This is a genomic window from Levilactobacillus suantsaiihabitans, from assembly GCF_004745505.1.
Taxonomy (GTDB): Bacteria; Bacillota; Bacilli; order Lactobacillales; family Lactobacillaceae; genus Levilactobacillus; species Levilactobacillus suantsaiihabitans.
Map to the genome: position 1 here is coordinate 1 of NZ_RKLX01000008.1, position 57,671 is coordinate 57,671.

A 57,671-nucleotide genomic window follows, 5' to 3' on the forward strand; every position below is an offset into this window, starting at 1 on the left:
TCGCTTTCAATTGGTTTCGACGACTTGATTGTAGCACAGAGGTGATATGCCTCTTTTTTATACAAAAATGGCGTCGATGGAGTTCTCCATCAACACCAAATATCATAGAACCATTTTTAAGCGCGAGTCGCTGCTTACTGGGAAGGATACCAAATGGGGTCACCACTACCTGGCGCCGACCAGTTGACCAGCCCCCCAAAATCCCAGCAATTAGGCCAAACTAATACTGAGATGATACTGACCGAATCGGTGCAAAAACCAGTGTTACCAACGCTTAGCGACTGTAGCTAATGTGAAATCGTTTACATAAAAAATTAATCAGCCCAGACGTGATTTATTGAGTCAAAAGCCTTGAAAAAATGATTAAAGGGGATATAATGTATCTCGTTTAAGAATTTCTGAAGGCATCGCGAATTTGTGAAAAGGAGGTCCATTGTGAAAGCCAAACCAAGTTTGGAACAGGCCCTGTGTATCGTCGCGTTACTGGGTATCCAGGACCGCAAGATTCCGCTACATAGCCATTTGGTTGCTGAGCGCTTAGGTATTTCCACCAGTTATTTGAAGAAAATCATGCAGAAGCTAGCGGGGGCCGACATTGTCAAGACAGTTTCCGGTCGGGATGGCGGGGTCGTGTTGACTCGCGACCCACACCAGATCACCTTGCTAGATGTGTTTGATGCCATTGAGGGAGCCACGTCATTTGTGAAGAATACGGGGCTGGTCAAGAAGGTCTTTGACTTTGACCAGAAACAAACCTTCATGCAGATGTATGACCTGGCCGACCTCAAGGACCAGCAGCCGGTCGCCAACGTCTTGGCCGTCTTTGCGGACGCCGAGCAGCGTTACCGCCAGCAGCTGGCCACGTTAAACATCGGGGACATTTTGCCCACGACGGCGGATCAACCGTTGTTGCTGGATTGGACCAAATGGTTGACCCAGCACCCGGCCGCAGAATAGAAGTTAAGTTTAAGTAGAGAAGAAATTATTTAGGAGGTTTTCCCGTGCGTTGGATGAATAAACATTACATCTGGAACGTCATCGGCTGGCTGCTGATCGTGATTTTGGCCGTCGTGACGATTCCCAACATGAGTAAGCTGGTAGCTGACAAGGGGCAGATCACGGTGCCCAGCAACTACCAAAGTACGCGAGCCACGAACATGCAAAAGCAGTGGGGCCGTTCCCAACGCGGCACGACTGCCGTGGTCGTGGTCTTTAACAATGGGGATGCTGCGCTGACCAATGCGCAAAACACCCAGATCGACCGGACGATTCAACGGATCAAGAATCATCAGAGTCAGTATCAGATTCGGTCAATGACCGCGGCGAGTGACAGTGCCACGGCCGCTTCACAGTTAGTTTCTAAGGACAAGAGCACCCAGCTGCTTCAGCTGAACGTGCACAAGTCCTCCAGTCATTCGGTCACCAAGATTCGTGACCAGATTACCAAGCTGGCCAAGACTAGCGGGGTCAAAACCTACGTTACCGGCGCGGACGTCTTGAACCAAGACTTCTCCGATGCCACTCAGGCCGGGGTACAGAAGACGGAAATCATTGCCGCCATCTTCATCTTCCTGGTGCTCTGGTTAGTCTTCCGGTCACCAATTACACCGTTATTCTCACTGTTAACGGTGGCGGTGTCCGTGATCACCTCGATTTCCGTAGTGGCCAACTTGGTCGATCGGTTCAACTTCCCGTTTTCAAACTTTACGCAAGTCTTCATCGTGATCGTGCTGTTTGGGATTGGGACCGACTACAACATCCTGTTGTATAACGAGTTCCGCGAGCGCCTCGCCAATGGCAAGGACCGCTACACGGCCACTAAGGAAGCCATCAAGATCGGTGGTCGGACCGTGCTGTATTCCGGACTATCCGTTTTGATTGGGATGAGTGTCTTAGGCTTCGCCAACTTCTCACTGTACAAGTCAGCGGTCGGCATTGCCGTCGGGGTCGTGGTCTTATTGGCCGTGCTCCTGACATTGAACCCCTTTTTCATGGCTATCTGTGGTCGCCACATGTTCTGGCCCATCAAGAAGTTCCAGGGTGAAGGCGACAGTCGCCTGTGGCACGGCATGGCCAAGCACGCCATGATCCGGCCCATCATCACGCTCATCGTGACCGGGATCGTGTTCATCCCGCTGGCGTTGACCTCACACGGGACCTTGGACTACGATAACTTGGTCGAAATCGGTGATAACGTGCCGGCCAAACAAGGGTTCAAGATCGTGCAAAATCACTTCTCCAAGGGGACCGCGGAGCCAACGACGATCTACTTGCAGAGTAATCATAAATTAGATAATGAAAAATCCCTACTGTTGATCGACCGGTTGACCAAGCAACTTCAGGCCTCGACCGGGGTCAAGACCGTGGCGTCCGTCACCCAACCCGGGGGCAAGGCCATCAAGAAGCTCTACGTCAGAAACCAAATGAGTTCTGTGACGACTGGCTTGGTCAAGGCCCAAAAAGGGGTCAACAAGGTCAATAAGGGCTTGAAGTCCGCCAACAGTCAATTGAGTAAGCAAGACGTCTCTGGCGCGGTCAAAGATGCCAACAAATTGGCCAGTGGGGCCAAGCAAGTCAGCGAGGGCACATCGCAGCTCCAGTCGGCCATTTCCCAGGTATCGACCGGGGTCAACTCCTTAAATAACCAAGTGTCTTCGGCTTCCGGTGGTCAACAAGCGGCCCAATTGGCCCAGTTGGAAACGGCGCTGCCACAATTGAACGCGGCCATCCAACAGTTGAACAGCCAAGTCTCTGCTAGTTCCACCAGTACCGGTGGCGTGACGAGTTCACTATCGACCATCGGCACCAAGACCCAAGACATTGCCACCCAGCTCCAAAATATCAAGAGTTCACTAGGGAATTTACCAAGCGTGAGTGCCAGTTCCGTGGCCGCAGCCTTCAGTGCCCAAGGGGTGCCGTTGTCCAGTGCGCAAAAGCAGGTCTTAGCCGGCGTCTTGCAAAAGCAGACCGCCGCGCAATCGCAATTGAAGTCTAGTCTGAGTAGCGCCTTGACCCAGATCGGAAGCGACGCCAGTGCCATTGGCTCCGCCGACCAAGGGGTGGCCAGTCAACTGCAGTCCCTGCAAGGCTCGACCACAACGCTCCAAAACGCCGTTGCCACGCTGGCGCAAAAAGCCAATATCGTCTTGCCGGGTGCCACCACGGCCCTGCAGTCGGCTAGCTCCCAAAGCGCGCAATTAGCCAGCGCAACTAGCCAACTGTCCAGTGCCATGTTCACCATCAACGGCAAGATGCCAACGCTGGTCTCCGGGGCAAGTCAAGTCGCCGCGGGTAACCAGACCATGGCCGAAAAACTCGCTGCGATGAGTAAACAACTGACGGCCCTGCGTAAGGGCTTAGGGTCGGCCACGACCGGATTGACGCAAGTCTCCACCGGGGTTGGTACGGCCAACAGCTACCTCAAGGGCTTACAGAAGTCCGCGGCCGCCGAAACGTTCTACATCCCCAAGAAGTCGATCCAGGGCAGTTCGTTTAAGCAGTCGATGGACACCTACATGTCACCAAACCGCAAGCTGACCAAGTTAACGGTCGTCTTAAACGATGACCCGAGCTCCGCGGCCGCCATGGCACGGTTGCCTAAACTGGAAAAGGTCGTCAACGGCTCGCTACAAGGGACTAGCCTGAGTGGCGCCAAGGTCGCCTTTGGCGGGAACACGTCGCAGACCAACGATATCAACGAAATGGCCTCGAGTGACTTTACCCGGACGGTCATCATCATGTTAGCCGGGATTTTCATTGCCCTCATGGTCGTGACCCGTTCGCTGGTTCAACCGATCGTCATCGAAGGAATCCTGCTGGTCGCTTACTCCGGGGCCTTGACCATCGTCCACTGGTTAGTGGATCCAATCTTGGGGACCGACATGTTGACGTGGAACACACCGTTCTTCACGTTTGTCATGCTGATCTCGCTGGGGGTCGACTACTCGATCTTCCTGATGCGCAAGTACCGGGAATTCCTGCACGAACCGGGTGCTACCAGCGACAAGATGTTGCGGGCAGCCACGGTGATCGGGACGGTCGTTATCTCCGCTGGGGTCATCTTGAGCGGGACATTTGCCGCCTTGATTCCTTCCGGGGTCATGACGCTGATCCAAATCGCGTTAGCCGTGATCATCGGGATCATCTTGCTGGTCATCTTGTTACCAATCGTGATGCCAGCCGTCATGAAGATCACGTACCCGTACCCGTATTCCAACATGCGTGAGGCGCCCGTCAATCACGAAGATGACGCGCAACCCACGCGGAAAAATTAACCCAAATAACTGAAACTACCCGCGGCCGATGCCTTTGACTGACGGGTGAGAAAATCAGTTGTGACTGGTTGTCAATGATGCAATTTAGGGATGTGTTTGACTCACCAATGTGGTGGGCGGCACATCCCTTTTTGGTGGGCTTCAAGGTTGATAGTAGTGCTAGGCTGTGGGGAGTTAACGCGATGTTAGAGACCGAGTGGCCAAGACGGATGAGTTGATGTTGGGTTATGCGTAAATCTGTGTCGCGCATGGGCAATGTGCTGGGGATGATCGGGTAGCGATGGTCATATGGAAATGGAGTGGGTAGGCGCAGAAGGTTAACGACCAGCTAAAGGTAATTGGGTGGTGATAGCTCGGGGGATGACGACCACAATTGTAGCCGAGAGTTCGCTAGAGATGAGTTCAGCTGTGGGAGTTTCCTTAGCGCCATGGTTCACGGCGCTTAGGAAACTGCAATTTGGAGACGCGGGTTATCGGCTCCAAATTGAGGGTTGAGACCGTTCTATGGCTCAAGCCGTCGCCCTCAGCGTTCCAACTCATCTCTAGTGAACGGTAAGGCGGCCAGCCCCAACCGCTGTCGCCAAGTCAACCACCCCGGCGGTGAATTCGCGCTATCCAATTGCCGGCTGGTAGCTTATACTTAAGGATGAAGACGAGAGTGGGCCAAAAGGCGATTAGCCGGTGAGCATTAAGGCTGATAACCGAATAATCCTGGTTTTGGCTTGTTTGGTTATCAGGTTTAAGCGGAACCGGCTGCCTGTTGGCGCACGTTTCAGCTACGTAAAAGTGAAGTGAAACGAGCCTGGGATAGTTTTGTCCCAGGCTCTTAGTAGAAAGGAAGATTTGAATGGATGCAGACCATCTCTCACAACGACTGGCCACCGTCGCCAGTTATGTTCCTCAGGGGGCCCGGCTGGCCGATATTGGGACCGACCACGCCTATTTGCCCGTGAACCTCGCCAAACGAGGCATCATTACCGGGGGTGTGGCCGGCGAAGTGGTCCCCGGACCTTTTAAAAATGCGCAACATGAAATCACTAAAGAAGCTTTAGACGACCGAATCACGGCGCGCCTGGCCAACGGACTTCAGGCCATTGAGCCCACCGATCACATCGACACGGTGGCCATTGCGGGGATGGGCGGCACGTTGATCACCCAGATCCTTACCCAAGACTTTGACCGCCTGGCCGGGGTCCAACGATTGATCTTACAGCCCAACGTGGGTGAGGCCAACGTGCGCCAATTTTTGATGACCCACGGCTTTCAACTGGTGACGGAACAGATCGTCAGTGAAGACGGCCACGACTATGAGATCTTGGTCGCCGATTGCGCCGAAGCGCCGCAACAGTATACGCCCGAAGAAGTGCAGTTTGGGCCTTATTTGCTGGCGGAGCACAACGCCATCTTTGTGGCGAAATGGCAACGCGAACTGGACCGGGCGCAGGTGGTCTTGCGTCAAGTCCAATCCGCCCACGAGGTGCCGGCGGAAAAGATAGCTGAACTAGAAACCAAGATTACGGAGATCAAGGAGGTCTTGCAACGTGTTGGTGCGTGAATTAGTTGAACGGTTTGAACAATTTGCTCCGAAAGGTTGGGCCGAGCCGGGGGATCCGGTGGGTCTGCAGCTGGGCAGTCTCGATGCACCGGTCCACAAGGTCTTGGTGACCTTAGACGTGCGGCCGGAAGTCGTGGATGAGGCCATTGCCGTGGGGGCCGACTTTATCTTTGCCCATCACCCGATGATGTTTCACCCGGCTAAGAACCTGGATTTGGCCGTGCCGCAAAATCAGATGTACGCGACGCTGTTGCAGCACCACATCACGGTGTACGGTGCCCATACCAATCTGGACAGTGCGCCCAATGGTATGAACGACTGGTTAGCTGCGGCTTTGGGCCTACAACATACCACCGGTCTGGTTCCCAGTAACGGGGCCACGGCCACCCCAGACATCATGATGGGGCGGGTGGGTGATCTGAAGAAACCCACCACGGTCCAGGCCTTTGCGCTGCGGTGCAAGACCATTTTCCACGTCGGTGGCTTGCGGCTGATCAGCCACACCCCCGATGCGCCGGTGCGTCGCGTGGCCGTGTTAGGTGGTTCTGGCGGGCCGTTTTACCAAGCCGCGCTGGCCCAGCACGCCGACGTGTATGTGACCGGCGACATTTCCTATCATCCCGGCCACGACATGATCGCCGCGGGCCTCAACGTCATCGACCCGGGGCATCACATCGAAAGCATTTGTCAGCCGCAGTTGACCCATTTGTTCCAACAATGGGCCCAGGAAAATAACTGGCCGATCACGGTCCAGGCCACGACGCTAAATACTGACCCGTTTACTTTTCTTTAATCGCGAAAACGCGTACACTGAGTTTGTAAGTTATCTTAATTGAGGAGTGATTTATTTTGGCAAAGTATGAAAATTTGATTCCCCGGTTTTTGAAATACGTGAAGATCAACACCCGCTCGACCCCCAATTCGACGACCATTCCATCTAACGAACGGTTGACGAAGTTCGCTGAGGGCTTAGTGGATGACTTGAAGGCCATTGGTTTGGAAAATGTCCACATCAATGCGCAATCGAGCTACGTTTACGCCACCTTACCCGCCAACACGGACAAGGCAGTCAAGAAACTCGGGTTCATTTCCCACTTTGACACGGCCGATTTCAACAGTGAAAACATCAACCCGCAGTTTGTCGAAAACTACGATGGCAAGTCCGTCATCAAGTTGGACGACGCGGGCAAGTACACGTTGGACCCAGCCGTCTTCCCTAATTTGAAGAATTACCAAGGCGACACGCTGATCACCACGGACGGCAGTACCCTGTTAGGGGCCGACGACAAGTCCGGGGTCGCCGAAATCATGGCCGCCGCCGAATACTTATTGGCGCACCCAGAGATCAAGCACGGTGAGATCGAAATCGGCCTGGGCCCTGACGAAGAAATCGGGACCGGTGCCGACCACTTTGACGTCAAGGACTTTGGCGCCGACATTGCCTACACCGTCGATGGCGGTCCGTTAGGCCAATTGGAATACGAAACGTTCAACGCCGCCGATGCCCAAGTTGAAATCACGGGGACCAACGTGCACCCGGCCGAGGCCAAGGGCGTCATGGTCAACGCTTCGCAAGTGGCTATGGACTTCCACGCCGCCTTGCCAGAACATGACCGGCCAGAAAACACGGAAGGACGCGAAGGCTTCTTCCACCTTTACAGCATGAATGGGACGGTCGATTCCGCCCATTTGAGCTACATCATCCGTGACCACGACCGGCAGATCTTTGAAGACCGCAAGAAGTTATTCCAAGGCGTCGCCGATCAATTGAACGAACAATATGGGTCTAAGCGCGTTGACGTGACTATCAAGGATCAGTACTACAATATGCGTGAAGTCATCGAAAAGGACATGACCGTGGTGGACCTGGCCAAGCAAGCCTTAGAAGACCTGGACATCAAGCCATTGATCTTCCCGGTTCGTGGGGGGACTGACGGGTCCAAGATCTCCTTTATGGGCTTACCAACGCCGAACCTGTTTGCCGGTGGTGAAAACATGCACGGGCGCTTCGAATACGTGTCCGAACAGACCATGGAAAAGGCCACGGACGTGATTATCAAGATCGCCCAATTAGCGGAACAACAGGCATAAATTAGTTGGTCAAAATAGGTCAAATTATTTTGCTTTTCCGTTAAAATCAGTTAGAATATGAGTGAAAAATGGAGGTTAACCTAAGGGTTGCCTCTTTTTTCGACCGCTGGCGGCAGTATCGGTCACCAACAGTCGTCTACATTGAAGACAAGCAAACTGAAACCAACGAGGAGGAGTTTTGATGAATCCAGAAAAAATGACGCAGGCCTTAACGGACGCCTTGACGGAGGCCCAACACATTGCGATGACGCGCAAGCACCAGGACGTGACCGTGGCGCACCTCTTTAAATTTCTGATCCAACCGGGTGAGTTAGGTCGTGAGATCTTGGCGTCGGCTGGCGTTGACATCACGGCCCTCGACAGTGAACTGGACCGGGAGTTAGACGGCATCAGTACGGTCAGTGGCGCGGGCATTCAATACGGTCAGTCCTTCTCCCGCAATCTGACGGACCTGCTGCAACGCGCCGACGTGATCAAGGACGGCTACCACGACGACTTCATGGCCGTCGATACGGTGGTCATCGCGCTGATGCAGCTATCCGGTGAGACGTTGACGGATTACCTGAAGCAACAGGGGATCACGGAACAGATGGTCAAAAATGCCGTCGACAAGATGCGTAGCGGCGAACGGGTCACCTCAAAGAACCAAGAGGACCAATATAAGGCCCTAGACAAGTACGGTATCGACCTGGTCAAGGCCATGCGCAGTGGCAAGATCGACCCGATCATCGGCAGAGACGACGAGATCTTGTCCGTCATCCGCATCCTGTCACGTAAGACCAAGAACAACCCGGTCTTGATCGGGGAAGCTGGGGTCGGGAAGACGGCCATCGTCGAGGGGCTGGCCCAACGCATCGTGCGCGGGGATGTCCCGGACAATTTGAAGGACAAGACGATCTTCTCCCTGGACATGGGGGCCCTGATCGCCGGGGCCAAGTACCGGGGCGAATTTGAGGAACGGTTGAAGGCCGTCTTAAAAGAAGTGACCAAGAGTGAGGGCCAAATCATCATGTTCATCGACGAGATCCACAACATCGTGGGTGCCGGTAAGGCCGAGGGCAGTATGGATGCCGGTAACCTCTTGAAGCCGATGTTGGCGCGCGGCGAGTTGCATTTGATTGGGGCCACGACGCTCGACGAATACCGGCAGTATTTGGAACAGGACAAGGCCTTGGCGCGGCGGTTCCAGCGGGTCTTAGTCAATGAACCCAGCGTCGACGATACGGTCACCATCCTGCGGGGATTGCGCGAACGCTTTGAGATCCACCACGGCGTCAAGATCCACGACAACGCACTGATCGCGGCGGCCAAGTTGTCCGATCGGTATTTGACCGACCGCTTCTTGCCCGATAAGGCCATCGACCTGGTGGATGAGGCTTCCGCTTCCATTCGCGTGGAAATGAATTCGGCACCGACCGAGCTGGACCAGGCCCGGCGGCAATTGATGCGCATGCAGGTGGAACAGACCGCCTTGAAACAAGAAACCGACGAGGCCTCCCAAAAGCGTTTGGCGGAATTGACCAAGGAATTGGCCGATACCAAGGAAAAGGTCGATCAGTTAAGTGCACGTTGGAACCAAGAAAAGACGGCCATCAAGGCGGTGGGCGACAAGAAAACGGAACTGGACCGCGCCAAGCGTGATCTGGCCAATGCCGAGTCTGCCTACGACCTGAACAAGGCGGCCGAACTCCAACACGGGACCATCCCCCGGTTAACCAAGGAATTGGCGCAATTGGAAAAACAAGACCAGAACCAAAACTGGTTGGTCTCCGAATCCGTCACGGAAAACGAGATCGCCACGGTGGTCAGTCGGATGACCGGCATCCCCGTGACCAAATTGGTCCAGGGCGAACGCGAAAAGCTCTTACAACTGGCCGAGCGGTTACATGACCGTGTCGTGGGCCAAGACCAGGCCGTGTCCGCCGTGGCCGATGCCGTCTTACGGTCCCGCGCCGGGCTACAAGACCCGACCAAGCCATTGGGTTCATTTCTGTTCTTAGGGCCGACCGGGGTCGGGAAGACCGAACTAGCCAAGGCCTTAGCCGAGAACCTCTTTGATAGCGAAGACCATATGGTGCGTATCGACATGTCCGAGTACATGGAAAAGGAATCCGTTTCCCGGTTGGTCGGGGCGGCTCCCGGGTACGTGGGCTATGAAGAAGGCGGCCAACTGACCGAGGCTGTGCGGCGCAACCCGTACACCATCGTGCTGTTTGATGAGGTCGAAAAGGCCCACCCGGACGTCTTTAACCTCTTGTTACAGGTCTTAGACGACGGCCGGTTGACGGATAGTCAGGGGCGGACCGTGGACTTTAAGAACACGATTTTGATCATGACGTCTAACTTAGGGTCCGACATTTTACTGCAGGGGACCGATGCCAAGGGGCACATTAGCCCGGACGCCCAAAAGCAGGTGGCCCAATTACTGCAGAGTCGTTTCCGGCCGGAGTTCTTAAACCGCATCGACGAGACCATCATGTTCACGCCGCTGTCTTTAGCCGACGTGCAACAGATCGTCGTCAAGTTGATCGCGCATCTGGCCACGCGCTTGCACGAGCAACAATTGGACCTGACGATCACGCCGGCCGCGCAAGCCTGGATCGCCCAGAAGGGTTACCTGCCGGCTTACGGGGCGCGGCCACTGCAACGGTTCATCACGACGCACGTGGAAACGCCACTGGCGCGGCAACTGATTGGCGGCCAGATCCCGGTCAATAGCCTGATCACCATTGACGTGGCCGATGACGCGCTGACGTTTACGCACGCCTTGCAGACGGCAACGATCAAGTAATCGGTCGTAGGTCGGCTGCACTGACCGGTTTGCTGAGATCACCGTTGGCAGCGTCCGTGGTTCGGGGATGCCCGATCACTGGGGTTACGGTGACGGGAAACCCATGATTTTAGGAATACTTCCTTAACGAAGTGCCTGTTTAACGACTACAGAACATTTGTTCGTCAGCCGTGAAACGGGCACTTTTTCTGGTATAATAGCGGTAATGAAGTTGAAGAGAAGGGAGACTCCGGGATGTTTGTACCCTTACAAGTCTTAAGTACCTATAGCCTATTACAGAGCACTAATCGGATCGACCAACTGGTTCAAACGGCCAAGGAGCGGGGTTACAGCGCGCTGGCGTTGACGGATAAGAACGTCATGTACGGCACGGTGGCCTTCTATAACGCTTGCATCAAGGCAAAAATCAAGCCCTTACTCGGCTTAACGCTGAGTGCCACGGGCTTCAGTGATGCACCGCAAGCCCACGACTGGGTGTTGATCGCCCAGGACTTTATTGGCTATCAGCAGTTGATGCAGCTGTCGACGGCTTATCAGGTGGCGGGGACAGCCATCGACTTGAGCCAGCAGGCCGAAAATCTCAGTCACTTGCAGGTGATCGCCCCGTTGGATAGTGAGCTGCATCAGCTCGTGGCTAATGGGGAGGTGACCGCGGCCGAACAGGTGGTGCATCAACTCTTGGCACTGCAGCCAGCGGGCGTGTCTTTGGGGATCAGCCCAGAGATCCCGATCGCTAGTAGAGACGCTTTGGCCCAGTTGGCGCAAGCGACCCAGGTCCCACTAGTTGCCTTAGCGCCGGTCGAGTACCTGGACCGTGACGACCATTTTGCCGTGACGGTCTTACGGGCCATCGCGGCGGGTGCCACCTTAACCGACCCCACGGCGGAACAACAGACGCTAGGGACCCACTGGTTGCGACCGGCTGGGGAAGAGGCCCAACGCTTTGCGGCGGCGGATCTGACGGCAGCGGTGAGTGCGACCCAGCAGCTGGCGGATGAAACGGACGTGACCTTAAAATTCCAGCAGCCACAATTGCCACAATTTCCCACGCCCAACCAGCAGCCCTCGCAAGATTACCTTCGTGAGCTGTGTCAAACGGGCCTGAAACGGCGCTTGGCCCAAAACCAGATCACTGAGGCAACCCCGTACCAGGAACGCTTAGAACGCGAATTAGGGGTCATTCACCGGATGGGGTTTGACGACTACTTTTTGATCGTCTGGGACGTCATGAACTACGCCCACCGCGCGCACATCCAAACGGGACCAGGTCGGGGATCGGCGGCCGGATCGCTGGTCGCTTACGTGTTGGCCATCACCGAGGTCGACCCGTTGGCCTACAACCTATTATTTGAACGCTTCTTGAACGAGGAACGGGCGCAGATGCCCGATATCGACCTGGATATTCCGGACAATCGCCGTGAACAGGTCTTACAATACGTGCACGACAAATACGGCCATGACCGCGTGGCACAGATCATCACCTTTGGGACGCTGGCGACTAAGGCGGCCTTGCGCGACGTTGGGCGGGTCTTGGGGATGCCCCCGTACGTGCTCAGCGAGTGGAGCGCCGCCATTCCACCCCAATTACACATCACGCTAAAAAGTGCCTATGAGCAGTCGCAACGGTTACGCAACTTGGTGGCGGATAGTGAAAAGAACCGGTTGTTATTTGAAACGGCCCAAAAACTCGAGGGCTTACCACGCCATTACTCGACCCATGCGGCCGGGATCGTCTTGAGTCAGGGGCCCTTGACGGATCTGGTGCCGTTACAGCCCGGTAGCGAAGATCTCTTGATGACACAATACCCCAAGGACACGGTCGAGGCGGTGGGCCTGTTAAAGATGGACTTCTTAGGTCTACGCAACCTAAGCATCTTGGCTAACGCCTTGAGCCTGGTCAAGAAACAGACCGGACATCAGTTAGATCTCAATCAGATCGATCTGAACGACCCGGCGACCTTGCGGCTATTTGCCCAGGGGGAGACCAACGGCGTCTTTCAATTTGAATCGGCGGGGATCAAACGCGTCTTGCGCCAACTCAAACCTGATAGCTTTGAACTGGTCGCCGCGGTCAACGCCTTGTACCGGCCGGGACCGATGGAAAACATCGATACCTTCATTCGCCGTAAGGAAGGCCAGGAACCCGTCAGTTTTGCGGCTGAAGCGTTAAAGCCGATCTTGGGGCCGACCTATGGCGTCTTGGTCTATCAAGAACAAGTCATGCAGGTGGCCTCGGTCATGGGTGGCTTTACACTCGGAGAGGCCGATTTACTGCGGCGGGCCATGAGTAAGAAGAAAAAGCAGACCATGGATGCCATGCAAAAGAAGTTCGTGGCCGGGGCCCAACAGTTGGGCTACCCGGTGACGACTGCCGAGCAGGTCTTTGCCTACATGGATCGGTTTGCCAATTACGGGTTCAACCGCTCACATGCGGTGGCTTATAGCAAGTTGGCCTTTCAACTGGCGTATTTGAAGGCCCATTACCCGGCGCCGTTTTATGCCGCCTTGATGAATTCGGTGATCAACGTGCCGGTGAAGACCAAGGCCTATCTGACTGAAGCCAAGCGACACGGCGTTAGCGTCCTAGCACCAGACATCAATCGCTCGACGGCGTACTTCAACTTGCAGGGGAGAGCAGTCATCTTTGGCCTCAGTAGCATCAAGGGCGTGCGCCGCGACTTCTTGCGCGAGGTTTTGGCTGATCGCCAGGCGAACGGGCCCTTCAAGGACTTACATCAGTTCTTACAACGCATTGACCCCAAGTACCGCAAGACCGATTTGTTAAATGCCTTGGTGTACGCCGGGGCGTTTGACCACTTTGGTCACAACCGCGCCGAGCTGATCGCAGCCCTACCGGAATTCATCAGTAGCGTGGAGCTGTCCGGGGATAACGTGGAACTGTTTGCGGCGTTGGCGCCCAAGATCACGCCACAACCGGACCTCGACTTGATGACCAAATTGACCCAAGAAGAGGCCGTCTTGGGCGCGTATCTGTCCGGACACCCGGTGGCCCAGTATCACGCCTTAGCCCAGCAGCTGCACGCCACGACCGTCAGTGACCTAGTCGTCGATGCGCGCGTCACGCTGATCTTGTACGTGACCAAGATTCGGACCATTCGCACTAAGCGCGGGGAACCGATGGCCTTTGTGACCGGTAGTGACGAGACCGCCGATGTGAGTGTCACCATCTTTCCCAACCAATTTCGGCAGGCCAGCACCTGGCTGAAGACCGATCAAGTCATCGTGGTCCGCGGCAAGGTCGAACAACAACGGGGCCTGCAGATCGTCGCCAATCAGGTCACGTTAGCCCAGGAGATCCCGGTCCACGCCGCCCAGTCACCGACATTGCCGGCAGGGGCGCGTTGGTTCATTCGCGTGGACGCCACGCACGATGAACGGGCGATCGCCACGCAACTGGCGCGCTTCTTGACTGCGCATGCCGGGCCCGTGCCGGTGATCGTCTATCAACCGCAGACGGATACCAAACGTGTCTTGCCACAGACACAGTGGTTGCGGGGGGATGTCACGCTCAAAGCCCCGTTAGAGCAGCTGATGGGGAGTGGCAATGTCATCTTACAAAACGGGTAGACCAATTTTATTAAAAATACCTCTGGACTATTTGCGTAGGCTTTAGTATGATTATACCAATGCTTAACAAATCAGAAACTGGAGGTTTTTTTAATGACTGTAAACGTGAAGATCTATGCCGATGGTGCGGAACTCAATGCGATGAAGGCCGTGGCCGCTCAGGGGTTGGTTAGCGGGTTTACCACGAACCCAAGTTTGATGAAGGCGGCGGGGATCACCGACTACCTGGCCTTTGCCAAAGAGGCCGTGGCCACCTTCCCGGACCAATCCATTAGCTTCGAAGTGTTCGGCAACACGCCGGAACGGATGTTGGCTGAAGCCAAGGTCTTGGCCAGTTTAGGCCAACACGTGGCGGTGAAGGTACCGGTTATCCGGGCTAACGGGGCCGACAACGCGGAGGTTATTCGAGAATTGTCGAACGCCGGGGTGCAGGTCAACGTGACGGCCATCACGACGCTCACGCAAGTCAAGCTGGCCGTGGACGCCTTGAACCCCGCAGTCGGCGGCATCGTATCCGTCTTTGCCGGACGGGTCGCGGACACCGGCGTGGATCCCTTACCCCTGATGCGTCAGGCCGCGGGACTGTGCCACACCAAGGACAACGTGGAACTATTGTGGGCCAGCACCCGCGAGGTCTTCAACGTGGTCCAGGCCGAACAGACCGGCTGTGACATCATCACCGTGCCACCTAAGATCTTGGCCAAGCTAAGCAAATTTGGCACGCCAGCCTTGCAAGTCTCCGTGGATACGGTCAAGACGTTCGATGCCGATATCGCTAGTTTAGGCTTCACGATTCCGGTTGCGGTGCAAGAGTAGGGTCGTGACAGCGTCACTGGTGAGAGGTTTGCGTCAGCCAGGGGGATGCAAACCCGCGACTGGTTGTCCCCACTAGCGAGGCCAGTTCCGACCGAAACCGTTTTTCAGGATGGCTTCGGTTCCACGGTGCAGCCGAAGTTGTTGTTGACGCGTGGCGACTGAGTCTTGATGTTTTCTAGGCAACTAAACTGAATTTGTGACGGGATATCGGTGAACTTAAGAAATCCTTATGATTTCCCCCAAACACGGGTTAACCCGTTAATATAAATGTTAACTTATCTAACTTAAAACCTGCTGGTTATTAAATCAGCGGGTTTTAATCTTCATGGATGCCCGGCACGGTGGGAAAGCGCTTACTTTGATAAAATCCAAACAATCTGCGAAAAATCGGTAAACAAAGGCGACATTAATTTTTAAAAGTGATAGAATAATTTTGGAATCAAATTTGTGCCGAAACTTTTTGTGTGGTCTATTTTGACCGCTTCACTCAATTTGTTTCGTGCCAATTCTAAAGGAGAGATTTTTCTAATGAAGAAAACCAAGATCGTAAGTACCCTTGGTCCTGCAAGTACTGACGTTGATACGATTGTTAAGTTGATCGAATCTGGCGCCAACATCTTCCGGTTCAACTTCTCACACGGTGACCACGAGGAACACCTCGGCCGTTTGGAGAACGTTCACAAGGCTGAAAAGATTACCGGTAAGACGGTTGGTATCATGTTGGATACGAAGGGTGCCGAAATCCGGACCACTGTTGAACAAGGCGGCAAGCTGAACTTCAAGACTGGCGACCAATTCCGGATTTCCATGGACGACTCACTCGAAGGAACCAAGGAAAAGATCGCTGTGACTTACCCTGGCTTATACGATGACGTTCACGAAGGCGGCCACGTCTTATTCGATGATGGTTTATTAGATACTGTCGTTGATAAGAAAGACGAAGCAACCAAGGAATTAGTTGTAACGGCACAAAACGATGGTGTTCTGGGCTCACGTAAGGGTGTTAACGCTCCTGGCGTTTCCATCAACTTACCTGGGATCACTGAAAAGGATTCCGACGATATTCGTTTTGGTTTGGACCACGAAATCAACTTCATCGCTGCTTCATTCGTTCGGAAGCCACAAGATGTCATGGACATCCGTGAACTCCTCGAAGAAAAGCACATGGAACACGTTCAAATCTTCCCTAAGATCGAATCCCAAGAAGGGATCAACAACTTTGATGACATCATCAAGGTTTCCGATGGTTTGATGGTCGCTCGTGGTGACATGGGTGTTGAAATTCCAACGGAAAACGTGCCTTTGGTTCAAAAGGCTTTGATCAAGAAGTGCAACCTCTTAGGCAAGCCAGTTATCACCGCTACCCAAATGTTGGACTCCATGCAAGAAAACCCACGTCCTACGCGTGCCGAAGCATCTGACGTTGCCAACGCCGTATTCGACGGGACTGACGCTACCATGCTTTCTGGTGAAAGTGCTAACGGTGAATACCCAGTACAAGCCGTTGCTACCATGAACCGGATCGACATCAAGGCTGAAAATGCTTTGAAGGACTTCGGTCGCGATAACTTAGACTTCGATAACGGTGACGTTACGGAATCTATCGGTGCTTCCGTTGCTCGGGTGGCTAACCAATTGGGTGTTAAGACGATTGTTGCCGCTACTGAAAGTGGCTACACCGCTAAGATGATTTCTAAGTACCGGCCAAACGCTGATATCTTAGCCGTTACCTTTGACGACCGGACCCGTCGTGGTTTGATGGTCAACTGGGGTGTTTACCCAATCGTTACCGAAAAGCCTTCAAACACGGATGAAATGTTTGACCTGGCCGCAGCCAAGGCCGTTGAAACGGGCTTAGCTAAGGAAGGCGACTTGATCTTGATCACCGCTGGTGTACCAGTCGGCGAACGCGGGACGACCAACTTGATGAAGATTCAATTGATCGGTTCCAAGTTAGTTCAAGGCCAAGGTGTCGGCGACGACACGGTTATCGGTAAGGCAATCATTGCCAACACCGCTGCCGAAGCTAACGCTAAAGTCGTTGAAGGTGGTATCTTAATTGCTAAGAACACCGACAAGGACTACTTGCCAGCTATCGAAAAGTCTAGCGCCGTTATCGTTGAAAACGGTGGGTTGACTTCTCACGCTGCTGTTGTTGGGATTTCCATGGGGATTCCTGTAATCGTTGGCGCTACTGGTGCCAGCGACAAGATCTCCGATGGCGAATTGATCACTGTTGACTCACGTCGCGGGATCGTTTACCACGGTGCTTCCAACGCGCTTTAATAAGAGATAAACCTGTTATGAAAACGGACCCTCTGTCGGGGGCCCGTTTTTTGTTTGGCAAAATTGGTTAGATTGTTGGGGCTGGTCGCCTACCATTGCGCGAAAATGGGCTGGAACGCGGTGGGCGGACCGGTCGAGCCACAGAGCGGTCTCGCCCTCGCTTTGAGCCGCAACCCCCGTCTCAAAGACGCCAGTTTCCTAAGCGGATAAAGACCATCCGCTAAGGAAACTCCCACGTCTGAGCCCATTTTCGCTCCATTCTCGGCTACGGTTGTCTCATGACTTTACATTTGTTGCAAGTCAACAGGCTGGTGCCAACGGTTGGCAGGCGTCACCAAGATTTTGCCCGTGTCAGGTTAACCAGCCAACCTGCCGAAGGTCGCCAGGGGTGGAGCCAGCGAACCGGAAGCCCGTTTCTCAGGCTGGAGGCGTCCCCCAGAGCAGGCGGAACCCCTGGCAGCCGCAGGCACTGGCATGACCAATTTGATGGGTAAGCGACTAGCCCCAACTGGTGTGGTGGGAGTTTCACAATATTTTCCGGAAAGGGTCGCTAGTTTTACCGTTTCCGTGTAAAATAGGGGGTAGACACTTTTGTACGGATAGACTGGGGCAGCCCAGTAGAATCGAGGAGATTATGGAAGAACTATTAGGCCGCATCATCACGGGAAAAGTTACTGATGAAAACGAACAGGATTATTTCGTCCAGGTGAACGGGACGACTTTTCGGCTCGATAAGGCGGAAATCAAGAAGCCGTTGAAGATGGGGGCCAATTTTAAGGGCTTTGCTTACGAAAATGAAGGCCACGACCTGCAGATCACGCGGAACGCACCGGCCGTTCAAGTCGATCACTATGGCATGGGGACGGTCGTACGGAGTCAGCGAACGCTGGGCGTCTTTGTCAATATCGGCTTGCCCAACAAGGATATCGTAGTTTCGTTGGATGACCTGCCAGATATCATGGAGCTGTGGCCGCAACAAGGTGACCGCTTGATGATCGCCTTGCGTGAAGACGCCAAGCACCGGTTGTGGGGCGTGCTGGCCGATGGGGAAATTTATCAAGCCATCGCGCAACCTGCCAAGAAGCACATGCAAAACGCCAACGTGGTCGCTACGGCCTACCAGTTGAAGCTGGTGGGGACGCGGGTCATGACGGATCATTTCGAACTGGGGTTCATTCACCCATCCGAACGGGAACGCGAACCACGCTTGGGTGAAGAACTGAAGGCCCGGGTCATTGGCGTCCACGAAGACGGCACGTTGAACCTGTCATTGCGGCCCCGGACCTACGAGGCCATTGACGACGATGCGGCCATGTTACTGGCAGCACTACAACATTCAGCGGATGGCAAGTTAGACTTCAGCGATAAGTCGGACCCCGCCGCCATCAAGGCCTACTTTGGCATCAGCAAGGGCCAGTTCAAACGGGCAATCGGCCACCTGTTAAAAGACCGACAAATCACCCAACACGATGGCGCCCTTTGGTTAAACAACAGCGAGGCCACGACGGACGACCCAGCGAAATAGCACTAGAGGTGCCTGGGCTGACCAGCAGTGTTATGGATGATTGAAAAAATCATTATTAGTGAGAAAAAACTGGGCTAATTTAGAGACAGTGACCTGGTTGGGGGCTATGGTGACCGAAAGTTTATGGTGAGTCATATCAGTCGCTTGTGGCAACCACTACAGTAGCCGAGAGTGGAGCGAAAATGGGCCCAGCCGTGGGAGTTTGCTTAGCGGATGAATTTTATCCGCTTAGGAAACTGGCGTCTTTGAGACGGGGGGTGCGGCTCAAAGCGAGGTGTCGAGACCGTCCTGTGGCTCGACCCGTCCGCCCACCGCGTTCCGGTCCCATTTTCGCGCAACGGCAGGCGGCACCAAAAGCGCATATCGCCACAAACGTCAGTGAGGAGGAGAGCCATGACTGAACTGGATAACCAAACGGCAGACTTTGCCCACTACCTGACCGTGGAACAGGGGCTAGCCGAAAATTCGGTCGCCAGCTATCGCCAGGAACTACACAACTTTGCCCTGTACCTGACGCCGCAACACGTGACGGACTTCAAACAAGTTGACCGTTTGCAGATTATGGCGTATCTGAGTCAGCAAACGGCGGCAGGCAAGTCTCGCAACTCCGTGATTCACGCGGTGTCGGCCTTGCGCAAGTTTTATCGCTACTTGATTCAGACCCATCAGCTGGCGGAAAATCCGATGGCTAACGTCGCCGCACCCAAGCACGCCCAGCATTTGCCGGCGGTCTTGACGGTGGCGGAGGTCGACCGCTTATTGGCGACGCCGGATACCAGCACCAAGTATGGCATCCGCGACCGGGCCATTTTGGAGGTCATGTACGCGACCGGACTGCGGGTCAGTGAACTGGTTCACCTGAAATTGGCGGACTTGCACCTGGAGATGGGGCTGATCCAAACGCTGGGAAAGGGCGACAAGGAGCGCATCATTCCAATTGGCGACGTGGCGGCGGACTGGATCAACCAGTATCTGCAGCAGAGTCGCCCGGTCTTGTTGAAGCAGCGGACCAGTCCGTATCTGTTTTTAAATGCCCACGGGGGCGGCTTGTCTCGTCAGGCTATTTGGCAAAAGATCAAGCATTACGTGGCGCTAGCGGATATTCAAAAGGACGTGACGCCCCATACGCTGCGGCATTCATTTGCCACGCACATCTTGGAAAACGGCGCGGATTTGCGCGTGGTCCAGGAATTGCTGGGGCACGCGGACATCACGACCACACAGATCTACACGCACATTTCCAAAAAGCGGTTGCGCAACGTCTATGACCAGTACCATCCGCGCGCATAATGTGGTAATATAGCAAAATTGAACGGAGGCGGACCAATGTTACTTAAATATCGTAGTGATTATCAAAAAATTGCGATGGGCCTGCTCAGTTTGCTACCGACTTTCAAGGACTGGGACCGGTTGCAACGTGAGCTGGCCTGGTATCAGGACGGCACGGACCGGACCTTGTATCTTTGGAAGGATGAACACGATGATTTTGCCGGGGTCTTGGGGACCGAAACGCAGGGAGATTTTTTGATCGTGCGGTTGATCACCTTGATGCCGGATAAACAACTGACCCGCAACACGTGGCAGATGTTGGACCAATTGGCGACGGCGGTGCCGACCAAGCGGTTGATGGGCACCTTAACGACCGCCAAGATTATTGCAAAATGGGAGTATCACCATGGACAAAGCCACGCACAACGGGCAGCCACTGATTCAGGTCAGTGACTTTGAAGGCCCGCTAGATTTACTGTTACATCTAATTAAAACCAACGAAATGGATATTTACGATATCCGGATTACCACCATTACCAGCCAGTATCTGACCTACCTGCACCAAATGCAGACGCTGCGGTTAGATATTGCCGGGGAGTATTTTGTGATGGCGGCCAACTTGATGGCCATCAAGGCTAAACTATTGTTGCCCAAACCGCAAACCGTGGCGCCCGTCGATGAAGACGTGGCCGACGATCCCCGCGAAGAACTGGTGAACCAATTGTTGGAGTACCAACGCTATAAGCAAGCGGCCCAGGAATTGAAGCAGCGCGCAGCCGCCCGGCAACGACACTTCACCCGTCCAGCGATGGCGGTGCCCGATACGGTGGCGTTGACCGTGGCACCGGGCATTCAACCCGCCGACCTGCAGAGTGCCTTACAGCGGTTGATTCATCGCGCCATGGTGGCCAAGCCGGTCACGCAAAGCATTCACCAGGAACACTTTACCATCAAGCACCAAATGCAAACGGTGCTCACGCGGTTGAAACGCGCGGCGGGGCCGGTCGATTTCGACGGCTTACTGGCCAAGCGCCCGGTCATGGAAGAAATCGTCACCACCTTCTTGGCGGTGCTCGAATTGGCCCGGCAACGGCAGGTTCGTCTGCAACAGGCCGGCCGCCTGGCACCGTTACAAGTGAATTTTCTAAAAATGGAAGGAAGTTATACCCCCGATGTCACCTCTAGCACAGATTGAAAGTCTCCTGTTCGTCAGCGGTGATGAAGGGATTACCGTCGCCGATCTGGCTGTGGCCACCGGTTTGATGCGGCCCGCCATTTTGGCGAGTCTGGAAAAGCTGGCACAGAAATACGCCGCCGATACGGATTGTGCGCTGGAACTGATGGTCAATGATACCACCTACCGCTTGGTCACCAAGGCCGACGTGGCGCCCGTGATCAAGCACTACTTTGAGAACCCGTTGAGCACGAGCTTGTCGCCGGCGTCGCTCGAGGTGTTGGCCATCATCGCGTATCGTCAGCCGATCACGCGAATCGAAGTCGATGAGATCCGCGGCGTTCAGAGTGCCTCGACCGTACAAAAGCTGGTCTTGCGCCGGTTGATCGAAGACGCGGGGCGTTTGGACGAACCGGGCCGGCCAAAACTGTATCGGACCAGTGACTACTTCTTAGACTACTTTGGGTTGCAGCAACTGGCCGACTTACCACCACTGCCCGCCGCAGCGACCCCTAGCGAGTCGACGACCGACACGGACGGCGGCGATTTATTCTTACAGGCCTTTAACCAACAGCTCAACCAATCAGGAGATGAAAGCTAATTATGGAACGTTTACAAAAAGTTTTGGCCCACGCCGGGGTCGCTTCACGGCGGCAATCCGAAAAATTAATCATGAGTGGCCGGGTGCGCGTCAACGACACCGTGGTCACGGAACTGGGGACTAAGGTCGGCGTGCACGATAAGATCGTGGTCGACGGCGTCCCGGTCACCAGCGAAACCCCCGTGTACATCATGTTGTACAAGCCGCGAGGGGTCATTTCGACCGCCAACGACGACAAGGGTCGTAAGACGGTGGTCGACCTGGTGGAAAATGTCAGCCAGCGCATTTATCCCGTGGGCCGGTTGGACTACGATACCTCGGGGTTGTTGTTACTGACCAACGACGGGGAACTGGCCAACCGCTTGACGCACCCGAAGTATGAAGTCGAGAAGACCTACATCGCTAAGGTCACGGGAACGCCGACCAATGACGCGATGAAGACGTTGCGGCAAGGTATTACGGTCGACGGTGAGACCTATGCGCCGGCCAAGAGCAAGATCATCAGTTCTGACCCCAAGAAGAAAACGGCGATTGTTTCGCTGACGATTCATGAAGGGAAGAACCACCAGGTCAAAAAGATGTTGGCGGCCATGAACTTGCCCGTGGAAAAGTTAAAGCGGGAACAGTATGGCTTCTTGACACTCAAGGGGTTAAACGCCGGGGATTACCGGCCGTTGAAGCCAGAAGAAGTCAAGGAATTGCGCAGATTGACCGGATTGGCGTAAGAGCAACGGTTGACAGCGCTCGCAATTCTTAGTATATTATGGTTGTAATAAAAATTTGGTTCATCTTCAGGGCAGGGTGGAATTCCCGACCGGCGGTAAAGTCCGCGACCCGCGTGAGCGGTGGATTCGGTGCAACTCCGAAACCGACAGTATAGTCTGGTATGCAGAAGATGGAGACGTTGCTTTTTGCGCAAACAATTTTACGTAAATCCCAAGGTCTTGCCCTTCTGTGGTAAGGCCTTTTTCTGTGCTTTACCACGAGATGACCGCAAGGAGGAACAAGTATCATGGAAAATAGTCATAGCGGGTTAAAGGTTCGGTCGATGGTTGAGATGGCCCTGTTTGCGGGGTGTGCGTACGTCTTGATGTTCGTGTCAGTGCCGCTCATTCCCATCGTGCCGTACATGAAGCTGGATCTCAGCGACCTGGTCGTCTTATTAGGCATGAGTCTGTTCGGTCCTGCCGGCGCCGTGATGATTGCGGCCGTGAAAGAATTACTGTACTTTGTATCGACCGGTATGGACATCGTAAACTTCATCGGCGTCTTGACGGCCTTCATTGCTGACATCGCCTACATCTTGCCCATCAGTTACGTGCTGAAACGCAAGCAAGCGGAAGCGCAACCGACCCTGTCGCGGCAGATTGGTGCCGTGGTGGCCGGAACCTTGACCCTGACGGTGGTCTTGTCTTTGGCCAACTGGTGGGTCATCACGCCGTTGTACCTGAAGGTCTGGGGCATGTCACTGGGATTGCCAGTCAACAAGTTGATTTTGTTAGGCGTCATTCCGTTCAACCTCTTGAAGGGGGTCATCTTGGGGATTCTCTTCATCTTATTGAGCCGGCGGATGGCACCATGGCTGGCTAAGCATACGCTGTCATAAGGCGATTAATCACAAATTTAAGCAAATCAAGGACTGGCGGCTTGCCGGTCCTTTTTCTATGGTAAACTGGGAACAGACATTTTACACCAGATAAGCGCCGCATCATTAAGCATGAAAGGGGGACCCACCGTGGAGGCCGTGGATTTAGGGCAATTGTTAAGCGCGCAGCAGGATCGCCGAATTCGGGTGATCGAAAATCTTTTGCGGGGCAAGAAAACGGTGTCGACCCTGTATTGGGGGCAGCGCTATCGGCTGTTGCCCTTGTTGAATTTGGACAAGCACCTCCAGCGGGGTGGCTTAGATGACGCCATTCAAGAACTGCAACACCGCGGCTGGGCGACCGTCGATGGCGACCAGGCGACGGTGCGGTTGACGGCAGCAGGCGAGCAGCAATTGGCCCAGCGTGCCTATTATCGCCCCGTGACCACCGATCAGTGGGTCAATTTGGATCTAGTCGCCGCCCGGCAGCGGCTCTTGTTAGCGGTACAGGTGACCTCCCAATTTGCCCACAGTACCGCGCGCTATTATCCTTTGGCGACGGATCAAGAAACGCGGCGAGCCGTGCGCCAGTGGTTTCATCGACGAAAGAGCCCGACGCTGGCACCGCAATTAGGAGCGGCACTGACGCACAGTCTCCAGCAACTGCCTGGACAAACGGCTGGGGTGGTGACCGACCAGTTCACCGGCTTTGGTCAACCGGGCTTGACCAGCGAACAGGTGGCGGCCGCTCATCAGTGGACCGTTTGGGAGGTGCATTTGATGCAGATCGACGGGGTGGTCCAGATTGCCCAAGACGCCCGTCAGGCCGATCATCCGCTCCACGACTTGTTGGGGCCACTGTGGCAAGTGCCGATTTCGCGCAGTGCCCAGGCCACGCTGACCGCCATAGAAGCAGGTGGGGATCTGGCACGCGTGGCGACGATCCGCAAGATCAAGCTGAGTACTGTGCGCGAACACCTGTTGGAGGCAGCTATCATGTTGCCACTACGGGACTTTCCCTATGAACGCGTCTTGCCGCCCCAAGTCCGCCAAGATTTTGCGGCAGTCTTGGCGGGGTCGGTGGACGACTGGCAGTACACTAATTTACCGGAAGAACTGCAGACCCGATATGATTTCTTTTATTTTCGACTATTTGCCATCTGGCAGATCAAGGAGGCGACCGCGTGATGGAACCGTTGACGACCAGTTTGAAACGCGTCTTTGGCTTTGAGCACTTCCGCTCCGGTCAAGAGCAAGCGCTGACTAGCCTAGAAAATGGGCACGATACCCTGGCCATCTTACCGACCGGGGCCGGGAAAACGCTGATCTATCAGTTGTACGGCTACCGCCACCCGGGGTGCGTGTTGATCGTGTCGCCACTGTTGTCGCTGATGAACGACCAGGTCAACCGGATGCGCATGAGCGGGTTCAAACGGGCCGCGGCCATTACGTCGCAGACGCCGTTTGGGGAACGCCTGAGCATTTTAAATCATTTGAACCAATACCAATTCTTATTTCTCTCACCGGAAATGTTGGCGCAACCCCAGATGCTGGCCCGCTTGCAGCAGATCAGGCTCAGCCTGTTGGTGGTGGATGAGGCCCACTGTATCGTGCAGTGGGGCCCAGACTTTCGCCCGGAGTATTTGTTGTTAGGCGCGATTCGTGAAAAGCTCCACCACCCGTTGACCCTGATGCTAACGGCGACGGCGGGCCAACAGACGCGTGCGGAGATCGCCAAACAGCTGCGTAGCCAGCCGCAGGTCGTCACAGAGTCGGTCAACCGGCCGAATATCTATTTGGATGTCGAAAACGTGGCGGACGAGGCCACCAAGCAGTCGCGCTTGCAGGACCTGGTGGCCCATTTGCGGCGGCCGGGGGTCGTGTATTTCTCTAGTAAGCAACAGGCCACGGATACGGCCCTGTGGTTGCGCGATACGACGGGCGTCACGGCCGCGGCCTATCATGCCGGGCTGGATGCCGAGGACCGCTTTAAGATCCAGCAACAGTTCATGGCGGGCCAACTCGACGTCATCTGTGCGACCAGCGCCTTTGGCATGGGCATCGATAAGGATGACGTGCGCTTTGTGATCCACTACCACTTACCGGCCGACTTGGAGAGTTACGCCCAAGAAATTGGCCGGGCCGGACGTGACGGCCACCCCAGCGTGGCAATCTTGCTCTATGCTCCGGGCGATGAACAGTTGCCGCTGGCCTTGGGGCAGGCCAACCGGCCCGAGGTCGACACGATTCAGCGGTACTACGCCCACCCCCAGAACTTTGCGGCCGACGATCCCCAGATTCAGTTACTGGCTTTTTATCGATCGCATGGCATCAGTGAAGACGCCGTGGTGCGGCTGTTTGCCAGTCGGGAGCAGGAACGGAATCACGCGTTGGCTCAAATGTTGGCGTACGTGCGGACCGAAACGTGCTTGCGGGCTACGTGGCTGCAGGCTTTTGACGAGACCAGTCCAGCCCACACGGCGCGGTGTTGTGCACCGGGCAACGTGGCCCTTGACCTGGCGGCACTGGGTCTGACCCGTCAGGCAGCGGCGCCCACGCCTGAAGCGGTACCGTGGCAGGAGCGGCTGGCGCGGTTGTTTTAGGGTGGGTAAGTGGTCCCCCCAAAAAAATTGTCAGCGGATCATAGCTTAATGTTGACATTTCAAGTGCCATTAGCGATAATTGGCGTAGTGATAAGGATGAACGAAAAGGCCGTGCCTTTCTCATCATCCGTTTTTATCACCCTAATTCTGATTGCTTGCTAAAAGCAATGAAGTGGTTATGAGCGCGCCACGTTCCCCCGCGGGTGGGTTATCCTAGCGTTAGCCGCATGGGGCCGAATCCATGATTGCGCTCTTTTTTTGTACATAAGAATGGATGTGAAAAGTTGTCGACAGAACGGGAATTGAAGACTATTTTTGACAGCTTTAATCGCTTATTTAATGGTCGAACCTTACTGCTTTCAACTTCGTACGTTCATCTAGAAGACTTTTACATCCGCTTTGATACGTTACAATTATGCCATCTACTGGGTTTACACAAAATCTATCGTGACCCTGCTAAAGTGATGTATCAAAAGGTTTTGGCAGGTGAAATAACGTTGGCGAAGCTTAAGAGAAACCAACATTATGGTGAAATTAAGGATAGGATTGGAAACATTGATTTTCTCCGTGAAGGTTTCATTGATGCGCCCTTTAAGACCTGCATCTTAGTTGCGAAGACCGATAACTAAAATTCGATGAGGCTGGACCTGGTCTTTAAAGGAAATCGAAATTCACGTAAATTAGTTGTTGGTTTACGACGAGTAGATAAGGAATTACAGCCTGTGGTATTTGCCCCAGTGACGTTTTTTGTGACTAAGAGTAAGTATTTTGATTATCGGCATTCCAAGCGAATAGAAATTGTGGGCTTTGAATGGCTTAATTAAATAGGGTGGGCTACTTTGCCATGCGCGACGGCGAGTGGCTTTTTTAATTTTGATTTCTGCGTTGACATACAATAGCAGGACTTGCTAGAAAAAAGTTACGGTGAACTGACACAAATACAGAAAGTCACTAGCTGGGCATTCCGAAAAATAGTTAAGATATTCTAAGAAATCCCGACATGGCAACATTTTAGGTAATTATAGCTATCGAAAACATCGTGCCCGTGGTACAATTACGGGTGAAAGTTTTTCAGGGAGGTTAGATGATGAGTCAGAAGCGTGACGATCAAACGTCGAAGGAGCAAGAGTCCCACCCGTGGGATCAATCGTTTGCCGATGATCGCGACGATCAGGGTAACCTGTCACGAACGAAAATGCGGCGACAAAACCATAGCAACACCATGGTGACCGTTATTTTGGTTGCCATTATCATTGTGATTGCGGCGGCATCATTGGTTTACGGTTTGGCGCGTCAAAGCGCAGTTAATCGGCCCCAAAATACGGAAAAGGTGGCGGCTAGTTCCTCCAGCTCATCCAGTAAGGCCAAGAGTTCGAGCCACAAGAAGAAGTCTTCTTCAAAGCGGTCTTCTTCAACTGTGGCCAGTTCCAGCACACCTAAGAAATCCACGACTTCAACCACAACTGCTAGTTCAGCACGAACGACTAGCAGTTCTTCGGCTACCACGAGTTCGGCGGCCCAGAGCAGTACGACTACTAGCACAAGCAGTAGCCAGCAAACGACCAGCAGTAGCACGAGTAGCGCCACGACGGGTGAAAAATACGCCACGGTCGAATCTGGTCAGGGGGTTTACCGGGTGGCCACCAACGCGGGTATTTCCGTGGATAAGTTGTTGGCTTTAAACGGCCTGTCTTCCGGTGCTTCACTGCATCCAGGACAGAAGTTACGGGTTCGCTAAGCGTTAAAATTATTTTGATAGGAGTTTGGTTTTCATGGAGAAACAAGGATTGCAAGTTGCCATTGATGGCCCCGCATCGGCCGGCAAGAGTACGGTTGCCAAGATCGTAGCCCAACGTTTTCACTACATTTACTGTGACACAGGGGCGATGTACCGGGCAATTACCTGGAAGGTGTTACAAGCAGGCGTCGGTTTGACCGACGAAGCAGCCGTTAAGGCCTTGCTGGATCAGATCACGATTCGTTTTGAACCGGGGACCCCGGAACAAAAGGTCTTCGTTGATGATACGGAAGTCACGTTGGCCATTCGCCAACCGGATGTCACGAATTCTGTGTCGGCGGTTTCTGCCTTACCCGCAGTGCGGGCCGAATTAACGGAACGGCAACGGCAGATCGCTGATGCTGGCGGAATTGTGATGGACGGTCGTGATATTGGGTCCACGGTCTTGCCCCACGCGCAAGTCAAGATCTTCTTGGTTGCCAGTGTGGATGAACGGGCGCAACGGCGTTTGAAGGATAACGCGGCCAAGGGCATCGATACGCCGCTGGCAACCCTGAAACACGAGATCGAAGAACGTGACCGCAAAGACTCCACCCGGAAGGTCTCACCACTGACGCAGGCGGCGGACGCAATCCGCTTGGATACCACGTCTATGAGCATCGAACAGGTGGCTGACAAGATCGCAGAAATCATCCAGAAAAAAGAATCCTAGAGAAATAGGCATTTTACTAGCTTTTACTAGCATAATCAGCTAAAATAGTATATAGAGTTGTCGCAAGGAGGAAAAATTCGCATGAGTGAAAATGGCACGAGTCAAAACAATGAAAATAACGATCTGTTAGATGCTTTAAACAGCATCGACACCGTTAAAGTTGGTGACGTTGTTAAGGGTGAAGTCTTAGCAATCGATGATGACCAACAAGCAATCGTTGGGATTGCTGATACTGGCGTTGAAGGGGTTGTTCCCAAGAAGGAACTCTCAACTAAGCCAGTTGACGATATTAAAGAAGTAATTAAAGTCGGGGACGTATTAGACCTCGTCGTAATTTCTAAGATTGGTTCCGATAAGGAAGGCGGCAGTTACTTACTGTCACAACGTCGTTTGGAAGCCCGTAAGGTTTGGGACGACATCCAAAAGGAATTTGAAGCAGGTCACACGTTGACTGCCCCTGTTACCCAAGTGGTTAAGGGTGGTTTAGTGGTTGACGCCGGTGTGCGTGGATTCGTTCCTGCATCCATGGCTTCAGATCACTTCGTTGAAGACTTATCTCAATTCAAGGGCCAAACCCTGGAATTTAAGATCGTCGAAATCGAACCTAGTGAAAATCGTCTGATCTTATCCCACCGCGCAATTGTTGAGAAGCAACGCGCTGCTCAAAAGGAAGAGATCATGTCCAAGTTAACGGCTGGGGACATCGTTGAAGGTAAAGTTGCCCGTTTGACCAACTTTGGTGCCTTCGTTGACCTTGGTGGCGTTGACGGCTTAGTTCACGTTTCAGAAATCGCCTTTGAACGGGTTGAAAAGCCTAGCGATGTCTTGAAGGTGGGCCAAGAAGTTAAGGTTAAGGTCTTATCTGTAGATCCAGACCGCGACCGGATTTCCCTTTCCATCAAGCAAACCTTACCAGAACCTTGGGACGGTATCGAAGAAAAGGCCCCTCAAGGCAGTGTCTTGGACGGGACTGTTAAGCGCCTGACTAGCTTTGGTGCCTTCGTTGAAGTCTTCCCAGGTGTTGAAGGTTTGGTTCACATTTCTCAAATTTCTCACCAACACATCGCAACGCCTGCTGACGTTTTGAAGGTTGGTCAAGAAATCAAGGTTAAGGTCTTAGATGTTCGTCCAGACGATCACCGTTTGGCATTGTCCATCAAGGCTTTGGAAGAAAAGCCACAATCAGCTGACGATTCTTCTGAAAACCACAGCAACAACAACCGCGGTCGGAACAATGGCGGCAACAACCGTCGTCGTAACAACCGGAACAGTGCAGAAACTTCAACGGCTAACGCCCCAGAAGAAAGCACCGGTTTCTCTTTAGGTGACCTCATTGGGGACAGCTTGAAGAAAGATATGGAAGATAACGAAAACAACTAATACGTTTGGTTGAAGAGGGTTTGGAACGGAACTTTGTTGGTTTCGTTCTGAACCCTTTTCATGTCACTTAACGTTATTTTGAAAAGGAGGGATTTATTGTGGCATTTCCAATTGTTGCCATTGTTGGCCGGCCTAACGTGGGTAAATCCACGTTGTTCAACCGCATCGCCGGCGAACGGATCTCCATTGTTGAGGATACGCCCGGGGTCACGCGGGACCGGATCTACACTCACGCCGAATGGTTGGGGACCGAGTTTCGAATGATCGATACCGGGGGAATTGACCTCGGCGATGAACCATTTTTGACGCAAATTACCCAACAGGCCGAAATTGCAATCGATGAGGCCGACGTCATCGTCTTTATCGTCAGTGCACCTGAGGGGGTGACCGACGCCGATGAAAAGGTCGCCAAGATTTTGTATCGGGCTGATAAGCCGGTCATCTTGGCCGTCAACAAGGCCGATAACCCCGAGACCAGAGAAACGGTCTATGACTTCTACTCCCTGGGCTTTGGCGATCCGTACCCCGTTTCTGGGGTCCACGGGTTGGGTCTAGGGGATCTCCTGGACGCCGTCGTCAAGGAATTCCCTGACGATGATGGTGCGCCTAAGGATGATTCCATCCGCTTCAGTCTGATTGGTCGGCCAAACGTGGGGAAATCCTCACTGGTCAACGCCATGTTGGGCGAAGACCGGGTGATCGTCTCCAACATCGCCGGGACGACGCGTGACGCGGTCGATACCAAGTTTACGGCCGAGGATACTAAGTTCACGATGGTCGATACGGCCGGAATCCGTAAACGCGGGAAGGTCTACGAAAATACCGAACGCTACAGTGTCATGCGGGCCATGCGCGCCATCGATGACTCCGACGTCGTGCTGGTGGTTTTGAACGCCGAAGAAGGCATTCGTGAACAGGATAAGCGGGTCGCGGGTTACGCCCATGAGGCTGGCCGGGGGATTATCATCCTGGTCAACAAGTGGGACACCTTAAAGAAGGACAACCACACGCTGACGGACTTCCAAAACTTGATTCGCCAAGAGTTCCAATACCTCAGCTATGCGCCGATCGTCTTTGTCTCGGCAAAGACCGGGCAGCGGCTGGAACAATTGCCAGCCATGATCAAGCGGGTCTCTGAGAACCACAACAAGCGGGTCCAATCGGCCACGTTAAACGACGTGATCATGGACGCCATTGCCCTGAACCCGACGCCTTCCGACAACGGCAAGCGGCTGCGGGTCTACTACGGCACTCAGGTCGCCGTGGCGCCACCAACCTTCGTGGTCTTCGTCAACGACCCGAAGATGATGCACTTCTCCTACGAGCGTTTCTTGGAAAATCAGATCCGCGAACACTTCGATTTCGAGGGGACGCCAATCCACTTGATCGAACGCGCGCGGAAGTAGGAAAAGGGGCTTAAGACCAGCATTTTCGCCATTTTTTAATGATTTCTTAGTAAAATCAGTGATTCTGCAAGTTTTCTTGCTAAAAAATGGCGTTATCCCTTGTCATATAAGGCTTCCTGTGCTATCTTTGATAAAGAAATGATGCGGTTGACCGTATTTGTTTCATCATTTTTGGACCACTCAAAAATGATCACTAGATGGCATTCATCTAATCTTCTATTCAGGAGGTGAATTCAAAATGGCAAACAAAGCACAATTGGTTAGCGACGTTGCAACTGCAACTGGCTTAACTAAAAAGGACGCAACGGCTGCAGTTGATGCAGTCTTCGATTCTGTCCAAGCAACTTTAGCTAAAGGCGAAAAGGTTCAATTGATCGGCTTTGGTAACTTTGAAGTTCGTGAACGTGCAGCTCGTAAGGGCCGTAACCCACAAACTGGACAAGAAATCCAAATTCCTGCAAGCAAAGTACCTGCATTCAAGCCAGGTAAAGCTTTAAAGGATGCTGTTAAGTAATTATTCTTAATTATTTAACGCTTAAAAAGAGTCAGTGCGGTGTCTGCCGGGCTGGCTTTTTTGTGGTGCTTAACCATTTTGACGGGTCAACCGTGATGCCAGCGAATCGTTAAGTCCCACTTTTACGCCAATGGTGGTAAGATGGTGGGTGCTGGTTAAATCGACTAAAAATGAGTCACACAGAAAAAATGGAGGCGGGTTATGAGTTACGCAGAAACGGCACTGGACCAATTGGAAAAGGGGCAACTCGAGGCATTTAAGAAGCAGTACGCCTTGTCCCTGCGCCACGACGATGACGATACCCTGTTTAGCCTGGGTGAGGAACTGTATTCCCTGGGATTTCTCAATCAGTCCCGACGCATTTACGAAAAATTATTGAAAAAGTATCCCGATGAAGATGAGCTGCGGACCAACTTGGCCGACATCGCCATCGATGAGGATAAAAACGACGAAGCCTTAGATTATTTGAACCAGGTCAAGCCGGATTCCCCGGCGTACGTCGAATCCTTGATGGTGGCCGCCGACTTGTATCAGACCCAGGAGTTGTTCGAGGTTAGTGAACAAAAGCTCCTGACGGCGAAGAAATTAGCCCCTGACGAGCCCGTCATCACGTTTGCCTTGGCGGAGCTGTACTTCACCATGCGCGAGTTCAGAAAGGCCATTCCGCTGTATTTAGACCTGATCACGGCCGGCACCACCGAGTTGTCCAAGGTCAACCTGGTGGAACGGCTCGGGGTCGCCTATGCCAATGCCGGGCGGTTTGAACAGGCCATTGGCTATCTCAAGCAGATTCACCCGGGTGATATGACCCCGGATGTGAAATTTGAAACGGCATTCACCTACCTGCAGCTCAAGGAACGGACCACGGCCATTCGGCTCTTCGAAGAACTCAAGGACAGCGATGCACATTACACGTCTTTGTACCCGTACTTGGGTCAGGCACTAGAGGCGGAAAATCGGCTGCCAGAGGCGCTTAAGGCACTCCAGGAGGGCTTGGGCGTGGACCAATACAACGAGAAACTCTGGTTGCAGGCGGCCCATGTGGCGACGCGCTTGGACGATGAGGCGTTGGCTGAAAAATACCTGACGCACGGGCATCAACTGGATAGCGACGACTTAAGTGCGGTCATTCAGCTCAGCAACCTTTACGTGAAGCAGGAGCGGTGGCAAGAAAACGTGGATCTGGTCCAACCGTATGTGAAGAGCGACGATGCTGATCCGCAGTTGTACTGGAACCTGGCGATCTCGGCTGAACACCAAGAAGACTTTGCGGCGGCACGGAAGTATTACGACGCCGCTCAGCCATTCTTCATGGACCAGGCAGACTTCTTGAAGCCAGCCATCTACTTCTACCGCGAAGAAGGGGCCAGCGACCAGGTCATCAAGTTACTGCACGCTTATTTACGAGTCGTGCCGGACGACGATGAAATGGCATTGATGCTAGAAGGTTATGAAGACTAACCAGGAGAAGAGGCCTGCTGCGGCGGGCTTCTTTTTTAATTGTGTGAACACACAATGATTACTTTAACTTAGAGCGCAAAAATAAAAGCAACCGCAAAGCCCGCGGTTGCCAACCCCAGTTCCTAGTGCTTTAATTTGCCCAGCCAACCTTTCTTGGGCACCTGAAACGAGAAGCCTTCACCCAGCGCTTCATTGACGTTGATAATAGAGACGAAGGCCTTGTCGTCATGGTGCGCGATGATTTGCCGTAACCGGTGGAGCTCACTAGGCGCGACCACCACGTAGAGCAACTTGCGGGCCTGATGTGAATAGCCACCTTCGCCGTCAATCAGGCTCACGCCGCGTTCCAGACGGGCCATGATGTCGTCCGCAATTTCCTGGTGCTTGGGGGAAACGATGATGACGCCGCGGGCCGCATACGCGCCTTCCTGCGTGAAGTTGACGATGCGTGCGAAGATGTAGGAATAGATCAAGGTGTAGGCCATGTGCTGTACATCGATGTAGACCAGTGAGATCAACAAGACCACCACGTCCAGGTAGAGCAGGGTGCGGCCCATGGGCACGCCCCGAAACCGTTCAAAGATCCGGGCAATGATATCGGTTCCCCCGGTGGTCCCACCGTAACGGTACAGGAGGCCAGACCCAAAGCCCCCGATGATCCCAGCACCCAAGGCCGACAGCAATAGGTCGCCGTGTAGCTGAATGACGAAGGGCACCCGTTGCCAGATCCACAAAAACAGGGACAACATAATCGTGCCATAAATCGTGTAGATCAGCGATTGGCGACCCAAGAACCGCCAGCCAATCAAAATGAGGGGCACGTTGATCAGAATCGTCGAATAGGCCGGGTCGATGCCAAATAAGGCCCGCAGAATCAAGGTGATCCCGGAAATTCCGCCATCGGCCAGGTGGTTGGCGATGTTGAAGAAGACCAACCCGAAGGCAAACATTGCACAACCTAAACCGATCATGCATAAATCTAGTAGACGAACTGACTCGTCTTGTGGTGCCATAAGACTCACTCCCAACGATAAAAGTACTGTCATTATCATAGCACAGCGGCCCGGCATGGTGGGACAAAACTCGTTTATGCTGTGCTGGCCGCCTACCGTTCACTAGATATGAGTTGGAACGCTGAGGCCGCTTTGAGCCGAAAGTCGCGTCTCAAAGTGGCCTCATAGTCGAAACGTGCGCCAACAGGCAACTGGCGAACGGTAGGCGGTCAGCACCAACGTTGTCCAGTAAAAAAGCGCCAGTGGTTTGGTTTCAATTTCACGGCAGAATCTGTTAGACTGGCATAGTGAGTAAAAATCGAAAATAACTGGCAAAAGGGTGAGCAAATTGAAGCTAAACAAGTTACCACATGAATTTGAATTGGCCCGGCCGGTTCTTCAGACCATTGAACAGGCCGGCTATGAGGCCTATTTCGTCGGTGGCAGCGTTCGCGATACCATCTTGGGTAAAGACATCCATGACGTGGACATCGCCACTAGTGCGTATCCTAACGAGATTAAAGGGCTGTTCAAGCGTACCGTGGACACCGGAATCGAACACGGTACCGTCATGATTTTGGATCACGGGACCGGCTACGAGACTACCACGTTTCGCTCGGAATCGACCTATACCGATTTTCGGCGGCCAGACCAGGTGACCTTCGTCCGGTCGTTGAATGAGGACTTAAAACGTCGGGATTTCACTATCAACGCCTTGGCCATGAAGGAAGACGGGACGGTCATCGACTTGTTCGACGGGCTAGCGGATCTTAAGCACCGCCAGATTCGTGCCGTGGGTGATGCGCAGGAACGCTTCCATGAGGACGCCTTGCGCATGATGCGGGCCGTGCGGTTTGCCAGTCAGCTGGACTTTCAGATCGTACCCGAGACACAAGCGGCCATCACGGCGCACGCCCAACTCTTGGCTAAGATTGCGGTCGAGCGGACCCAAGTAGAATTGTTAAAGCTGTTACAGGGCAAGGCCCCGCAACGCGGGCTTCAAGACTTTATGGACACGGGCTTGTGGCAACACTGTCCGGGTTTTGCGGACCACGAGGCGGACTTGGCCGCACTAACGCAACAGCTGACCCACGGCGTCTCCAGTGACACGGCTGCCTGGACGTTGTTGGCCACCAAATTTGGCCTGACCAGCTCCGAAATCACGCCGTTCTTGAAGCACTGGAAGACCGCCAATCAAACCATCACGGCTGTCCAAACGGCCAGTCGCGCGGCCACACTGTTACTGACGGGTGAGTTGACCGCCTGGCAACTTTATCAGTGTGGGGCCGACCTGGTACCCGTGGCCAATGAGGTGGCCGTCATTTTAGGCGCCTCGGATCGCCAATCAGACCTGCAGGCCGCTTTAGCCGCGTTGCCGATTCATCACAAGAAGGAGTTGGCCGCGACGGGTCGTGACCTCATGCAGGCTGGCGTGCAACCCGGACCGCAGCTGGGTGCTATCTTGGGCGACCTTGAATATCAAGTGGTCACCGGCGCGCTGCCCAACGACACGACCGCACTGGTGGCGCACGTTAACGCCAACAAGTAATCTGAAAATAAGAGAGTGAAGCTATGCAAACCTTACGCGCGGAAAATTTACACCGAACTTACGGTGAAAAAACGCTATTTGATAATTTGAATTTTATTATTAACGAACACGATCGTATCGGTCTGATCGGGGTCAACGGGAGTGGGAAGACCTCGTTGTTAAATACCTTGGCCGGCGTCAGCAATGAGCAGTCCGGGGAAATCAACACCCCTAAGGACTACACGATCGGCTATCTGACCCAGGCGCCAGACCTCGATGAAAACCTGACCGTGATGGATGCCGTCTTTTCCGGTGATCAGAAGGTCTTTGTCACGATTCGCCGTTACGAAGCGGCCCTGGCGGCTTACGGGGCACATCCGGACGATGCCAAGGCCCAACAGCGGTATTTGGACGCGGAAGCTCAGATGAACGAAGAAGAGGCCTGGACTGCCGAAAGCGACGTCAAGACGATTTTGACGCAGCTGAAGATCACGGACCTGTCGCAATCCATCAAAACCATGTCTGGGGGCCAAATCAAGCGGGTCGGCTTGGCCCAAGTCCTCATTCAGTCCCCCGACTTATTACTCCTGGACGAACCAACCAACCACTTGGACTTCGATTCCATTGCCTGGCTCCAACAGTATCTGGCCAGCTACAAGGGCGCCTTACTGGTCGTGACTCATGACCGGTACTTCCTGGATCAAATTGCCAACCAAATTTGGGAATTAGACTTCGGGAAGCTCTACCAATATCCGGGGAACTACCAAGCCTACGTCCAAGAAAAGGCCGAACGGGTCAGTCAAGAGGCCGAAGCCGACCAGAAGCAACAACAATTGTACAAGAAGGAATTGGCCTGGATGAAGGCGGGGGCTAAGGCCCGTTCTACCAAGCAACAGGCCCGGATCAACCGCTTCAACGACCTGGCCAGTAACGTGGGGACCCGCCAAGTCCAAAGCAATGTTTCCATCTCGCTGGGCCAACAACGCCTGGGCAAGAAAGTCATCGAGCTCAAAGACGCCAATTTGAAATTGGGCGACCACGTCATTTTAAAGGACTTTAACGACCTGATTCAAGGTGGCGAACGCATCGGGATCAGTGGTGAAAACGGGGCCGGTAAGTCTAGCCTGCTCAACGTGATTGCCCAACGCCTCCCACTAGATTCCGGCATCGTGACGGTGGGCGAGACCGTGAAAATGGCCTACTACACCCAGCAGATCGAACCGATTCCCGAAGACAAGCGGATGATCAATTACCTGTCCGAGGTGGGCCAAAATGTGACCGACAAGGCCGGCAATTCCGTGAGTGTCACGGAACTGCTCGAACAGTTCTTGTTCCCACGGTTCATGCACGGGACGTTGATCCGCAAGCTCTCCGGTGGGGAAAAGCGGCGGCTCTATTTGTTAAAACTATTGATGGAACAGCCCAACGTCTTGTTGCTGGACGAACCGACTAACGATCTAGACATTAGCACGCTGACAGTGTTGGAAGATTACATTTCTCAATTTGCCGGCACCGTCATCACGGTTTCTCATGACCGGTACTTCTTGGATAAGGTGGCCGACCGGCTGTTGATCTTCACCGGTAACGGGCATATCGAGCGGTACTCCGGGCGCTTCAGTAGCTACCTGGCAGACGCCCAGGCGCAAACCAAGCACGCGGCTAAGGCGGAAAAACCCAAGGCCACCGAAAAGCCGCAAGACAAGCCGGACGCGCCCAAGAAAAAGGTCAAGCTGACCTACGCGGAACAAAAGGAATGGGAAGGCATCGAAGGCGTGATCGACGATTTAGAGGACCAAAAGTCACAGGTCCAAGCCGAAATGAATGCCAACGGCGCCAACTACGATAAGTTGGCCGATCTTCAGGCCCAATTAGACGACCTGGACCACCAACTGGATGAAAAGATGACCCGCTGGGAATACCTCAGCGAGTACGCAGAATAGGGAGGCAATGGCGTGTTAGAAGAGGCTTATTTGAATTTAGCAAAGACCGTGTTGACGGACGGCCACGAGAAAACGGATCGGACCGGCACGGGCACCATCAGCTTATTTGGCTACCAAATGCGGTTTAACCTACAGGAGGGCTTCCCACTGTTGACCACGAAGAAGGTGCCCTTTGGCCTGATCAAGTCCGAACTGTTGTGGTTCTTACGGGGGGACACGAATATTCGGTTTCTCCTGCAACACCACAACCACATTTGGGACGAATGGGCCTTCCAGCGGTACGTGGATAGCCCCGACTACCACGGCCCGGACATGACCGACTTCGGCCGGCGCTCACTGGTCGATGCTGATTTTAACCAGCAGTACCAGGCAGAAAAGGCCGCATTCTGCGACAAGATCATCAACGACCAGGCATTTGCCGAACATTACGGTGACCTGGGCCTGGTCTACGGCAGTCAGTGGCGCGCTTGGCAGGGGCACAACGGCGAGACAATTGACCAGTTGGCCAACGTCATCGACACGCTGCGGACCCATCCGGATTCCCGGCGGATGATCGTGTCGGCGTGGAATCCCGCCGACGTGCCATCTATGGCCTTGCCACCGTGTCACACGTTGTATCAGTTCTACGTCAACGACGGCAAGCTGAGTTGTCAGCTGTACCAACGCAGCGGGGACATTTTCTTGGGCGTGCCGTTCAACATCGCCAGTTACGCGTTGTTAACGTCGCTGATTGCCAAAGAAGTCGGCCTGGAAGTGGGCGACTTCGTGCATACGCTGGGCGACGCGCACATTTATAAGAACCACATCACCCAGGTCAAGACGCAGCTGGCCCGGACGCCACATGCCGCACCGCAGCTGTGGTTGAATCCGGAAAAATCCAGCATCTTTGACTACGACATGCACGACATCAAGGTCACGGGCTACGACCCGGAACCGGCCATCAAGGCCCCCGTTGCCGTGTAAATAAGAGAGGAGACCTCGCCATGTTAATTTTTCTCTGGGCGGAGAGCCAAGGCCACGTCATTGGCTTTCGCGGCCAATTGCCCTGGCATCTGCCAGCCGACATGCACTACTTCAAGACCGTCACCATGGGAAATACCATCGTGACCGGCGCCAAGACGTTTGCGTCCTTCCCCGGGCTACTGCCCAACCGGACCAACGTCATCGTCAGCCACCGGCCCGCGAGTGATTTTCCTGCCGAAGCCATCGTCTTGAACTCATTGGACGCCGTACGGGCCTACGCCGCTGAACGGCCGACCGAAAAGATCTTCGTCATCGGTGGCGCACAGATCTTTGCCGGCCTGATCGATGACGTCGATTACCTGTACCGCACCAATATCGAAGCCGGGTTTGACGGCGACACCTGGATGCCAGCCATCGATTACAGCAAGTTCCAACTGATCGACCGGCAACCGGGCGTGCGCAACGAGAAGAATCCGTACGACTTCACGTTCGAACAATACCAACGTCTGTAAAGTTGCCCCTTAAACTGGACAAACCAGTACCTGCGCCAGTTAAGGGTTCCGCCTGCTATGGGGGACATCTCCAGCCCCCAAGTGGGCTTCCGATTCGCTTGAAAGCCTCGTAAAAACCACGAGTCTCTCAAGTCGCCCCACCCAGTAACCTGGCAAACAACGCCAGCTAACTGGGTCGACACAGCTGGCTCCACCCTTAACTGTCTCCGGAAGGTTGGCGAGGAACTGCAGCTTTGCAGACAATAAAACGGCGTCACAATCCCATCATAGTCGGGATTGTGACGCCGTTTAATTTGCGGTTGGTTAGTTGTGGGAATATTCGTTGTTGACACAGAGCGCTAGCGTAGCCGGAAGTTCGCCAAATATGGGATCAGCCGTGGGAGTTCCCTTAGCGGTGATTCTTGCCGCTTAGGGAACTGGCGTCTTTGAGACGTGGGTTTCGGCTCAAAGCGAGGCGGCGAGACCGGGCTTTGGCTCGCCCCGTCCGCCCGCCGCGTTCCAGTCCCATATTTGGCGAACTGGAGGCGGCGGACTAGGTAAAGGTTAAGCGTAAAACAAGATGGCGAAGTACATCAGACCGGTGCCAAGCATGACGAAGAGGTGCCAGATGACGTGACCAAACGGCACGCCCTTGAAACTGTAAATGACAGCGCCGACGGTGAAGGCGACGCCGCCGAAGAACAGGAGGGCAAAACCAATGGGGCCCAGGCCCGCGTACAGCGGCTTGATGCCCATCAAACACATCCAGCCCATCATCACGTAGATGATGGTGGATAGCTTTTGCATTTTACCCAGCCAGATGGCCTTGTAGATGATACCACACACGGCCATGGCCCAGATGATGCCAAACATAGTCCAACCTAGCGCCCCGCCGACGACTAAGAGACTGAAGGGCGTATAGGTGCCCGCGATCAATAAATAAATGGCACAATGGTCAAATATTTGAAATACGTGGCGTCCGCGGGTAAAGTACAAACTATGGAAGAGGGTCGACGCCAAGTAAAAGAGCACTAAAATGGCGCCGTAAATGGCAAAGGTGGTCATCCGCAGTGCCCCGCCCTTAGCGTGGGCCTGTAAGAGTAAGATCACCAATCCAGCAATGCTCAAGGCGGCGCCGATTCCGTGGGTGACCGCATTGAGTACCTCGTTAACGATTTGATAGGTGTGGCTTTGTTGGTTTATCACACAGCATTTCTCCTTCGCCTTTTTAGTTAGCGTAACACGTTGGCACAACCTGTCGCAAGTGGCGATTGCCGGCGATCGTCGTGGGTCTGGGCGACCGCAAGTTTAGTTTTCTTTAAAAGCCCCGGCGACTTCAACAACATTTACTGAAAAATGTCGGTAATTCTGCTATACTATTACCGTATGTTTCATTACGTAACTTGCAGCATAAACCAAAATTTCTGGTCAGAAAGAGTGGGATACCCATGGCGAAAATTAAGATTGTCACGGATTCATCTGCCGGCCTTACCGAGCAGCAGATTCAGGATTATGACATCACCATTATCCCGTTAACGGTCATGATTGATGACACGATTTACGTTGAACGGGAATCCATCACGAATGAAGAATTTATTGATAAAATGAAAACGGCGAAGTCCTTGCCGAAGACGAGTCAGCCACCACTGGGCAAGTTTGTGGAGACCTTTGACAAGTTGGGCGAAGACGGCAGTAGCGTGATTTGCTTCAATATGTTGGCCGCCATCAGTGGCACGGTCCACACGGCCGAACAAGCAGCCCAACTGTCGAAGACCGACGTCACGGTCGTGGACAGTCAATACACCGACCAAGCCTTGGCTTTCCAAGTCATCGAAGCCGCCAAATTGGCTGCGGAAGGTGCCGACAAAGACGCTATCTTGAAGCGGGCCGAGGCCGTGCGCGACCACACCAAGCTGTTCATGGGCATCGTGACCTTGGAAAACATCTTAAAGGGTGGCCGGTTGAGCCGCGCGGCGGGCATGTTGACGTCCTTATTAAACATCAAGATCGTCTTACAGGTCACCGGTGGCGAACTGAAGATTCGGGCTAAGGGTCGCGGTATGAAGACCATCGACCGCTACTTTGACAAGGTTTACGACCAGATCAAGCAGACGCCGAACATCAAAGCTATTGGCATCTCCCACGTGGAGGCGTTTGAATCCGTTGATAAGATTCAAAATCATCTCAAGGAACTCTTGCCGGGCCAAGATGTCTTGGTTCGAGAAACGGTGCCAATCATTGCGACACATGGGGGTCCAGGGGCATTTGCCTTGATGTACTACACAGACCCAACCAAATAATTGCTCATTGAGGAAGAGGTGGCCGCACGCCACCGCTTTTTCTTTATCCCGAGGGGGACTTTTAGAATGAAATTTAAGAATATCAGTAAGATTATTGGGGTGACCTTACTTCTCGTGCTGATTGTGCTGGCGGCGTTGACCTACTGGCATCCGGGCGCGCGCACCACGCTGACGACCAAGGAAATGCCGAGCAATCGGCGTTCTACCGTGCGGCTCGTGGCGCTGGGCGATTCGCTGACCGAAGGGGTCGGTGATCCCCAAAAGACCAAGCTGGGAGGCTACACGGGACGGCTCAAAAATACGATTCACCGGCGCGACCACGTGAAGGTCATCATGCACAATTTTGGTAAATCTGGCGACCGGAGTGATCAGATCGAACAACGACTGGTCGACAGTAAGACGCAACAGGCCCAGGTCAAACGCGCCCAGGCCATCACGCTAACGGTCGGGGGAAACGATTTACTCCAGACATTGACCAAGAACGTGACCATCAACCAACAAACCAAGCTGGACCGCCAGTTGGACACGGCCCAGACCGCTTACCAACAAAAGCTCAAGCACCTGATCCAAACGATTCGGCAGTACAATCCAACCGCGCCGATTTTTCTCTACAGCATTTACAATCCCGTGTACGTGTACTTTGCCAACCTGGACCAGATCACTACGGCTGTCGACGATTGGAATCAAGCGACCAAGCAGACCGCGACGGGTTTCAAACACATTTACATGATCGACATCAACCAGGCGTTGTCTGACGGGCAGTACAAATCTGTCACCCAGCAGGCGCAACTCAAACGTAACGCCCAGAAGTCTAACGATGGCAAGATTTCCAGCGCGAGCTTACAGGAGTTGATTTTGGCCAGCAACGCCAGTGACGAGTTGAACGACTACTTGTCACCGGCCGACCATTTCCACCCGAACGCCAAGGGCTACCGGTTGATGACCCGCTACGCTTTTAAGCAAATGCAAGCTCATCAGCAGCAGTGGTTACTGAAATAAGGAGGAACAAACTATGCAACGTCATTCAGCCCCAAAGCCCACCCGTAATTGGTGGAAATGGGGGTTCATCGCGCTCGTGGCCGTCTTACTGGTCACGACCGTTACCGTCGGGGTCAAGGCCTTGATGCCCACGCAGGTTCCGGCCACGGCCAAGGTGACCAAAAATACCACCAATATTAACGTTAGCCTGAATAAGAAACAGGTCAACGCGCTGGCCGACTACTACGTGAATAAGTCCCTGCAAAATTCCGCGGTCAAGTATCGCTTCCAGGTCACCGATCACGCCTTGATCTCTGGATCGACCAAAGTTTTAGGCGCCAACGTGAACTTCGTTTTACTCTTGAAGCCAACCGTGTTATCCTCAGGAGACGTCCAATTGAAGGCGGAAAAGCTATCCGTGGGGGCCTTACCCGTGCCGATTAGCTTTGTGATGAGCTACATCGCCAAGAACTATCCGCTGCCCAATTGGGTCGCGATGGACACCAAGCAAGAGACCATCACGTTACATTTGACCGCCATCGGCAACGGCAAGAAGCTGTCCTTTGCGGCCAAGAAGATCGATTTATCCGGCGCTGGCAAGTTCGTTTTCCAGGCCCGGATTCCCAAGAACTAGGAGGCAACGAATGCCCAAAACGTTTTATCAATTTTTAATGACCCAACGCAATCCAGAAAGCTACGACCCGGTGGCGACCTTCGCCAACAACGCCTTTCTGGACAGCGCCTTTCCTAAGCAGGAGACAGCCTTTGATCCGCTGTCGAAATACTTGGAAGAAAACGCGCCGTATTTACCGTCCATGACGATTTTTGACGACGCGTGGCAATTGTATCTGGCCTCATTGGCCTAACGAAAACAGGGACCGCGGCGTTGCGCTGCTGGTGCCTGTTTTGATTTTTAAGAGCCGACTGGTCCCAATTTTATGTGGTTAGGCGCCAAGTTTTCATCATGTACGCTATTACGCATGTTATGTGTTATGCTTCAATAAAAAAGGGGGTATTTCTATGGCGTCAAAAAATGAATCTCACTCTTCGAAGGAAACACGCTACATCCTAGATTCGGTTGAAAATCGTAAGGCACTGGATAAGTCAATCGATCAATTAAAAAGCGGTCATGTTAAGACGCTCTCTTTTAAAGATTGGCAGCGAATGACCAAAAAGAATTGATCGGATTGCTTTTTACGGATTAAGCATTATTGGCAAAGTTTAACTAATGCGCCGAAACATTAGGCAGCTGAGTCAATAAAAGAAATCACCTAAACCAGCTCCCTAAATCCCAGCAGAACATGGTAGAATGGAATGCGTCAGTCAATAACTGAAGGTTGAAAGACGAAAATCAGCTAGAACGATTGTTATCATGCGACTAGTGGCGTCAAAAATGGGCGTTTTCAGCCTCACAATACGATAGTGCTTACCAGTAACAGTCGTCTTAGCGCCAGATAGCAGCTACATTGACGGAGGCAGCCAGGGCGTAGCCAGCGAACCGGAAGACCGCCCCTCAGGCTGGAGCCGTTCCTCAGAGTAGGCCCCACCCTAGCCTGACGCAGGCGCCTGGTTTCACCAATTTTAGGCTCAACCTTCAAATCAGCCACTCATTATTTAAACTAATCGGTAGACGCTGTCACCCAGCGCCGTTAGCGAATAAAAGGAGAAGAACACTATGTCAGTTATCCAGTGGTTCCCAGGCCATATGGCCAAGGCCATTCGTCAGATGGAAGAAAACATCCACCTGGTCGATATTGTTTTTGAATTAGTTGATGCGCGGATTCCCGCAGCATCCCGTAATCCCGAGGTCAAGCGGATTGCTAAGGACAAGCCGCATTTGATCATCATGACCAAAAAAGACCTGGCCGACCCGCAACAGACGGCCGCTTGGTTGACCTATTACCGCTCCCAGCAACAACCAGCCATCGCCATCGACTCGCGAGCCAACGTCACCCCCAAGCAGATCACCAAGATCGCCATGGGCATTTTGGCCGATAAGTTAGCTGCCGAAAAGGCTAAGGGGCTCAAGGAACGGCCGATGCGTGCCATGACGGTCGGCGTGCCCAACGTGGGCAAATCCACGCTGCTAAATCACCTGGTCCAACGCAAGGCCGCCCAAGTCGGCGATACCCCCGGCGTGACCAAGGGCCAACAGTGGCTACGGTCCAGCAAGCATTTGGAATTGCTCGACACGCCCGGTATTTTATGGCCCAAGTTCAAGGACCAGGAAACGGCGCAAAAATTGGCACTGACGGGGGCTATCAAAGAAAAGCTCTACGCCAGCGATGACGTCGCCTTATTTTCCTTGAACTTTTTCCGGCAATACCACCGCGACGCCTTGTTAGACCGCTACCATTTGGCCGACGCGGACTTAGACCTTAGTGACGTGGATCTCTTACTCAAGATCACCCAAAAGATCGGCATGCGTGACGACTATGAACGGGCCAGTGAACGGATCATCTTAGACGCCCGGCGCAAGAAGATGGGCGGCTTCACGCTGGACCGTGCGCCCCACACCGAGGCGAGCGACCATGACTAAGGCGCCCAGCCTGGCACAGTTGAAGACCGACCTGGCGGATGTGACCAGTGTCGACGACCCCCGTTTAGCGCTTTTAGCCGCCGATTCGCGGAAAGGGGCCCAATTACTCCTGACCCAGATCAAACGGCGGCTAGCGAAGGCTGAAGCGGCAGAAAGGGCCTTTCAACAGCGCTTACACTACGAACGAGCACTCTGGCAGCGCGGCCAGCTCGTGGCGGGCATCGATGAGGTGGGACGCGGACCCCTGGCCGGACCAGTCGTCACCAGTGCGGTCATCTTGCCCGAAACCTTTGACATCCCCTTAGTCAACGACTCCAAGCAGTTGACCCCCAAGGAACGCGAGCGCTTGTACCCGTTGATCTTAGCCCAGGCCACCGCCGTTAGCGTCGGAATCGGCAGTCCGCAACTGATCGATCAGATCAACATTTATCAGGCCACCCGGGTCGCCATGCAGCGCGCGGTCCTGGGGCTAGGTGTCGCCCCGCAACATTTGATCGTCGACGCCATGCAAATTCCCGTCGACCTGCCGCAGACCCGTCTGATCAAGGGCGATGCCAAATCCGCTAGTGTCGCCGCGGCCAGCATCGTGGCCAAGGTCTACCGCGACCATTTGATGGCGACCTATGACGAGCTGTATCCGGGCTACGGCTTTGCCCAAAATGCCGGGTACGGGACGGCCGAACACCTGGCTGGCTTGGCCGACAGGGGGGTCACCCCGATTCACCGCCAAACTTTTTCGCCGGTCCAAAAAATAATCAACGCTTAATCACGGAGTTGACCCTAAAAGGGCAAAGGAGGTTGCAATCTTGCAACTGACACTTCGTGATTTTTTCATGCGTTTACCACTTCTCTCGGGCATTGGCCTGAAGACCACCACGGCCTGCTGGCACTGGGTATCTCAGCACACTGAACTAACCAACGTCACCCCGGCCATTTTGACGCAACTCTGCCAAGACATGGCCATCCCCGACAAACGGGCGGCCTTACTGCTAGACCAGCTGTTCACCGCCGCTGTGACCGCCAGACTGACGACAAATTTGACCCATAGCGGGTGCTTGACCATCGCCGACGCGGCCTATCCAGTGGCGTTAAAGGAAACCTACGCACCGCCCGTGGCGTTATTTTTCCGCGGGGACCTGCGCTTGTTGCAGCGACCGTTATTGGCGGTGGTGGGGTCGCGTAACCCCAGTGCCTACGCCCTCCACGCCATGCGCTTGTTGTTGCCGCGGGTGGTCCAGCAGCACATTGGCATCGTCTCGGGCTTGGCCCAGGGCGTCGACACGCTGGCGCACCAGGTGGCCTTGGCCTACCGTGGACCGACAATTGCCGTGATCGGCACCGGCCTGGATCACTGCTATCCCGCGGCCAACCGCGACCTCATGGACGAGCTGACCCAAAACCATTTGGTCTTATCCGAATACCCGTGGGGGACCAGCGGCGCACGTCACCATTTTCCCGAGCGCAACCGCATCATCGCCGGACTGTCCAACAGTACCTTAGTGGTTGAGGCCGCTCACCATTCGGGCAGTCTGATCACCGCCAACATCGCTCTGCAAGAAAATCGTAATGTTTTAGCAATTCCGGGACGAGTCGACAGTCCAAACTCGGTTGGTACCAACGAATTGATCCTTGCCGGCGCCAAACCGATCTTGCAGCCGGAACATATAATAGAAGAAGTTTTAGTTGACAAGCTGCCCTAAGTTGAAATAAGATGTGGGAGATTATAGTGAAAAAATTAGCGAACTACGTGTTCGTCGTAAAAATAAATCGATGGCCGCCAGAGCACCCGCAAGACCGGGCCTGGTGAGCCACCACATGAGGGAGTAATGTGAGTTGCCGACGAAAGCAAAAGCGAAAGCGCCAGCCAAAAAGCGGCGGAAAACGCAAAAAAAGTTGGTTATCGTAGAATCACCTGCGAAAGCCAAGACAATTGAAAAATATTTAGGCCGCACCTACAAGGTCATGCCGAGTTTAGGGCACGTGCGGGATCTACCGAAGAGTTCGATGGGGGTCGACACGGAAAACCATTACGATCCACACTACATCTCGATTCGCGGTAAGGGTGACGTTATCAAGGGCTTGCGGTCCGAAGCCAAGAAGGCCAAGGCCGTCTATCTGGCCTCTGACCCCGACCGGGAAGGCGAATCCATCGCCTGGCATTTGGCCCACGTCTTAAACTTGGACGTGAACGACAAGAACCGGGTCACCTTTAACGAAATCACCAAAGACGCGGTCAAGGAAGCCTTTAAGACACCACGGTCCATCGACATGGATCTGGTCAACGCCCAACAGGCCCGGCGGATCTTAGACCGGTTAGTGGGGTATTCCATCTCCCCATTGCTGTGGAAAAAGGTCAAGAAGGGTCTCAGTGCAGGGCGGGTTCAATCCATCGCCTTGTCACTGATCATTCAACGGGAAAAGGAGATCAAGGCCTTCATCCCCGAAGAATACTGGACGATCGACGCCGAATTCAAGAAGGCCCGGCACGCCTTTAAGGCCAGCTTCTATGGCCTCAATGGTAAGAAGGCCGGTTTGAAAGACAACGCCGCCGTACAAGACGTCTTGGGCAAGTTAGACCGCAAGGGGGCATTTGACATCACCAACGTGGTGCGTAAGGAACGGAAGCGGTCACCGCAACCGCCATTTACCACCAGCTCCATGCAACAAGACGCCAACCGGAAGTTGAATTTCCGGACGCGTAAGACCATGATGGCCGCCCAACAGCTCTACGAAGGGATCAACCTGGGCAAGGAAGGCACGCAGGGATTAATCACCTATATGCGGACCGACTCCACGCGGATCTCAAGCATTGCTAAACACGAGGCCTCGACGTTCCTGCACGAAAAGTACGGCGCCGAATACGCCGCTACCAAGCCAATCAAAGGTAAGCTGCCAGAAGGAGCGCAAGACGCCCACGAAGCCATCCGGCCAACCTCCGTCTTCCGGACGCCAGCGAGCCTAAAGGACCGGTTGAACCGTGACCAATTCCGGTTATACCAGTTGATCTGGAATCGGTTCGTGGCCAGTCAAATGACCAATGCCGTGATGGATACCATGGCTGTCACCCTGGAACAAAATGGCGTCACGTTCCGGGCCAACGGGTCTAAGATGAAGTTCGACGGGTTCTTGAAGATCTACAGCGACAACAAAGAAAAGGATAATCTGTTGCCAGACCTTGAAATCGGCGACCAAGTCAACTTGGCTAAAACCGATCCGGCCCAACACTTTACCCAGCCGCCTGCACGGTATTCCGAAGCTAACTTGATCAAGGCGTTGGAAGAAAACGGCGTCGGTCGGCCATCGACCTATGCCCCAACGTTGGATACGATTCAACGGCGCTACTACGTCAAGTTGGTCGGCCGGCGGTTTGAACCCACTGAACTGGGCGAAATCGTCGATGGCATCATCAACGAGTATTTCCCGGACGTGGTCAACGTCGACTTTACGGCCGACCTGGAACACGAACTGGATGGCATCGAAGAAGGTAAGCAGGACTGGGTCAAGGTCATCGACACTTTCTACAAGCCATTCTCAACGGAAGTGGCCCACGCCGAAGACGCCATCGAAAAAATCCAGATCCGCGATGAACCAGCCGGCTTTGACTGTGACATCTGTGGGGCGCCCATGGTCATCAAAATGGGCCGTTACGGCAAGTTCTACGCCTGCTCGCGATTCCCAGATTGCCGCAACACTAAGCCAATCGTCAAGGAAATCGGCGTGACCTGCCCGGTTTGTCACCAAGGTGAGGTCATCGAACGCAAGTCCAAGAAGAACCGGATCTTCTACGGGTGTTCGCGCTACCCTGACTGTGACTTTGTCTCTTGGGACAAGCCAGTTGGTCGCGATTGCCCGAAGGATGGTCATTACCTGGTGGCCAAGAAGATTCGTGGCGGCGTGCAAATCGTCTGCCCAAACGGCGACTACGAGGAAGCACCACAAAAGTAAGGCTAATTTATGGCACACGCTTCAGCGATGTAATAGTAACGCACAAAGGGCTTGGGAAGTTTTCCCAGGCCTTTTGTGCGTTACCCCTAAATAACTGCGAGACAACCCCGGCATCCGCGCCATCACCACTGGCGGGGCTAGGTCGCAATCCGGATTTTTTGATGAGTTAGTTGAGTTTTTCAAGCGCGTTTGCTAGCATTAACACGTACAGGAGGTGTCAGCCGTGGCTTCAGCAGTCGAACAATTCATCACGTACCTGCAAGGGGAGCGGCAATACTCACCCGAAACCGTCAAGGCCTATCAGGAAGACTTGACCGAATTCAGCCAGTTTCTGCGCGATAACGGGGGTGTGAAGCCCTGGACGCAGATTGATCAACTGGACGTTGAAGTCTATCTTAGCAACCTCTATGATCACCACTACGCGCGGACCACGATTGCTCGGAAGCTCTCCACGTTACGCTCGTTCTACAGCTTTTTGATGAGCAACGGCCAAGCCCAAGACGATCCGTTTGCCTACGTGCAGCTCAAGCACCACCAAAATCATCTGCCGCGTTTCTTCTACGAGCGGGAAATGACCGCGTTGTTTGCGGCTGCGGCGGCCAATCCCAATGACCAATTGGCCACGCGGGATTCGGCCATCTTAGAGATCCTGTACGGGACCGGAATTCGGGTCAGTGAGTGCGTTAATTTGACGTTGCCCGATATCGACTTTGACAACCGCATCATGCTGATTCACGGGAAGGGTAACAAGGAGCGCTACGTGCCGTTTGGCCATTACGCCACTGACGCCTTGCAGCAGTATTTCACCGCCGCACGAACGCCGTTGATGGCCCAATACCACCAGCAACACGCCTTTGTCTTCATCAATGCGCATGGCGGCCAAATAACCGCGGCAGGGGTGACCTACCTGTTGAATCAGATCATCAAGCGCAGCACGTTGACCACGGATATTCATCCCCACATGCTGCGGCACACGTTTGCCACCCATCTGCTCAATAACGGGGCGGACTTGCGGTCGGTTCAGGAATTACTGGGCCACAGTAGCCTGTCGACCACGCAGATTTATACCCACGTGACGCGCGAACACCTGCAACGCGATTATCGCCAGTTCTTCCCGCGGGCCACTGAAGATCACGATCATTCGACACAATCATAAGGAGCGATTAACTAATGCCAGTAAAATTTGAAGCAACCACCATCTGTGCGGTTCGGCACAACGGTCATAACGCAATGGCCGGTGACGGACAAGTCACAATGGGCGAAAAAGTTATCATGAAGGGAACCGCCCACAAGATTCGGCGGATCTACAACAATCAGGTCGTTGTCGGCTTTGCCGGTAGTGTGGCCGACGCCTTTAATTTGGAAGAAAAATTCGAAGCCCAACTTAATGAATACAGTGGCAACCTGCAACGGGCAGCCGTCGAGTTGGCCAAGCAGTGGCGTTCCGACCAAGCTTTGCAAAAACTCGAAGCCTTACTGATCGTCATGGACAAGGACGAAATGCTGTTGGTCTCCGGGTCCGGTGAAGTTATCGCCCCTGACGATGACATCTTAGCCATCGGTTCTGGTGGGAACTTTGCCCTGGCCGCCGCCACGGCCTTGCACCACCACGCCAAGGACATGAGCGCCAAGGAAATCGCCGAAAGTGCCATCCACATTGCGGGGGGCATCGACATCTTTACCAACGAAAACGTCATTTCAGAAGAACTTTAATCGAACGGAGGAATCCTATGGACGCCATTAACAAAACGCCTAAAGAAATCGTCGGCCTATTGAACCAATACGTCATTGGCCAAGACGAAGCTAAAAAAGCCATCGCGATTGCCCTGCGCAACCGTTACCGCCGCATGCAACTGGACGCGGCGATGCAAGAAGAAATCTCACCGAAGAACATGCTGATGATTGGACCGACCGGGGTCGGGAAAACGGAAATTGCCCGCCGGTTAGCCAAAATCGTTCACGCACCGTTCACCAAGGTCGAAGCCAGCAAGTTCACCGAAGTCGGTTACGTTGGCCGCGACGTGGAATCCATGGTGCGTGACCTGGTCGAAGTTTCCGTCACAATGGAAAAGCAAGACCAATTTAAAAACGTCCGTAACGACGCCATCCAAGCTGCCAACAAGCGCTTAGTCAAGCTGTTGGCCCCAGCGAAGAAGAAAGAAAACAAGAACAACAACGACTTCGCCAACATGATGAACATGTTTACCCAGATGCAAAATGGCCAGACGCCGACCGCCCCGAGCGAGACCGAAGAAGTCACCGACGACGTGCGCAACGAACGCCTCTCCATCGCCGAACAACTGGACAAGGGCCTGCTGGAAAATCATACCGTTGAAATCGAGATGGATGATCCGCAACAAGCCAACGCCACCGACAACAATATGATGGGCCAAATGGGCATCGACTTGAGCGATACGTTAGGCGCCATCATGCCTAAGAAGCGCATCAAGCGGACCGTGACCGTGGCCGAAGCACGCGAGATCCTGGTCAACGAAGAATCCGAAAAGCTGGTCAACAATGCCGATATCAACCATGATGCCATCCAACGGGCCGAAAACACCGGGATCATCTTCTTGGATGAAATCGACAAAATCGCCAAGGGCAGTAGCCAAAACAGCGGCGACGTTTCCCGTGAAGGGGTTCAACGCGACATCTTGCCGATCGTTGAAGGGACCCAGGTCAAGACCAAATACGGGTCGATCAACACTGACCACATCCTCTTCATCGCGGCCGGTGCCTTCGCGGAATCCAAGCCCAGCGACCTGATTGCCGAACTGCAAGGGCGTTTCCCGATTCGGGTCGAATTAAACGACCTAAGCAAGGAAGACTTCGTGCGGATCTTAACCGAACCGAACAACGCCTTGATCAAGCAATACATCGCCTTGATTGGCACCGACAACGTCAAGGTAACCTTCACCATGGAGGCCATTGAACGCATTGCCGAATTGGCCTTTGAACTGAACCACGAGAACCAAAACATTGGTGCCCGCCGGCTGCAGACCGTTCTAGAAAAACTGCTGGAAGACCTGCTGTACGAAGGACCAGACATGGGTTCCGGCGATGTGACTATCACGGAAAACTACGTCAACGATAAGATCGGCGATATCGTCCAAAACAAGGACTTATCCCGCTACATCCTCTAAACGATTCGCAGGGCCAAGACGATTTGTCTTGGTCCTTTTTGGCGATTTAGGGTATGATAGAAGAAATGGCCTAGACAACTTACGGGTTGTCCGACCCAGAATTTCTGAAAAAGTTGGAGGCACGGCAATGTTAACGTTAAAAAATGACTATCTCACCGTCCAAATCAATCCGTTGGGCGCGGAACTCAGCAGTGTAAAGGACAACGACAGCGGCCTGGAATACATGTGGCAGGCGGACAAGACCTATTGGGGCCGGCACGCACCGCTCCTATTTCCCATCGTCGGCCGGCTGCAGGACAATCAGTATCGCCTAAACGGCACGACCTATCACATGACCCAACACGGGTTTGCCCGTGACCGGGAATTCACGGTGCTGGCCCAAGACACCACCAGTGCGACCCTACAACTGACCGCCGATGACCAGACCAAGGCGTTATTCCCGTCTGACTTCACCCTGACCGTTCACTACACCTTGAAGGACCACCAGCTACAGTTCGCGGCAACGGTCGACAATCCGGCCGATACACCACTGACGTTTTCGTTTGGGGCACATCCCGGCTTCAACGTGCCGCTGGGAGACCCAACCGCCGACTTTAGCGACTACCAAGTGACCGTGTCACCCAAGAAGGTCTACCAACGCGTCCCGTTAGTCGGGCCCTACAGCGATACGCAACACAGTGTTCCCATGGACCTCACGCAGCCTATGGTCCTCGACCACGACTTGTTTGATCACGACGCCAAGGTCTTGACCCTCGACAATCAGGAAACCACGCTGATGCTCAGCAGTGGCGTCAACGACCATGGTGTGGCGTTAACGCTCCGGGCACCTTACGTGGGCATCTGGTCGCCGTATCCCAAGCAGGCACCGTTCGTGTGCTTCGAACCGTGGTGGGGCTTGGCCGATGACGTGCAAGCTACCGGTGATTTAGAGACCAAGGTGGCCATTCACCGGCTGGCCGCCCACGACAGCTTCCAGGCCAGTTACCAGATTACTTACTTCTAGGCGATGATGTGGACTGTTGGACAGCGGTGGCGGAACCGTTGTTGACTGCTGATTTGATGGTTGCGCCAATCTTGGTGGTCAATTAAATACGCTGGTCTAGTTTTTGGTCGCAGAAATGTGCTTGGACACCTGACTTTAAATGGCCGAAACGTGCGCTAAGAGGCAGCTGGTTCCGCTTAAAACTACTAACCAAATAATCCAAGACCGGGATTATTCGGTTAGCAGCCTTAATGCTCGCGCGCTTGGACGTCGATTTTAAATAGCCGAAACGTGCGCTAAAAGGCAGCTGGTTCCGCTTAAAACTACTAACCAAATAATCCAAGATCGGGATTATTCGGTTAGTAGCCTTAATGCTCGCCAGCTAATCGCCTTTTAGCGCACTCTTTATAAAAAGGCTCCCAACGACGATTTGTCATTGAGAGCCTTCGGTGTCTCTATATTTGAAAATAAGGGCTATTTCTGAGCCTGCCGCCGCTTGTAGCCGCGGCCGAAGGGGACCATAGATTCCGTACCCTCACGAATCCGCTGAATATTGCTGCGGTGGCGGTAAAAGACGAAGATAGTCAAGACCAGGGCGATTCCGGTCAAGTACCAATCCTGAAAGGCCAGCGAGATCAACGTGATCAGACTAAAGGCAATCATGCTGGCTAAGCTGACCATGCTGGTCCAGTAGATCAAACTGACCCACAGGCCGGCCGCAATCACGAACATCAACGGGTTGTAGGCCAGCAGCATCCCCGCTGACGTGGCAACCGCCTTACCCCCCTTAAAGTGGTCGAAGATCGACACCGTGTGCCCCAGAATCGCAAACAACCCGAATAACAGGGGCGTTGCGGTGCCGAGGATCGTGGTGACGTGAAACAGGGTGGGTAAGAGGGTGGCGACTGACCCTTTGGCAATGTCTAAGACCATGACCGCCGTTCCCGCGTACGGTCCCAACACCCGGTACGTATTGGTCGTGCCGATGTTGCCGGACCCCGATTGGCGAATGTCCGTCTGGAAGAAGGCTTTGCCGACCCAGACACCGTTGGGAATCGCCCCTAACAGGTACGCCACGATGAGTAAACCAAATAATTTCACAAGTTATTCCTCCGCTCTTTCTCGCAGCGGGAGCCCCCAAACCGGCGCTCACCGCAGATAAGCTGGTCTATATTTTAGCATGTTTTCACGAGAACGCCAATTATCTAGAGAATTCTAGCCAGGTTTTGGCTTCCTGTGGTATGATTATGAAGTTACTGGATACCTAGCCCAAGCGCATTTGACAGTTTATTTGAACATATGTTCGCTTTGCGGTAAAATAAGGGTATCCTGCAGAAACACATTTTCTGTTAAAAATCGTAAAAGTAAAGGGGATTTACGCATGGCGAAAGCAAAACCAAAATATGACGATTCCTCCATCCAAGTGCTGGAGGGGTTGGAAGCTGTTCGTAAACGTCCTGGTATGTATATCGGGTCAACTGATGGCCGCGGCCTGCACCACCTGGTCTATGAAATCGTGGACAACGCCGTCGATGAAGCCTTAGCCGGCTATGGTAAGGAAATCAACGTGACCATCCACCAGGACAACAGCATTACCGTTGTCGATCACGGTCGGGGTATGCCGGTGGGTATGCACGCGTCCGGAATTCCCACGCCAGAAGTTATCCTAACGGTGCTGCATGCCGGGGGTAAATTCGGCCAGGGCGGTTACAAGACGTCCGGTGGGCTGCACGGGGTGGGGGCGTCCGTCGTCAACGCCTTGTCGAGTGCGTTAACGGTCACCATCGTCCGTGATGGCGTTCGTTACCAAGAAAAATTCGCCAAGGGTGGCCATCCACAGGGCACGCTGAAGAAGTTAGGCAATACCCGGGCCCACAACGGGACGACCATCAGTTTCAAGCCGGATAGCGCCATCTTCACGACCACGGTCTACAACTTTGGGACCCTGGCCGAACGGCTCCGCGAGTCCGCATTTCTGTTAAAGGGTGTCAAGATCACGCTGACAGACGAACGCGAGGGCCAAGAGCGCGCCGAAGAATACCATTTTGAAGACGGTATCAAGGAATTCGTCGGGTATTTGAACGAAGACAAGGATACCTTGGGCGACGTCATGTACTTTGACGGCAAAAAGGACGGCATCGAAGTCGAGGTCGCTGCGCAATACAACGACGGTTATACGGAAAACCTCCTGTCCTTCGTCAACAACGTCCGCACCAAAGACGGTGGGACCCACGAAGCCGGCATGCGCAGTGGCTGGACTAAGGCGTTTAATGAATACGCCCGCAAAGTCGGCCTCTTAAAGGAACGCGACAAGAACCTGGAAGGTACCGACGTCCGTGAAGGGCTGTCCGCCGTGATTTCGCTGCGGGTTCCCGAAAACCTGTTGCAGTTCGAAGGCCAGACCAAGGAAAAACTGGGAACGCCAGAAGCCCGGACCATCGTGGATAACATCATTAGCGAACAGCTGGGCTATTACCTGATGGAAAACGGCGACTTTGGGAAGATGCTGATCAAGAAATCGACCCAGGCCCGTTCCGCCAGAGAAGCCGCGCGTAAGGCCCGTGATGAGAGCCGTAATGGTAAGCGTCACAAGAAACATGAACGCCTGTTGTCCGGTAAGTTGACCCCGGCGCAATCCAAGAATTCGGCCAAAAACGAGCTGTTCTTAGTCGAAGGGGATTCCGCCGGTGGGTCCGCCAAGCAGGGCCGTAACCGGAAGTTCCAGGCCATCCTGCCATTACGGGGGAAGGTCTTGAACACCGAAAAGGCCAAGCTACCGGACATCATGAAAAACGAAGAAATCAGTACCATGATCTACACGATTGGGGCCGGGGTCGGCGCCGAATTTAACATCGAAGACGCCAATTACGACAAGATCATCATCATGACCGATGCCGATGACGACGGAGCCCACATCCAGATCTTACTGTTGACCTTCTTCTACAAGTACATGCGGCCGATGATCGACGCCGGCAGAGTCTACATCGCCCTGCCACCGCTGTATCAAATCAAGACGACCGGCAAGAAGGCCACGACCGATTACGCGTGGACCAACGACGAATTGACCCGTAAGACCAAAAAAATCCCGAACCGCGGCTACCATTTACAACGGTTCAAGGGGCTGGGGGAAATGGACGCGGAACAACTCTGGGCCACGACCATGGATCCTGATAACCGGACGCTGATCCGCGTGCAGATCGACGACGCCGCTTTGGCGGAACGCCGGGTCACCACGCTGATGGGCGACAAGGTCGAACCGCGGCGGAAATGGATTGAAAACAACGTCCAGTTCACGCTGGAAGATGACGATACCAGCCTGTTAGAAAACGAAAAAGCTTCCGAGTCCCACGACTAGGAGACTGGCGAAAGGAGTAAACATTTGTGAGTGAAGGACAAAAGATTCAAGAACTGACTTTGGAAGAAGTCATGGGCGACCGATTTGGCCGCTACTCCAAGTCAATCATCCAAGAACGGGCCCTGCCCGACATCCGTGATGGGTTAAAGCCCGTTCAGCGGCGGATCTTGTTCTCAATGAACAAGGACGGCAATACCTACGATAAAGGGTTCCGGAAATCCGCCAAGTCCGTCGGAAACGTCATGGGGAACTTTCACCCCCACGGCGATAGCTCGATTTACGAGGCTCTGACGCGGATGAGCCAGGACTGGAAGGTCCGCGAACCCCTGGTAGAAATGCACGGGAACAACGGGTCCATGGATGGTGATCCGGCCGCGGCCATGCGGTACACGGAAGCCCGGCTAAGCAAATTAGCGGGGGAAATGTTGCGTGACATCGACAAGGACACGGTCGACATGGTGCTCAACTTTGATGATACCGAGTACGAACCGACCGTCTTGCCGGCGCGGATTCCCAATTTACTGGTCAACGGGGCCACGGGGATTTCTGCTGGTTACGCCACGGAGATTCCGCCGCACAACTTGGGCGAAGTCGTCGATGCCTTGGTCTACTTATTAAGCCATCCCAAGGCGACCCTGGAAGAATTGATGGGCTTCGTCAAGGGACCTGACTTTCCGACCGGTGGCATCATTCAAGGGAAAGACGGCATCGTCAAGGCCTATGAGACCGGCCGCGGTCGGGTCGTAGTCCGTTCCAAGACGGCCATCGAACCGCTGCGGGGCAACAAGAGCCAAATCACGGTCACGGAGATTCCTTACGAAGTCAACAAGGCCCAACTGGTCAAGAAAATCGATGAGATTCGGCTGACCAAGAAGGTCGAAGGTCTCGCCGAAGTCCGTGATGAGACCGACCGCGACGGTTTACGAATTGCCATCGAGCTGAAGCGTGACGCGGACGCTCAAGGGGTCTTGAACTACTTATTTAAGAACACGGAGCTGCAGATCACCTACAACTTCAACATGGTGGCCATTAACCACATGCGACCAGAGCACGTCGGTTTGAAGACCATTTTAAGTGCCTATCTGGAGCACCAACGCGACGTCATCACGCGCCGGACCAAATACAACCTGCAAAAGGCGTTGGACC

The 57,671-nt window shown here is 53.8% G+C and carries 46 protein-coding genes and 1 riboswitch (1 of these 47 running past the window's edge); of the genes, 43 read left to right on the top strand and 3 right to left on the bottom strand.

Annotation, left to right across the window (positions count from 1 at the left end):
• Positions 1-435 precede the first annotated feature (435 nt).
• From EGT51_RS05835 to EGT51_RS05950, 25 genes are all read left to right on the top strand, one after another.
• Positions 436-957, top strand: coding sequence for an RrF2 family transcriptional regulator (locus EGT51_RS05835; RefSeq protein WP_135367826.1), 522 nt, complete (start codon positions 436-438; stop codon positions 955-957).
• A gap of 53 nt (positions 958-1,010) precedes the next feature.
• Positions 1,011-4,274, top strand: a complete 3,264-nt coding sequence (locus EGT51_RS05840) for an MMPL family transporter (protein ID WP_225428690.1) — start codon at positions 1,011-1,013, stop codon at positions 4,272-4,274.
• An 847-nt stretch (positions 4,275-5,121) separates the two neighbouring features.
• Positions 5,122-5,829, top strand: a complete 708-nt coding sequence (locus EGT51_RS05845; RefSeq protein ID WP_135367828.1) for a tRNA (adenine(22)-N(1))-methyltransferase — start codon at positions 5,122-5,124, stop codon at positions 5,827-5,829.
• Positions 5,816-6,622, top strand: a complete 807-nt coding sequence (locus EGT51_RS05850) for a Nif3-like dinuclear metal center hexameric protein (protein ID WP_135367829.1) — start codon at positions 5,816-5,818, stop codon at positions 6,620-6,622. The genes EGT51_RS05845 and EGT51_RS05850 overlap by 14 nt, the downstream gene beginning before the upstream one ends.
• 56 nt (positions 6,623-6,678) lie before the next feature.
• The gene (pepT, locus tag EGT51_RS05855; protein ID WP_135367830.1) at positions 6,679-7,920 is read left to right on the top strand and encodes a peptidase T; all 1,242 of its coding nucleotides are present in this window, start codon (positions 6,679-6,681) and stop codon (positions 7,918-7,920) included.
• Between the two features lie 181 nt (positions 7,921-8,101).
• On the top strand, positions 8,102-10,711 hold the full coding sequence (gene clpB, locus EGT51_RS05860; RefSeq protein ID WP_135367831.1) for an ATP-dependent chaperone ClpB: 2,610 nt from the start codon (positions 8,102-8,104) through the stop codon (positions 10,709-10,711).
• Between the two features lie 234 nt (positions 10,712-10,945).
• Entirely contained in the window at positions 10,946-14,299 is a 3,354-nt protein-coding gene (gene dnaE / locus EGT51_RS05865; RefSeq protein WP_135367832.1) for a DNA polymerase III subunit alpha, read from the top strand.
• A gap of 93 nt (positions 14,300-14,392) precedes the next feature.
• The gene (locus tag EGT51_RS05870; RefSeq protein ID WP_135367833.1) at positions 14,393-15,115 is read left to right on the top strand and encodes a transaldolase; all 723 of its coding nucleotides are present in this window, start codon (positions 14,393-14,395) and stop codon (positions 15,113-15,115) included.
• A gap of 528 nt (positions 15,116-15,643) precedes the next feature.
• Positions 15,644-17,401 carry a pyruvate kinase gene (gene pyk, locus EGT51_RS05875; protein WP_135367834.1) on the top strand — a complete coding sequence of 586 codons (1,758 nt, stop codon included), beginning with the start codon at positions 15,644-15,646 and terminating at the stop codon, positions 17,399-17,401.
• 634 nt (positions 17,402-18,035) lie between these two features.
• Positions 18,036-18,926, top strand: a complete 891-nt coding sequence (locus EGT51_RS05880) for a CvfB family protein (protein ID WP_135367835.1) — start codon at positions 18,036-18,038, stop codon at positions 18,924-18,926.
• 393 nt (positions 18,927-19,319) lie between these two features.
• Positions 19,320-20,216: a site-specific tyrosine recombinase XerD gene (gene xerD / locus EGT51_RS05885; protein ID WP_135367836.1), complete on the top strand. Its 897-nt coding sequence runs from the start codon at positions 19,320-19,322 to the stop codon at positions 20,214-20,216.
• A 36-nt stretch (positions 20,217-20,252) separates the two neighbouring features.
• On the top strand, positions 20,253-20,648 hold the full coding sequence (locus tag EGT51_RS05890) for an N-acetyltransferase (protein WP_135367837.1): 396 nt from the start codon (positions 20,253-20,255) through the stop codon (positions 20,646-20,648).
• Complete coding sequence (locus EGT51_RS05895) at positions 20,602-21,390, top strand: segregation and condensation protein A (RefSeq protein WP_135367838.1); 789 nt, start codon at positions 20,602-20,604, stop codon at positions 21,388-21,390. Before EGT51_RS05890 ends, EGT51_RS05895 begins: the two co-directional genes overlap by 47 nt.
• On the top strand, positions 21,368-21,970 hold the full coding sequence (gene scpB, locus EGT51_RS05900) for an SMC-Scp complex subunit ScpB (RefSeq protein ID WP_135367839.1): 603 nt from the start codon (positions 21,368-21,370) through the stop codon (positions 21,968-21,970). Before EGT51_RS05895 ends, scpB begins: the two co-directional genes overlap by 23 nt.
• Before the next feature lie 2 nt (positions 21,971-21,972).
• Complete coding sequence (locus EGT51_RS05905) at positions 21,973-22,695, top strand: pseudouridine synthase (RefSeq protein WP_135367840.1); 723 nt, start codon at positions 21,973-21,975, stop codon at positions 22,693-22,695.
• Between the two features lie 58 nt (positions 22,696-22,753).
• Positions 22,754-22,871: riboswitch (FMN riboswitch) on the top strand.
• A 111-nt stretch (positions 22,872-22,982) separates the two neighbouring features.
• A complete protein-coding gene (locus EGT51_RS05910; RefSeq protein WP_135367841.1) occupies positions 22,983-23,576 on the top strand; it encodes an ECF transporter S component in 594 nt (197 codons plus the stop codon).
• A 129-nt stretch (positions 23,577-23,705) separates the two neighbouring features.
• A complete protein-coding gene (locus tag EGT51_RS05915) occupies positions 23,706-24,743 on the top strand; it encodes a helix-turn-helix domain-containing protein (RefSeq protein ID WP_135367842.1) in 1,038 nt (345 codons plus the stop codon).
• The gene (locus EGT51_RS05920) at positions 24,743-26,158 is read left to right on the top strand and encodes a RecQ family ATP-dependent DNA helicase (RefSeq protein WP_135367925.1); all 1,416 of its coding nucleotides are present in this window, start codon (positions 24,743-24,745) and stop codon (positions 26,156-26,158) included. Before EGT51_RS05915 ends, EGT51_RS05920 begins: the two co-directional genes overlap by 1 nt.
• Before the next feature lie 302 nt (positions 26,159-26,460).
• Positions 26,461-26,787: a PBECR4 domain-containing protein gene (locus EGT51_RS13190; RefSeq protein ID WP_225428691.1), complete on the top strand. Its 327-nt coding sequence runs from the start codon at positions 26,461-26,463 to the stop codon at positions 26,785-26,787.
• Between the two features lie 458 nt (positions 26,788-27,245).
• Positions 27,246-27,896 carry a LysM peptidoglycan-binding domain-containing protein gene (locus EGT51_RS05925; protein ID WP_135367843.1) on the top strand — a complete coding sequence of 217 codons (651 nt, stop codon included), beginning with the start codon at positions 27,246-27,248 and terminating at the stop codon, positions 27,894-27,896.
• Positions 27,897-27,930: 34 nt separating this feature from the next.
• Complete coding sequence (gene cmk / locus EGT51_RS05930) at positions 27,931-28,608, top strand: (d)CMP kinase (RefSeq protein ID WP_167850157.1); 678 nt, start codon at positions 27,931-27,933, stop codon at positions 28,606-28,608.
• An 81-nt stretch (positions 28,609-28,689) separates the two neighbouring features.
• Positions 28,690-29,988 carry a 30S ribosomal protein S1 gene (rpsA, locus tag EGT51_RS05935; RefSeq protein WP_125576829.1) on the top strand — a complete coding sequence of 433 codons (1,299 nt, stop codon included), beginning with the start codon at positions 28,690-28,692 and terminating at the stop codon, positions 29,986-29,988.
• 98 nt (positions 29,989-30,086) lie between these two features.
• On the top strand, positions 30,087-31,394 hold the full coding sequence (gene der / locus EGT51_RS05940; protein ID WP_135367844.1) for a ribosome biogenesis GTPase Der: 1,308 nt from the start codon (positions 30,087-30,089) through the stop codon (positions 31,392-31,394).
• A gap of 238 nt (positions 31,395-31,632) precedes the next feature.
• On the top strand, positions 31,633-31,908 hold the full coding sequence (locus tag EGT51_RS05945; protein WP_011667553.1) for an HU family DNA-binding protein: 276 nt from the start codon (positions 31,633-31,635) through the stop codon (positions 31,906-31,908).
• Between the two features lie 201 nt (positions 31,909-32,109).
• Complete coding sequence (locus EGT51_RS05950) at positions 32,110-33,369, top strand: tetratricopeptide repeat protein (protein WP_135367845.1); 1,260 nt, start codon at positions 32,110-32,112, stop codon at positions 33,367-33,369.
• 122 nt (positions 33,370-33,491) lie between these two features.
• Here the strand turns inward: EGT51_RS05950 and EGT51_RS05955 are convergent, their stop codons facing one another.
• Positions 33,492-34,382 (bottom strand): YitT family protein, encoded by an 891-nt coding sequence (locus EGT51_RS05955; RefSeq protein WP_135367846.1) that lies wholly within the window; start codon positions 34,380-34,382, stop codon positions 33,492-33,494.
• 328 nt (positions 34,383-34,710) lie between these two features.
• Here EGT51_RS05955 and EGT51_RS05960 point away from each other — a divergent pair, with 328 nt between their 5' ends.
• The 4 genes from EGT51_RS05960 to EGT51_RS05975 are packed head-to-tail and all read left to right on the top strand — an operon-like array spanning position 34,711 to position 39,304.
• Positions 34,711-35,910 carry a CCA tRNA nucleotidyltransferase gene (locus EGT51_RS05960; RefSeq protein ID WP_135367847.1) on the top strand — a complete coding sequence of 400 codons (1,200 nt, stop codon included), beginning with the start codon at positions 34,711-34,713 and terminating at the stop codon, positions 35,908-35,910.
• Between the two features lie 23 nt (positions 35,911-35,933).
• Positions 35,934-37,829, top strand: coding sequence for an ABC-F family ATP-binding cassette domain-containing protein (locus EGT51_RS05965; protein WP_135367848.1), 1,896 nt, complete (start codon positions 35,934-35,936; stop codon positions 37,827-37,829).
• Positions 37,830-37,841: 12 nt separating this feature from the next.
• Entirely contained in the window at positions 37,842-38,792 is a 951-nt protein-coding gene (locus tag EGT51_RS05970) for a thymidylate synthase (RefSeq protein ID WP_135367849.1), read from the top strand.
• Between the two features lie 20 nt (positions 38,793-38,812).
• Positions 38,813-39,304: a dihydrofolate reductase gene (locus tag EGT51_RS05975; RefSeq protein ID WP_135367850.1), complete on the top strand. Its 492-nt coding sequence runs from the start codon at positions 38,813-38,815 to the stop codon at positions 39,302-39,304.
• 543 nt (positions 39,305-39,847) lie between these two features.
• Here the strand turns inward: EGT51_RS05975 and trhA are convergent.
• Positions 39,848-40,489, bottom strand: a complete 642-nt coding sequence (gene trhA, locus EGT51_RS05980) for a PAQR family membrane homeostasis protein TrhA (protein WP_135367851.1) — start codon at positions 40,487-40,489, stop codon at positions 39,848-39,850.
• 242 nt (positions 40,490-40,731) lie between these two features.
• Between trhA and EGT51_RS05985 the strand changes: the two genes are divergently transcribed.
• The 12 genes from EGT51_RS05985 (at position 40,732) to EGT51_RS06040 (ending at position 53,191) form a co-directional block, all read left to right on the top strand.
• Positions 40,732-41,583 (top strand): DegV family protein, encoded by an 852-nt coding sequence (locus tag EGT51_RS05985; RefSeq protein WP_135367852.1) that lies wholly within the window; start codon positions 40,732-40,734, stop codon positions 41,581-41,583.
• 66 nt (positions 41,584-41,649) lie between these two features.
• Positions 41,650-42,582: a GDSL-type esterase/lipase family protein gene (locus EGT51_RS05990; protein ID WP_135367853.1), complete on the top strand. Its 933-nt coding sequence runs from the start codon at positions 41,650-41,652 to the stop codon at positions 42,580-42,582.
• A 13-nt stretch (positions 42,583-42,595) separates the two neighbouring features.
• Positions 42,596-43,195: a YpmS family protein gene (locus EGT51_RS05995; RefSeq protein WP_135367854.1), complete on the top strand. Its 600-nt coding sequence runs from the start codon at positions 42,596-42,598 to the stop codon at positions 43,193-43,195.
• A 10-nt stretch (positions 43,196-43,205) separates the two neighbouring features.
• Positions 43,206-43,427: a YozE family protein gene (locus EGT51_RS06000; RefSeq protein ID WP_135367855.1), complete on the top strand. Its 222-nt coding sequence runs from the start codon at positions 43,206-43,208 to the stop codon at positions 43,425-43,427.
• An 809-nt stretch (positions 43,428-44,236) separates the two neighbouring features.
• Positions 44,237-45,100 (top strand): ribosome biogenesis GTPase YlqF, encoded by an 864-nt coding sequence (ylqF, locus tag EGT51_RS06005; RefSeq protein WP_135367856.1) that lies wholly within the window; start codon positions 44,237-44,239, stop codon positions 45,098-45,100.
• Positions 45,093-45,866, top strand: a complete 774-nt coding sequence (locus tag EGT51_RS06010) for a ribonuclease HII (protein WP_135367857.1) — start codon at positions 45,093-45,095, stop codon at positions 45,864-45,866. The genes ylqF and EGT51_RS06010 overlap by 8 nt, the downstream gene beginning before the upstream one ends.
• A 40-nt stretch (positions 45,867-45,906) precedes the next feature.
• Entirely contained in the window at positions 45,907-46,800 is an 894-nt protein-coding gene (dprA, locus tag EGT51_RS06015) for a DNA-processing protein DprA (protein WP_135367858.1), read from the top strand.
• A 133-nt stretch (positions 46,801-46,933) separates the two neighbouring features.
• Complete coding sequence (gene topA / locus EGT51_RS06020) at positions 46,934-49,045, top strand: type I DNA topoisomerase (protein WP_135367859.1); 2,112 nt, start codon at positions 46,934-46,936, stop codon at positions 49,043-49,045.
• 223 nt (positions 49,046-49,268) lie between these two features.
• Positions 49,269-50,201: a tyrosine recombinase XerC gene (xerC, locus tag EGT51_RS06025; protein ID WP_135367860.1), complete on the top strand. Its 933-nt coding sequence runs from the start codon at positions 49,269-49,271 to the stop codon at positions 50,199-50,201.
• A gap of 14 nt (positions 50,202-50,215) precedes the next feature.
• The gene (gene hslV, locus EGT51_RS06030; protein ID WP_125576865.1) at positions 50,216-50,758 is read left to right on the top strand and encodes an HslVU peptidase proteolytic subunit; all 543 of its coding nucleotides are present in this window, start codon (positions 50,216-50,218) and stop codon (positions 50,756-50,758) included.
• A 17-nt stretch (positions 50,759-50,775) separates the two neighbouring features.
• Positions 50,776-52,188: an ATP-dependent protease ATPase subunit HslU gene (gene hslU / locus EGT51_RS06035; RefSeq protein WP_135367861.1), complete on the top strand. Its 1,413-nt coding sequence runs from the start codon at positions 50,776-50,778 to the stop codon at positions 52,186-52,188.
• A gap of 127 nt (positions 52,189-52,315) precedes the next feature.
• Positions 52,316-53,191 (top strand): aldose 1-epimerase family protein, encoded by an 876-nt coding sequence (locus tag EGT51_RS06040; RefSeq protein WP_135367862.1) that lies wholly within the window; start codon positions 52,316-52,318, stop codon positions 53,189-53,191.
• A gap of 453 nt (positions 53,192-53,644) precedes the next feature.
• Here EGT51_RS06040 and plsY read toward each other — a convergent pair whose 3' ends face one another.
• Entirely contained in the window at positions 53,645-54,271 is a 627-nt protein-coding gene (gene plsY, locus EGT51_RS06045) for a glycerol-3-phosphate 1-O-acyltransferase PlsY (RefSeq protein ID WP_135367863.1), read from the bottom strand.
• A gap of 280 nt (positions 54,272-54,551) precedes the next feature.
• Between plsY and parE the strand changes: the two genes are divergently transcribed.
• Both parE and parC read left to right on the top strand, forming a co-directional pair.
• The gene (gene parE / locus EGT51_RS06050) at positions 54,552-56,525 is read left to right on the top strand and encodes a DNA topoisomerase IV subunit B (protein ID WP_135367864.1); all 1,974 of its coding nucleotides are present in this window, start codon (positions 54,552-54,554) and stop codon (positions 56,523-56,525) included.
• Positions 56,526-56,596: 71 nt separating this feature from the next.
• Positions 56,597-57,671, top strand: partial view of a DNA topoisomerase IV subunit A gene (parC, locus tag EGT51_RS06055; RefSeq protein WP_404819920.1) — the beginning only. It continues 1,328 nt past the right edge of the window; only the first 1,075 of its 2,403 coding nucleotides appear in the window; it begins with the start codon at positions 56,597-56,599; its stop codon lies beyond the right edge, outside the window.

Bases quoted from the DNA above. Each gene is read 5' to 3' on its own strand.
- EGT51_RS05840 (WP_225428690.1), top strand. From the start codon at position 1,011: ATGAATAAACATTACATCTGGAACGTCATCGGCTGGCTGCTGATCGTG.
- EGT51_RS05845 (WP_135367828.1), top strand. From the start codon at position 5,122: ATGGATGCAGACCATCTCTCACAACGACTGGCCACCGTCGCCAGTTAT.
- clpB (WP_135367831.1), top strand. From the start codon at position 8,102: ATGAATCCAGAAAAAATGACGCAGGCCTTAACGGACGCCTTGACGGAG.
- dnaE (WP_135367832.1), top strand. From the start codon at position 10,946: ATGTTTGTACCCTTACAAGTCTTAAGTACCTATAGCCTATTACAGAGC.
- EGT51_RS05870 (WP_135367833.1), top strand. From the start codon at position 14,393: ATGACTGTAAACGTGAAGATCTATGCCGATGGTGCGGAACTCAATGCG.
- pyk (WP_135367834.1), top strand. From the start codon at position 15,644: ATGAAGAAAACCAAGATCGTAAGTACCCTTGGTCCTGCAAGTACTGAC.
- EGT51_RS05880 (WP_135367835.1), top strand. From the start codon at position 18,036: ATGGAAGAACTATTAGGCCGCATCATCACGGGAAAAGTTACTGATGAA.
- xerD (WP_135367836.1), top strand. From the start codon at position 19,320: ATGACTGAACTGGATAACCAAACGGCAGACTTTGCCCACTACCTGACC.
- EGT51_RS05890 (WP_135367837.1), top strand. From the start codon at position 20,253: ATGTTACTTAAATATCGTAGTGATTATCAAAAAATTGCGATGGGCCTG.
- EGT51_RS05895 (WP_135367838.1), top strand. From the start codon at position 20,602: ATGGACAAAGCCACGCACAACGGGCAGCCACTGATTCAGGTCAGTGAC.
- scpB (WP_135367839.1), top strand. From the start codon at position 21,368: ATGTCACCTCTAGCACAGATTGAAAGTCTCCTGTTCGTCAGCGGTGAT.
- EGT51_RS05905 (WP_135367840.1), top strand. From the start codon at position 21,973: ATGGAACGTTTACAAAAAGTTTTGGCCCACGCCGGGGTCGCTTCACGG.
- EGT51_RS05910 (WP_135367841.1), top strand. From the start codon at position 22,983: ATGGAAAATAGTCATAGCGGGTTAAAGGTTCGGTCGATGGTTGAGATG.
- EGT51_RS05920 (WP_135367925.1), top strand. From the start codon at position 24,743: ATGGAACCGTTGACGACCAGTTTGAAACGCGTCTTTGGCTTTGAGCAC.
- EGT51_RS05925 (WP_135367843.1), top strand. From the start codon at position 27,246: ATGAGTCAGAAGCGTGACGATCAAACGTCGAAGGAGCAAGAGTCCCAC.
- cmk (WP_167850157.1), top strand. From the start codon at position 27,931: ATGGAGAAACAAGGATTGCAAGTTGCCATTGATGGCCCCGCATCGGCC.
- rpsA (WP_125576829.1), top strand. From the start codon at position 28,690: ATGAGTGAAAATGGCACGAGTCAAAACAATGAAAATAACGATCTGTTA.
- EGT51_RS05945 (WP_011667553.1), top strand. From the start codon at position 31,633: ATGGCAAACAAAGCACAATTGGTTAGCGACGTTGCAACTGCAACTGGC.
- EGT51_RS05950 (WP_135367845.1), top strand. From the start codon at position 32,110: ATGAGTTACGCAGAAACGGCACTGGACCAATTGGAAAAGGGGCAACTC.
- EGT51_RS05955 (WP_135367846.1), bottom strand. From the start codon at position 34,382: ATGGCACCACAAGACGAGTCAGTTCGTCTACTAGATTTATGCATGATC.
- EGT51_RS05965 (WP_135367848.1), top strand. From the start codon at position 35,934: ATGCAAACCTTACGCGCGGAAAATTTACACCGAACTTACGGTGAAAAA.
- EGT51_RS05975 (WP_135367850.1), top strand. From the start codon at position 38,813: ATGTTAATTTTTCTCTGGGCGGAGAGCCAAGGCCACGTCATTGGCTTT.
- EGT51_RS05985 (WP_135367852.1), top strand. From the start codon at position 40,732: ATGGCGAAAATTAAGATTGTCACGGATTCATCTGCCGGCCTTACCGAG.
- EGT51_RS05990 (WP_135367853.1), top strand. From the start codon at position 41,650: ATGAAATTTAAGAATATCAGTAAGATTATTGGGGTGACCTTACTTCTC.
- EGT51_RS05995 (WP_135367854.1), top strand. From the start codon at position 42,596: ATGCAACGTCATTCAGCCCCAAAGCCCACCCGTAATTGGTGGAAATGG.
- EGT51_RS06000 (WP_135367855.1), top strand. From the start codon at position 43,206: ATGCCCAAAACGTTTTATCAATTTTTAATGACCCAACGCAATCCAGAA.
- ylqF (WP_135367856.1), top strand. From the start codon at position 44,237: ATGTCAGTTATCCAGTGGTTCCCAGGCCATATGGCCAAGGCCATTCGT.
- EGT51_RS06010 (WP_135367857.1), top strand. From the start codon at position 45,093: ATGACTAAGGCGCCCAGCCTGGCACAGTTGAAGACCGACCTGGCGGAT.
- hslV (WP_125576865.1), top strand. From the start codon at position 50,216: ATGCCAGTAAAATTTGAAGCAACCACCATCTGTGCGGTTCGGCACAAC.
- hslU (WP_135367861.1), top strand. From the start codon at position 50,776: ATGGACGCCATTAACAAAACGCCTAAAGAAATCGTCGGCCTATTGAAC.
- EGT51_RS06040 (WP_135367862.1), top strand. From the start codon at position 52,316: ATGTTAACGTTAAAAAATGACTATCTCACCGTCCAAATCAATCCGTTG.
- parE (WP_135367864.1), top strand. From the start codon at position 54,552: ATGGCGAAAGCAAAACCAAAATATGACGATTCCTCCATCCAAGTGCTG.